Raw genomic sequence first — 57,423 nt, forward strand, 5'->3', positions numbered from 1 at the left:
ATCTAAAATCTAAAATCGATTGACTGTTGACTGTTGACTGTTGACTGATAACAATCTAAAATCTAAAATCTAAAATCGATTGACTGTTGACTGTTGACTGTTGACTGTTGACTGTTGTCTGTTGACTGATAACAATCTAAAATCTAAAATCGATTGACTGTTGACTGTTGACTGTTGACTGTTGACTGATAACAATCTAAAATCTAAAATCTAAAATCTAAAATCGATTGACTGTTGACTGTTGTTAGTTGGAATAAAATATTTTGAGGCGGCTAAAAAGCTTTAATTTTATTCATTGGGTGTTGGTGCTTTGCAGATCCAGACACAATCTCGCGGTACTGAAGATGTATTTTTCAGGATGATTTCATAGTTTAAATGATGGAGAAATCTTTCCATAATTGTATCAGTCATAACTGAAAATGCTGTGCCGTCTCTGTGTCCTAGCAAGTTTTTGTCCCACTCGCTGGCGAATTTTTGCCACCCTAATTCGGTGAAAATATTTGTGTGGTGAAACACGCAAATTCGATCGCCCCGCAGCAGTTTGGGAATTCGAGTCAGGTAGTTGAATATATCTACCGGCTCTACGTGTACCATTGTATCGTAACAAAAGCAGACATCGGCTGAACTTGGAGCGATGCCGTCTAATGTTAAACCGTCGAGTTTTACGTAAGAAACGCGATCGTCTCCCAAGCGCGATCGCGCCGCTTGCAGCATTTGACTGGAAATGTCTGCACAAATTAGTCGATCGCAATATTTCAGCAGCAGCGAACCAGTTTTTCCCCCGCCGATACCAATTTCTAAAACCGTATGTTCTTTTTTGATGTACGGTGCAATAAATTGCTGTTCTATCAGCGCTTCGTATTCGGCTAAGGAGTTGGCGGCACCGGCAGCTTTACCTATCCATTCGTCGCCAATATGGGCAAGTTCGGCATTAGTTTTTTGCCACTGTTGGGCGTAACTGTCCCAGGCCCTTTCATAATCTACTCTTGGGCGATCGGTCATTTTATCATCGTTCATTTTTGATTATTTTATAGTATTGATGGCTCAATTTTCAATATGTTCCGTAATTTTTGGCAAATTATATTAAATCCTGCCAAAAGTTTAGGAGGTGAGTTACTGCCCTTCACTGGCGGGGACGCTGGCACTGTAAAATGACTAATGACGGCTGAAATATGCTTCGCAGAAAATCTCTGCATAAGCTTGAGTCATTTCCTCAAAAGTATTAAGTGAAGCCAAGACATATTTAGCGTTTTCAGCTAACTGCTGCCGCAAAGATTTATCCTCCAGTAAACTAATCAAAGCTGCAACTAATTCGTCCGGGCGATCGGGCGTATAAAACAAACCATTAATTCCAGGCCGCACTTGTTCTTTAATTCCAAAAACCGGCGATGTAACAATTGGCAAATCGCATACCATCGCCTCCAAAATCACTCTGGGAAAGCTTTCGACGCGAGAAGTGCAAACAAAAATATCAGCAGCTTTGTAATATTTTCCCGTCTCCCCAGTTTCCGGGACTACTGTCACCCTTTGCCGCAACTCTTCTGGTAATTCCCCCGCCAACTCGGCTAACTTATTGCTGTAAATACTAGGGCGATCGCCCACAATAAAACACCTAATCTTATTGTGCCATTTATCAGGTAAAAGTGAAAGTGCCTTAACTAAATCCTGCTGGCCTTTGCGTTCGCATACCGTTCCCAGCAGCAAAATTACCACATCTTCCGCCGCAACACCTAAAGTTTTTCTCGCCAATTCAGAATTCTCAGAATTTTCCAGTTTGCTCAAATCTAAGCCATTGTGAATCACCGTAAAATTGTGGTGACTGTTGAGAGGCAAATACCTGTCCCGCGTGGCATCTGCCACAAAAATCACTTTGTAAGGAAAGCGAAAACACTCTAAAGCTCTCGCCGCAATCTCCGAACCAAACCTGTTAAAATAAGTTTGCCAAGGTTCGCTTTCGTGCACGTTCCACACTGTAGGAGTTCCGAGTTGCCGCGCGGCATCAACTACAAAAAAGTTTTCTAAAGTATTGGCATAAATTGCATCTACTTTTAAACTGGCAATTTCTGTGCTAAAACTGCGGATAGCTTCATCATAAGCATCGCGCTGATAGATGTGTTCGAGAGGATTGTCGCGCACGATGACTTCAATTCCCTGCTGTTCGTAAGCTTGACGCAGGGGCCCGTCTGTTACGCAAAGTACGATCGGCTTAATCACACCCTCTGCCGCCAATTTCACCGCGATTTCGTACTGATGCAGCGGTGCCCCCGTAAAATCCAGCGAATTGCTGCACATCAAAACTCTGATAGGATGAATCAAATTCTCTGCTTTTGCTACCAACAAACCAGAATTATTAAATTTTACTTCTTCATTATCCGTTACATCCGTTACATCCGTTACAAAATCCGTTGCCGAACCTTCTTCCTTCATAAAAACCCGTCGAGGTTGAATATGAAAATACTCATCTTCTAAAGACAAGTGAGGACTGTAAAAACTGTCATTTTTCCCCGCATACTTGCGCCTAAAAGCCGCCACTTCTTGAGGATTGTCGGTAAAACCCCTAGAAGTTCCCTCTTTGTGCAACAACTCCGCATCGGGACAATATACGCACCGATAACCGCGTTCTAACAATCGGTATCCGTAATCTGCATCATTGTAAGCAACAGCAAAATTATCCTCATCAAAACCGCCCAATTCTAAGAACAATTGACGCGGAGTAATCGTGCAAGCGGCTGTTACCGCAGAGTAATTTCGCGTTACCATCGCTTGAGAAAGATAGCCTCGATTATTCTTGTCCATCAGCTTAAAAGCATGACCAGCCAAACCGTGATGCAGCCCGTGAATTACGCCCGCGTGCTGAATTCTGCCGTCGGGATATAACAACCGCGCGCCGACTGCACCCACGCCTGCGATTTGAGCGTATCCCACCATTTGACTCAGCCAGCGCGGGTTAATTACTTCAGTATCGTTGTTCAAAAACAACACATATTCGCTGTCAACTTGTTCCGCAGCGCGGTTGTTAATTGCTGCAAAACTAAACTTGCCGCCAGGATTTTTTATCCGCAAAACTTGGCAACTTAATTCCTTTAAGTATTCCAGAGTTTTCGGGTCGTCGCTTTCGTTGTCAATGACGGCAACTTGATAATTTTTGTATGTTGTAGTTTGTAGAGAATCCAGACAGGCTTTCAGCAATTTGAGCTGATTTTTAGTAGGAATAATTACCGTTACTGATGGGCCGTTATCCGGGAAATCCTGGGCAAATATCCCCAAATTTTCTTTAATCGCCCATGCGTGTTGAGCGACATTTCCGTTAATTTGGCGGCGGTTTAGTGCGTCTTGAATGGCTTTTTGACCTGCGGAAAAACTGGCGGGTTTCGCGGCCCCAGATATGGCGGTAGAACCGGGTGCGGTTCGCCAGTGATACAGCACTAGCGGCAGGTGGGCGACGTGGCGAGAAATTTCGGTGGCTCTCAAGGCAAAATCGTAATCTTGCGAGCCTTCAAAACCTATCCGTAAACCGCCTATTTCTTCAAAAATGTGTTTTCTGACAGCGCACAAATGACCGAGATACATATAGGAAAGCAGCAGTTCCGGCGACCATTCCGGTTTGAATTGCGGGGCGAATCGGCGACCTTTAGTGTCGATTTTGTCGTCGTCGGAATAGAGAAAATCGGTAGCTGGATGTGAGGCAAAATATAGGGCGACTTCGCCTAATGCGTCGGGAGTGAGTTCGTCGTCGTTGTCTAAAAACAGGATGATGTCGCCTGTTGCGAGGGCGGCGGCGCTGTTGGTTGCTGCGCTGATGTTGCCGTTTTCGGTACGAAATGTGATGCGGATACGATCGTCCTTTTGAACCCAGCCTTTCAAATTTTCAGCAACAGTTAAATCGGTGCTGCTATCATCGGCAATGCAGAGTTCCCAGTTTGGATAAACTTGATTGATTACACTGTCGATCGCACTTTCGAGAAAATCTATCTGCGGATTGTAAACTGGCATTACTACCGAAATTTTTGGCAGCGGTTCCCGGCAGGATTTTAACCGAGAAATCAAATAATCGCGCGCGCGATCGTTCCATTGATTCACCTCCAGCCATGCGTCATATCTATCAATGGGTTGAGGCACCACAAAACCCGCCGGTGGCAGTAAATCTCCCGGCGCACTAAACTGTTTTTGCTGCCGATAAATCTTCCCCAACTGGCGGAGCACTTTCACAATTTCCCAGGGCAAGGGCACAATTCTACCAAGACGCTGTTTTCTTTCCCTGGCCCGCTGCTGAATTGCGGCTGTAAACCTTGATAACTCCTCAAATTTATCTGCACTTCGCTGCCAGATATGGTAGCGCCGCACTGTCAATTTTTTGGGCGCTTGAAAAAACAAAATTTCCCCGGTTTCTAACTCAGCTTGCAGAGAAACGTGCCATTCCCCTGGCGGCAAATCGACAAGGGCCTCAAAACCGCTTTCCGAACTGTTAACCCAGTCGGGAAACACTTCCCCGACATCTTTTCGTCGTAAACCGTAGGCGCATTCTACAGAAGTATCGCCGCACAACAAGCTTAATTTAGCAATTTTGCGATCGTGGTGGCAGCACCAACCTGCAAACAAAATTTGGCCCTGACGCTGTTCCCACACCACCGGTACATCTAACGATGCTTGAATCGTTGAAACTAACAACGGATAAGCTGCCAAAAGATGCCATTTACCTCGATCGTCTTGGGCTTCCAGTAGCACTTCGTGTCGTCCAGCAGGCGCTTCCAATTGAATTGTAAAACCAGATTTCTTCGCAGCGGGAATATTAGAGTGTGCTAGCGCTATATCACTTCTCTCTATGCCGTAAACGCCTAGGAAACTCTGGTCTTTAATTCTGACGCGGACTGCTGTAGTCTCTCTTTTTTGGTTAAAAACCCAGCCGACAATTAGCAGGTTGGAATCACAAACTTGCCAAGTAGTGGGTTGATCTAACGAAAAAATAAATTTAGGGAATAAGTCGCGGATTTTGCGCTGAACTTCCCACAACTTTTTTCTCACTTGCCACCCTATTGAAGACTGAATTATAGCCAGTTCTACCCGAATTTTTTCATTTTCCTGGCGGGAGTGTTCTAATTTTTCCAGAGTATCCTTTAATCTTTCCTGATTTTGACTTTGTGCTGTTTCTAGCTGAATTAACTCAGCTAACTTTTGCTGCAATATAAATTCAGTCTCTTCAAATTGCACCTGAGTTTGCCCTAATTCGGCTTCTAATTCTAATACTTTCGCTAAAGCTGTTTGAAATTGCGATTCTTTGCCGGCAAGCTGTACCTGAGTTTGTCCTAATTCTGTTTCTAATCCCAGGAGTTTCGCTAACGCTTCTTGAAATTGCGATTCTTTGCCTGAAAGCTGTACCTGAGTTTGCCCTAATTCTGCTTCTAATTTTAAGACTTTTGTTAAAGCTTCTTGAAATTGCGCTTCTTTGCCTGCAAGCTGTACCTGAGTTTGTCCTAATTCTGTTTCTAATCCGAGGAGTTTTGCTAAAGCTTCTTGAAAATTTGATTCTTTGCCTGCAAGCTGTACTTGAGTTGCTCCTAATTCTGTCTCTAATCCCAACACTTTCGCCTGAGCCTGGTGAAATTGTTCTTGCCACTGTTTGAGTTCGGAAGAGCTGGTTTTTTGCTGTTTTTCCAGCAATCGGATTTTTAGCCAATCTTCAAATGGCCAGACTGGAGAGGCTGGGAAATGAATAACTTGATCGATCGCATCTTGCGATTCGCTGCTAAGATTGCTAGCTTGGGTTTCCAAAAGTTGATATAGTTCTAATGCTTCGGGAAAATATTTTTCTATTAAACTCGGTCTGTGACTTTTGACAATATCGTTGACTAATAAAGATTCTTCAAAATTGTCGCCCGGTATCGCACCTAAGTTAACGTTAAATTTTTCGTTGACTCGATCGAGGAAAAGTTCAGGAGTGTTGCCGATGGGGTAAACGTTGGCTAGGAGACAGCGATGGGGGAAACGTTCGTAAAGTTCTAAAACTTTTTGATTGTAGTGAATCCACATTTTTACTGCCATTTCGGGATTTTGCAGCAAGCTGACATCGGTTCCCCGGCGGTAAAGGGAATCGACTACCTCCCAGGGCGATCGATAAACACAGATAAAATTAGCTTCGGGGAGTAAAGTCAGCCAAAAATCCCAAAAAAGGGCTGTTCGCGGGTCTTTCCAACCCCAATGTTTGTGAGGAAGTTGATTTTGGTCGATCGCCCTTTTGGCGATTTCCACGTATTCTGGTGCTACCGGAATCGTTTTTTCAAACGTACATCCGAGTTCATCAATACCGTGCGATCGCAAAACACTTTTGTGAAACTCCACAAAATCAACATTCTCGAAATGACCTTTCACATTTCCGTCGGCCGGGCCCACTAACTTTTTGCCAATATCAACCCCAACTTTCTGAAACAAAGAAGCTGTTAAAGACGTACCGGAACGGTGCATTCCGGTAACAATAAAAACCGACGGTTTGCTGTCATTTGTACTCACAATTTATCTCCCTCGCCCTAATACCCACACCAACCAAATTTACTCACTAATCTCCCGCTAAGCCCAGGGAGCGCCTGACTTGAAACCACGCGCTTCTAATCTTCCAGAACTTGCTGCTTTCCATTGCCAAAACCCGACACTTCGCTTGCTCTAGTTCTTGCTTGAGATTAATTAGCTGATTTTCTGTTTTCTCTAACTGCGTTTGCACAGATACTAACTGATTTTGAGTTTGCTCCAATTGCATTTGAGCTGAAATTAATTGAGTTTGAGTTTCTTGCAAATTTGTTTGAGATTCTTCCAACTTTGTGTGAGTAATCATTAACTTACTTTGATTTTGCTCCCATTCTATCCTAGCCGACTCTAACTGAGTCTCAAGTAATTGAAGTTTTGTCTGAGTAGAACCCAATAAAGACTGCGATTGTCTTTGGTTGATCAGCGATTTAACAGTGCAAGTTTCCAGAATCCATTCCCAACCATAGTTATTGATTGCTTTGACTATCAACACATCCTGCAATCCTATAGTGTTTTTGGGTAAATAACAGCTCCAACCCGACTGCAAAGCCCCATCAGTTTCAAAATATCCAGCCACATCAGGGCGATCGTAAAAAGGCTCGCACCTCTGTACAACCTCGCCGTTTACCAGCACTTGCAGCTCCTCAATTCGACCATCGAGATTCACATCAGCCACCCATCCTTCCAGATACAAATTCTCCTTATTCGTAAAAGCAGCAACATCAATATATCCTTCTGGGTGGTGATTGAAATTCAACTCCGAAAAATCTCTAACTAGCTCATTTGTGACAACATACAAATCCTGAAATCTGCAGATGCCTTTTTTGATGCGGTGAACAAAAGCTTTGCCTCCGCTAACTCTCTCGACACATTCTCTCACAAACTTTTCAGTTACATAAGTTGTGCCATATTCCTCCTTATCTAAAGACTGGCTTTCGCTTTGAGCACTAAACAAAATACCATTAGCCGGCATTTCTATATTGGCTAGGCGCAAACACTCATCGTGCACGCTGAACATCAAAATGCCGTTAGGAGTCAACAAATCGTACAAATTTTGCAACCAACTTGTAAAAGTTCTTTCCGGCATATGGCTGAAAAAAGAATTAGCCAGAATGCAGTCAAATTTGCGGTCAATTAAATAATTTTCTGGTTTCCCAGTTGAGACAATACCGTTGACTCCCAAGTAGTCAGTTTGAAACTTAACCGCGTTAGCATAAATATCAGAAACCCAAATTTGTTCCGGCGGTATTTCCTGAATCAAAAATCTGGTAAATCGACCGTAACCACAGGCAAAATCTAGAAAAGAGGGTACCTTTTCAAAACTGCCAAAATGCCATTCCACAACTTGTTTAACCGTATCCAAGATGCGGCGCCCGATCGAATAATAGCGCACCAAAGCCCGATCGCGATCGTCTTTGACGTTGTTCAAGCTGAACAAATACATTTCATCGTCTTCGCAGATATTCAGTTTAAATTTTTCGGGAAACTTAGCTTGATCTTGAATAAATGCTTTGATTACGGAATTTTCTACTAAATCTAAATTGATATCGCTCATTGTTTTTACAGAATTTTAGATAACCTCTGTTGACTGCTCTTTTACTAGAGCATCAGCATTAACAACAGTTAAACACGGTTCGATCAGCAAGTCAACGATGCCGTTACCGCAGGACTCAGTACAAGACTGAACTCTAAACATCGCCACATCAACGCAGCGATCCAGATAAGTTAAATCTCCATCTACCGTTCCCACAACCCCAGCATTCAGAAAATAAACACCCGGATTCAGCAAACATTTAAAATGAAACTTCACTACAATTGTCGTTCCCGCTTCCACATACCTAACTGACTGAGTAGAAGCCTTCAAAGAAGCACCCGCCAACTCAAAACCACTAATTGTTTTAATCAACATTCCAAACCTAACTTTGGAAGTTGACCGGGAGAAAGTGACAGAGTAAGTATAAATATAATCTTGACGACCGAGCAAGTGATTTACCACATTTCCCTTCAGCGTCTCGATGTGGGGGTTGATAATTTCCGCTCCGCGAGACGGATACCTTACCGTATTCGACGGTATCATCCCCGGATCGTAAAATTCATCATAATATTCCTTGGGTTTAGAGAGATGGTGCTCCGGTTTAACTTCCCTCTTGGTGCTGTCTAAATTAGCCTCCTGAAGCTGGTCTTGACTTTCCTGTTTTGTCAGTTGGTTCAGAGCTCGAATATCTGACTTCAACCCTAGAACCTGATCCGGATCGGCATAAATCAGCTTTTGATACTTAGAAATTACCACCTTCGGCGTGTGAGCGAGCAGCAATTCACCGCTATCCATTAAAATCGCCGAGGTACAAAGTTGCACCACAGAAGTAGCAGCATGAGAAACAAATAAAATTGTTCCGCCACCTTCCTGAATGCTTTGCAAGCGGGCAAAACACTTGCGTTGAAAAGCTTCGTCGCCCACCGAAAGCGCCTCGTCAACCACCAAAATATCTGGCTCGACGCTAGTCGCAACAGCAAAAGCTAGCCTGACAAACATACCGCTAGAATAAGTCTTGACTGGCTGTTCAATGAAATCGCCGATATCAGCAAAAGCAGCTATATCGTCAAACTTTTCTTCAGTTTCTTTTTGATTAAATCCCAGTAACTGAGCGTTAAAAAACACATTTTGTCGCCCAGTAAATTCCGGGTTAAACCCGCTTCCGAGTTCTAACAAAGCGGATACTCGGCCTTTAACATCGACGCTTCCTGTTGTAGGAGTCAGCGTCCCTACAATTATTTGCAGGAGAGTGCTTTTTCCCGAACCATTGCGACCGACGATTCCCAGAGTTTGTCCTTGAGGAATTTCCAGATTGATGTCGTGTAGGGCCCAAAATTCGTCAGCCAGTTTTTTGCTGGGGTAAATAATTTCCTTTAAGCGGTCTCCTGGACGATCGTACCGCTTAAAGCATTTGGAAACATTTTTTAGTGAAATTACATTTTCTGTCATTGGCGGCAGTCAATCGATTTTAGATTTTAGGTTTTAGATTTTAGATTGACTTGAAATCTCAAACATATTTACAGCACAATCGATTTTAGATTTTAGATTTTAGATTTTAGATTGACTTGAAATCTCAAACAAATTTACAGCACGTCAGCAAAAGCGGGACGCAAACGCCGGTAAACCGCCAAACCTCCACAAAATATAGCCGCAGAAATTAGCGTGGCGACACCCCATTCTCCCCAATGCTTAACTTCTCCAAGCAGTATGAGGTCTCGATAAACCTCCGAGATGGCGGCCATTGGATTCAGCCAAAATATCCACACTCGCCACTCTTGGGGGATGATTGATGCTGGGTAGACGATCGGCGTCAAATAAAACCAAAAATTTAGAATAACACCTAATGTCTGAGGAATGTCTCGCAAAAATACAGTCAAGCCCGCTGTCAAATATCCCAAACCAGCAGTTATCAGCAACTGAGGCACCCACACCAGCGGCAGTAAGCATAAAGTAGCGTTGAGCTTTTGCGACGATACTGCTACTATCACAATCAAAGCTGCTAAACCCAAAGAACTTTCAAGAAAAGCTGTAAAAATCGGCACCAAGGGCAGCAAACCGAGAGGAAATACCACTTTTTTCACTAAATTCGGCTGCCCCACCACCGATACTCCCGACTTGATCAAACCGCTGGTGAAGGCAGTCCAAGGCAGCAAACCTGCAAACAACCAGACTCCAAATGTAATGTCGCTGTTTTCTGGGAAGCCTGCAAGGCTGAGCTTTACCTTGAGGACGATCGAGAATACATAAGTGTAAATCACCAATTGCGATAGCTGATTCAGCAGCGGCCAAAAATTGCCCAGAATCGAGCCTTTGTATTGAGCTTCCAAGTCCCGGCGCACCAATGTTGCCAGCAGATTCAGCTTCACCCACCGCCGGGGCGTATTTGCCGGCCGCCGGCCGCCCAGCCTTCGGACCTTTTGGGCAACTCCTTTCACAGTTCTCTGCAATTTTTTCGCCCTCGTTCACTAGCTTCACACCTAAATCAACTCAAGCTACAATTATGCAGCTTTTGCTAAACCGCAATTATTCCACAGCCCCGTCGTTTTGATCAAGCATCTGCCACCCCGGCTTGGGCTTCTTCCTTCTTTCTTCTTTCCCCTTCCTTCGGAGGTTATTTTAGCCGATCGCCGATCGAACTGCCGAACCGATCGCCCGTTTTTGCTCGTCGTCGTAGCCCCACCGCTGGAAAAATTTTTCATACTTGCCATTGGCACTGTGCAAACTTTCTAGCATTTGCGACGCTATAGTTTGACACGCTGGCATTTGCAGCATTTGAATTAAGTTGCGCGATCGCTCCTGCACTCTAGCAGAATCGGCTGCCATTTCCTCCTTTTGCTGGCGCGAATGATGTACAACCATTGCCGCCGACATCGCCAAATTTTTCACCAGCAGTTCTGCTACGATCTCAGGAGCCGATCGCAGCGCCTCGACTACTCCGGGTGACGGGTGATCTGCCTCCTGTCGATCGTCCGTTAGATAGGTGACAAAAAACCCCCTAGCACCGTTCTGTGTTTTCACCAGAGATGTAACAGCTTGCTGGATGTCGGCTTGTAAAAGTCGATCGGCCTCCATGAACGAGAGTAAAGATTGAGTCAGCTCGATCGCCCCCTCAAAAGTTATGCTTTCGGATGCTAATAAAGAAGATGGAATACTCATAACGAACTCAATAATTTTAAAGATTCTGCTAACAAGTGTAAACAATTCCCGCTGCCCGAACGCAGATAAATATGGCTATTATATCCTCCAAACAACAGCCCCCCGACCCAAATCTACCTGAAGACATAGCCCCGGCCCGTCGCAAAAAAGCCGCCAAACCCCAGGCGGAATCTTTGCTAGAATCGCAAGAACTACCCGACGAAATCAACAGCAAACAAGACGACAAAATCCGACCCCAGCGCTTAGCTGAATACATCGGGCAAAAAGACTTGAGAGAAGTTTTGGCGATCGCAATTGCAGCAGCTAAATCTCGCGGCGAACCTATGGATCACCTGTTACTCTACGGGCCTCCAGGGTTGGGAAAAACCACAATGTCGCTAATTCTAGCAGCAGAAATGGAAGTTGAATGCAAAATCACCACCGCCCCAGCCTTAGAAAAACCGCGAGATATTGTCGGATTGCTGATTAACCTCAAAGCAGGCGACGTGCTGTTTATCGACGAAATTCACCGCTTATCTAAAGTTACAGAAGAAATCCTCTATCCGGCGATGGAAGACTGTCGGTTAGATATTACGATCGGTCAAGGCAAAAGCGCCAAAATTCGCAGCATTCCCCTGAAACCATTTACCTTAGTAGGAGCAACCACAAAAGTCGGCTCGCTGACATCTCCATTGCGCGATCGTTTCGGCTTGATCCAAAGATTGCGGTACTACGAAATAGACGAACTTAGTCTAATTGTCCAAAGAACCGCCCAAGTTCTCGACACTCAAATCACCCCAGAAGGAGCCACAGAAATTGCCCGCCGAGCCCGCGGAACCCCCCGCATTGCTAACCGCTTGCTGCGACGAGTTAGAGACTACAGCGAAGTCAAAAATTTAAAGCCAATTGATGCCGAAGTTGCCTCACTAGCCCTGGAATTATTCAACGTCGATCCGCTAGGTTTAGATTGGACAGATCGGCGGATTTTGACAGCAATGATTGAGAACTTTAACGGCGGCCCAGTGGGCTTAGAAACCCTCGCAGCTTCTACAGGAGAAGATACTCAAACAATTGAGGATGTATACGAACCGTACTTAATGCAAATCGGATTTTTGCAGCGGACAAATCGCGGGAGAATGGTAACGGTTGCTGCTAGAAAACACTTAGGTTTACTCGATGAAAAGGAGTAAAAAATGGTACAGATCCAACAAGCAAAAATACTAACTTTGTCAGAGTTTCTAAAACTGCCAGAAACAGAACCGGCTAGCGAATATATCAACGGTCAAATCATCCAAAAGCCTATACCACAAGGAAAACATAGCCGGATTCAATGTGAATTAGTCCCCGCCATCAATGTCGCAGTTAAAAATCAGAAAATTGCTTTAGCTTTTCCTGAATTGCGGTGTACTTTTGGCGGCAGATCAATCGTGCCAGATGTCACAGTATTTACTTGGGAAAGAATACCACTTGATGAAAATGGGGATGTTGCGAATGTATTTGAAACTTACCCTGATTGGACAATTGAAATTCTCTCTCCAGGCCAGAGTCAAACTAAAGTAACAGGGAATATTTTACACTGTCTGAAAAACGGCACTAAAATGGGTTGGCTGATCGATCCGATGGTGCGATCTATATTAATTTATCCCCCTGGAAAGCAACCGGAACTTTTAGCCAAACCCGAAGAATTGTTGCCAGTTCCAGATTGGGCAGCAGAATTGCGGCTGACGGTAGGAGATTTGTTTGGGTGGTTGAAACTATAGCAGAAGTCAGTTGACAGTTGACAGTTGACAGTTGACAGTTGTTATTGGAGACCAATAATTTTCCGGGCTGTGCCTCCAATTAAAAAGTAAAAATTAAAAAGTAAAAATTCCAATTACCAATTACCAATTAACAATTCCCTATTCCCCATTCCCCATGTTAATATCCCTCAGAATAGAAAACTTTGCCTTAATTGACTGTCTGGATCTAGAATTTGGCCCGAGTTTGAACGTATTTACAGGGGAAACCGGCGCTGGTAAATCGATTATCCTAGATGCGATCGATGCAGTTTTGGGCGGGAAAGTCGATCGCCGATCGATTCGCACCGGAGCAACGCGGGCAATACTGGAAGCTACCTTTGAATTGGACAAAGCCGCAGCTTTGTGGCTGGGCGAGCAAGAAATTGAACCCATAGACGGAAATTTAGCCGTTTGCAGCCGGGAAATTAACGCATCAAGCGGTGCTCTACGCACCAGATCCCGGTTGAACGGAATTCTCGTCAACCGCCAGTTAATGGACCAACTGCGCGATCGGCTTGTCGAAATTACTGCCCAAGGCCAAACCGTCCACCTCGGACAAGAAACCCTCCAGCGAGAATGGCTCGATTTATACGGCGGCAAAAAGCTCACTGAAGCCCGATCGATCATCGCCTCCGCGTGGCTGGGAGCCAACAGCGCAAAAACCGCCCTCAAACGCAGGCGTCAGTCGGAACAGCAGCGACTGCAAAGACTTGATTTGTTAGAATACCAAGTCCGAGAACTCGGTGAAGCCCAGATCGAAGACGCCGACGAACTCGAACAGCTAGAACACGAATCAATCCGGCTGGGCCACGTAGTCGAATTGCAGCAGCAGAGTTACCAAGTCCACCAAGCCCTGTACCAAAACGAGGGCGACAGCGCATCAGCCGCCGACTTGTTGAGCAAAGCCGAAGGAATTTTAAGCGACATGGCGGTTTACGATGTGCAGTTGCAACCAATCCTAGAAATGGTCAGCGATGCTTTAGCTCAAGCCACAGAAGCCAGCAGGCAAATTAGCAGCTACGGCGAACAATTAGAAGCAGATCCCGAAAGACTCGAAGAAGTAGAAGATCGGATTCGCGAACTCAAACAAATTTGTCGCAAATACGGGCCGCTCAAAGAAGCGATCGCCTACTACCAAAGCATTCAAAACGAACTAAATGAACTTTTAGAAGGAGGCGAGTCAATGGAAGCCTTAGAACTCGCATATCAGAACGCTTTAGAGCAATTAAAAGATGCTTGCAGCCACCTCACCACCCTGCGACGCGAAGCAGCCCTCAAACTAGAAACGCACCTCGTAGGAGAACTTAAGCCGTTAGCAATGGAAAAAGTGCAATTTCAAGTCGAGATATCGCCTTGTACCCCAACCGCTACTGGTGCCGACCAAATCGCCTTTTGTTTCAGCCCGAATCCGGGGGAACCTTTGCAACCCCTGGGGGCGATCGCCTCCGGGGGAGAAATGAGCCGCTTTCTACTCGCTATCAAAGCCTGTTTTTCCCAAATAGAAAGTGCCGGTACGCTGATTTTTGACGAAATCGACGCCGGAGTCTCCGGGAGAGTCGCCGGGGCGATCGCCAAAAAACTCTACCAACTCTCGGACAAACACCAAGTTCTCTGTGTCACCCACCAGCCGCTGATCGCCGCGATGGCTGATTTTCATTTTCGCGTCAACAAACAAACGATCGAAGCAGAAGCAAGTATCGGCGAACCCGCAGTCAACTCCGAACCAATGGAACGCACAGTAGTCAGAGTTGCCGCCCTCAACAGTGAGCAGCGGCGGGAAGAACTCGCCCAACTCGCCAGTGGCCGCTCAGCAACAGAAGCCATCGCCTTCGCCGAATCCCTGCTTGTCGAAGCCGCCGGATTGCGCCAAACTCAGTCCGCCAAACCCTGATGACACACTTGAGCCGATCGGGGGGTGAAAAGGCGGAGTTTTTTCAGAGTCGGAGGTTACACTAAAAATATCAACCGCAAATTTTACAAAAAAAAGCTGAAAACCCCGTGAATTTAGTGGGATGAAAGCTAACAGCAGCAAAATAGAGAGAAATTCTAGTTAAAAACCACAATTGTGTAGAGAAGGGCACACATCACTAGCAACTGGTAGTGTCACAATTGCGGCTAGTCCCACAAGGCCACCCCTCTTTCAGCAGTCTTCCCGCCAGTACGCATTCTTCTGCGGGCGATCGGCTCAAAGCTCGGTAGAACATACTTAAACCAGGCACGCACAATGTCAAAATCAGTTAATAAACCTTTTAAACAAGATTGGCGCTCTGTAAAAAGATTGCAGCACTCCCACCGCCTCGTTACTCTCCCACCCTCCGTTCAGCAACAAGGTCAACTGAATTTCCCTTGTCTTGTGGCCGGAGTTCTGTAAACTGGGAAATACTTTCACACATACTTGAGTCTTGTGCGACAAGTGACTCACTAATCAACTTCCCCGCTCTCTTGGCTTAGAGACTAACCCTTACACTTAAGCTTCTGTAAAGGTCTATGAAATCTGCATCTTCCACCAATTACTCTTCTCTGGACAACGTGATTGATGTCGCTGTTGTCGGCGGTGAAAATCATCATCAGGAACATTATTCTCCCCCGGAAATTAGGAGCAGTGCAATTATCCCGCGCCAAGGAAACCTCTCTGGCATTCTTGACCTTCTAAATAAGCAAAGTTTCACAGTAGTAGTTAAGGAAGTAGAAGACAAACTTAAGGTTGTCAATCAAACGCTGGGAATGCTCGACAATATCCTGGAGAGCGAGGGATTTGATGCCATACTCAACGAGATGTTGCAGTCGATTACCCTCAAAACAGGGGAATTGCTGAATGCCGATCGCACCACGATATTTTTATTAGACGACGAAAAAAATGAACTCTGGGCGATCGTTGCTAAAGACGAAAATGGCAAAAACCTAGAAATCAGAGTTCCCGCCCATGTAGGCATTGCCGGAGAAGTAGCCACGTTCCAAAAAGTGGTTAATATCCCTTACGATTTTTACAACGACGAACGATCGGCTAATGCCAAAAAATTTGACGAAAAAACGGGCTACCGCACTTATACAATGCTGGCAATGCCCCTGATTAATGAAGACACAAAAGAGTTAGTAGCAGTTGTTCAACTGATTAATAAATTAAGACCAAATCACGAAAAATACCCAACTTTAGACGAACAAATAGACAGGCACGGATTTACTAAAGAAGACGAACAAGTTTTTAAAGAATTTGCTCCCTCGATTCGCTTAATTCTAGAATCGTCCAAATCTTTCTACGCAGCAACTCAGAGACAACGAGCAGCAACGGCGCTGATGAATGCCGTAAACGCTCTTTCTCAGAGCAGTTTAGACTTAGAAGATACCCTAAAAAGGGTGATGGATCAGGCCCAAGAACTCATGAACGCCGATCGCAGCACCCTGTGGCTGATCGACGAAGAGAAAGACGAACTGTGGACGAAAATCCCGATGGCGGGCAACTTGAAAGAAATTCGCATACCCAGAACCGCCGGTTTTGCAGGCATCGTCGCCCAATCTAGCGAACCGCTGCTGATTCCCTTTGACGTGTACGACGACCCCCGCGCAGCCACTTCCAAAGAAGTAGATCAAAAGTCGGGCTACCGCACTTGCAGTATGCTTTGTATGCCAGTCTTTAACTCGGACAAAAAATTGATTGGCGTCACCCAATTAGTTAATAAAAAACGACAAGGAGAATTCCCCCCCTACAACCCCCAAGATTGGCCTCACGCCCCCGAACAGTGGAAAGCGAGTTTCAATCGCAATGACATGGAATTTATGAAGGCGTTTAACATCCAAGCAGGAGTCGCGCTGCAAAACGCCAAACTGTTTGCCGAAGTCAAACAGCAAGAACAAAGACAAAAAGATATGCTCCACGCCTTGACTAACGGTGTGATTTCTACAGATAAAAAAGGCAATATAGTAGCGACAAATCCCAGTGCCAAAAAATTACTGGGTGTCAGCGATGCTGAATTAGCCGAAGGTCAATCTTTGCGCGAGTTAATTAAGTTAGAAAAAGGTGATTTTGCCAAGTGGTTTGATGCGTCTTTGTCTCCAGAAGACGATAACGACCGCCAGCAGTATTACCCAGATCAAGTTTTGCTTTCCTTTGAAGGAGAATCGCAGAGTATCAATCTCTCGATTAATTCAATGACTGACGCTACCGACCCCAACAAGGTCAACGGTGCGTTAGTTGTCATGGAAGATATTAGCAGTGCCAAGCAAGTCAAAAACTTGATGTACCGTTACATGACTCCAGAAGTAGCCGAAGCTTTGTTAGCTTCAGGGGATACTGGATTGGGCGGTAAGCGCAAAAACGTTTCGGTGCTGTTCTCAGATATTCGCAGCTATACCACACTTACGGAAAAATTGCAAGCCGAAGAAGTGGTAGTGATGCTGAATAAATATTTTGAAGTGATGGTAGATGTCGTATTCGAGTACGGAGGGACTCTCGACAAATACATCGGCGACGCTCTGATGGCAGTTTTTGGCTCTCCAGCGCCCCTAGAGGATCATGCTTGGTGCGCCATGCAAACGGCGGTGAAAATGCGGGAAAAACTGGCTGAGTTTAATCGAGAGCGTATGGCACATGGCGAACTGCCGATCGGCATCGGTATGGGCGTACATTCCGATGAAGTTGTTAGCGGCAACATCGGTAGTAGCAAACGCATGGAATTGACTTCGATCGGAGACGGCGTAAACCTCGCCTCTCGCTTAGAAGGCGCCAGCAAGCAGTACGGCACCGACTTGATCATCAGCGACAATACTTACAGAGAATACAAAGATAGACTCTACGTGCGGGAACTCGATTTTATTACTGTCAAAGGCAAAAGCGAACCCGTAATCGTTTACGAACTCGTCGGCATCCGCGAGGGATACTCCCCAGTGGGCAAGTCACTAACCGAAACACAGCAACAAGTTATAGAACATTACACCAAGGGGCGCGAACATTACAAAACTCCAGTCCACCAAAGACTCTCTGAGAGTGAGGTGAAAAATATCTTAGATAATGTCGCCGAAATGCCGGAGGCAGAGATTAAGAACCTCTCCAATTACAAGTTAGAGCAACAGTTGGAACACGAACTCAAGAACCTGTTACATCAACTGAAAAAGCTGTCAGAGTACGACCCGAAAAACCTGTCCGAAGCAGACAAACTCATCGTACTGTTGCAGCCAGAAATCCAACTGCTGAAATTGGAAGGCATCAAAAACCTCTCCGAAGACGAAGCCAAAATGCTGCTGCAAGCAAAAATCAAGCCCTTATCAGCAGATGATATTAAATACTTGCAAGAAGGCGATGTCAAAAAGCTGTTGGAAGCAGACATCTTAGAACCATCAAATCCTCAAATCAAACGGCTGAAACCAGCAGAGATCAGGCAGCTATTGCAGGCGAAAATTAAAAGTCGGGCCTGCGAGACAGTTGCAGAAATGTTAGATGAGGAATTTGAAAACCTGGGACTCGATCGGGTGAAAAAACTGCTGAGCGAGTTTAAGAAAGCTTTAGAACCAAAAGCCAAGCAAGCCTTTAAAGACGCTGCAGGCGAATTTGAGGTCGTTCTGAAAGTTGACCCGAAAAACAAGGCAGCTAAATTGCACGTCGATCGCTGTATGTTATTTCAGCATAGTTTTTCAGACGTACTCAACTGGGATGGTGTGTGGAATCTCACAGAAAAATAGCAGTAGCCCACAGCAAATCCTCGCGGTGGCGTCAGGGTTCGGGGCGGGGGCGATCGCGATCGGGGGTGCGCCTCCCATCCCACCAGCAATTAACCTGAATATCCTATTGAGGTAATTGTAAATAAGCTCCAACAGGTATTATGGTTATATAACCGGATTTGAATTTGCAAGCGAGATGCCGGGGTTTCGCCCTACGTGTTTCGTTCGCACTACCTACCGCAACAAACTTAGCACTTCTATTATTTGAAGCGCTTAAAAATAGTTAGGACTGGCGGCAGCGTTACCCGGTTTCTGAGAAAAATCTTGGAGAAAGCCGACGAAACATCCGCTCAAAAACCGGGTTTCTCACCCCGCCCGCGTAAGTCTTAATAGCGTTACCGGCTCCTAAAAAGAGCTTCGTTCGCAGATAGTCAATGTTCTAGTCTTAGATATAGAAAACCACTAGCGTCAGTTATGAATAATTGGAATTCGCAATCGGGAGATGTTGAGTGGGTAGATCAGGTTTACCAACTATTGCTGGAGATTGCTCGCAGCTCCCTGTCAGATATCCCCAGAATCCCGGAAAACATCACTGTTAAGGCTATCCCTCTGATCCAGAAGGTACAAAGCATTCAGCAAAGACCTGACGGGCAAGTGTTCAAATCTGGTTCCTTTTCAGTAAACGATCACGAATGGGTCGATCGAGTCTGCCAACTATTGGTAGAACTAACCAGCGCGTCTTTGTCCGAACAGCCCAAAATGCCGGAAAACCTTGCAGGCAGATCTTTAGCCCTGGCAGATCGAGCACAAAAAATTAAAGAAGATATCGAAGAAAATGCAGCCCAAACCCCAGCAGATGAAGATGACAATTCCGTACAGTCTCCAGACGCGCTGCTTTCCCTTTTGCACCACAGTTTGAAAACTCAGCGCGCCAAAAGCTACAACCCCGATGCCCCCGAATGGCAGCAAGTCTTGAGCCTGCTCGACGTAGTGCAGTCAATTTACAAGCAAATCCAAAATTAAATTCAAGCTTCACTCAGGGGCATCTTTATTGTGCGAGATCGATCGCTCTTAAAGACAGGTGCTCTTTGACATAAAATTTTTTTTGCCGTAGCCCGAACATTTCCGATTATTGCACTTTTGTCAACTACACTAGGTTTAATCGGTTCTAGGGCAAGAGAACATGAGCGGACAAAACATCGGCGATTTGTCAAAAGAAATATTAGCCGATCGCTATCAGTGCGATCGGCGGCTCGGCAAGCAAGCAGGAAGGCAAACTTTACTCGCCCGCGACTTAAAAACCCAACAGCAAGTAGTAGTCAAACTCCTCTCATTCAGCAGCGACTTTAACTGGGAAGACTTAAAACTGTTCCAGCGAGAAGTCGAAACCTTAAAATCCCTATCCCATCCGGCAATTCCCCGATATCTCGACTCCTTTGAAATCGACACGCCCAAGCGCAAAGGATTCGCCCTAGTTCAGACTTACATCGAAGCCAAATCCCTACAAGAATATCTCTCAGACGGCCGCACCTTCAGCGAAAGAGAAGTCAAACAATTAGCAACAGCATTATTAGACATCCTCGCCTACCTGCACCAGCGACAGCCCCCCGTCATTCACCGCGACATTAAACCCAGCAATATTTTACTCAAAAATCGATCGGGAAACAGCGTCGGCGAAGTCTACCTAGTCGATTTCGGTGCAGTTCAAACCCTAGCAACTCAACAAGGGAAAACAGTCACCGTTGTCGGAACCTACGGCTATATGCCGCCCGAACAATTTGGAGGCAGAGCAGTTCCCGCTTCCGACTTGTACAGCTTGGGAGCAACATTAATCGCCTTAATTACCAAGCAGCATCCTGCCGACTTGCCACAGCAAGATTTACAGATCGAGTTCGAGCAATTGACCAAACTCAGTCCCGGTTTTACCAATTGGCTGAAGTGGATGACGCATCCGACTTTAGAATGCCGTCCCGCCTCAGTCCAAATAGCAAAAGAAGTTCTAGAAAAACCACAGGAAATAAATAAATATTCCCAGACATTGAGACTGGGAAAAACGCTAGATACCTCTAGGTTGTTCAAGAATGCGATCGGGCGCAGCACTTGGATGGGAACTCTAGGCGTAGGATCTTGTGCAGCAATTTACGGAACCTTTATTTTTCCGGTAGTGGCGACAATTTTAGGAGGATTTATCGGTCTTTTTCTCGGCTTGCTGCTGGGGTTGGGGAACGGAATAATCGTAGGAATTGTGACGCGCTTGTGGTTTTTTCCCCTAACTAATCCCAAACTTCACCGACAGGTTTTAACTGCAATTAGTATTGTACTCTGTACCTCGATAAGCATCGTCTACTTTCGGATAATGGGTTGGAATAAGCTAAACGATTTGAGTTTTGAGATTATTTTCGTGCTAGCACCGTCGCTAATTGCAGGACTGTCAATGGGGGCAAGTAGCAAGTCTATTGCCCGGTGGTATCAAAAAGAAAGTGGACTGTAATCTAAAATTTACAGTTCTGGACTCACTCCGAGCAAATAAACCGGGTTTTTACGAAAAGACGCATTACAACCGTTAGACTCGCTAAACAACCCGGTTTCTGAACCCCGACGCTCCCCTCAAACTCAAATTCATGTAAAAAAATATGACTAGCAAAATATTAGCAGAACGCTACGAAGTGCAGCGGCAACTAGGAAAACAAACTGGTCGCCAAACGCTGCTAGCTCGTGACTTACAAACTCAAGAATTAGTTGTCATCAAACAACTATTCCTCGGCCGCGATTTTGAATGGCAAGACCTCAAGCTATTTGAACGGGAAGCGGAAACTTTAAAAGCACTTTCTCACCCAGCAATTCCGCGCTACCTCGATTACCTGGAAATTGACGAACTAAACAGTAAAAGCTTTGCGCTGGTACAGACTTATGTAGAAGGAAAAACTTTGCAAGAGCATTTGCGATCGGGGCGTACTTTTAGCGAAAGCGAGGTAAAACAATTAGCTAAATCGCTGTTAGCAATTTTGAATTATTTGCACAAGCAAAATCCGCCTGTTATTCACCGTGACATTAAACCCAGTAATATTTTACTGCACAGCAGATCAGGTAACTCGGTCGGACAAGTTTATTTAGTTGATTTCGGTTCTGTGCAGAACCAAACTGCAAAATTTGGCGGCACAATTACAGTAGTGGGAACTTACGGGTATATGGCACCCGAACAATTTGGCGGACGCTCGGTTCCGGCTTCTGACCTCTACGGTTTAGGTGCAACTTTAATTTATTTGGTAACGGGTTTGCATCCCACCGAACTGTCGCAGCAGGATTTGAAAATTCAATTTGCCGATCGGGTACCGCAGGTCAATCCTAATTTAATAGATTGGCTGGAGTGGATGACAGAACCAAGTTTGTCCAAACGGTTATCTTCGGCTAGGGAAGCATGGCGAGGGCTTAAAAATCCCCACCTTATCAACAAAAGTCCTATGGTGGTGCAGCAGCCACAAGGCAGCGATATTAAACTTACAAAAAATTCGGAGTTTATAGAAATTGTAATTCCGGCAAAAGGCATCGGTTTTGGTTTAATTGCCACGCTTTCGGCTGTGGTATCTGCGAGTCCTGTCTCATTTATAGCAAGGGATATGTTGAGCGATGCGTTAAAGATAAATCCCCAATTTTTTATAATAATATCAGGAAGTTTGTTATGTATGGCAGGACTAAAGTTGATATTTGCACTATTTCGAGAAAGGCGCCTCAGAATCGATCGCCAGCAAATCTCCTGTAGCAGCCATCTACTGGGGTTGAGATGGAATCATGCCAAGCCATCTCCCAGAAACGAGATTTGCCACTTGGAAATTCAACAACGTGAATATAGAAACAGCGGTATTGGTGTAAAAGTTATAAAAGTTATGATTTTTGCTTTTTCAATCCCTAGAGAGTTATATCAAGCGGCATCATTACTTATGCAGAAGGGCCACTCGGAAGTGAGATTAGGGAAAGTCTATCAGATGATAGTTCAAGCAGGCAACCACAAATATCAGTTAGGAGAGAAGGAGGGACTAAGTGAATCAGAAATCAAGTGGTTAGCAACAGAACTGAGCCAGTGGTTGGGTTTGAAAATTAAAATAATTTTGACAGACGGTAAACAGAATAAATGGTTCTGAAAATATCTCCCTCGCCCAAACAAACCATTCCCCTCTCAAACTGTGGGATCGGCGCCCCGCCCGTCCCCTCTCTCTTGTGTGGGATGGGCATCTCGCTTGTCCAGTGTATTATCCCAGCCGGCGACACACTCCCCCGCTTTCGGTCAATCTCATGCAGCATCGATCCCGATCGCCCGTAAAATGCTATCAAAGGGATTTGGCAAGTAGCACTCATCCCAATCATCTGTTAACTTGGAGATATTGTTGTGGACTTATCGCTAATTCCGGCACAGCCGAAACCAGGACTGCTCAACGTCCTCATCGAAATTACCGCCGGTAGCAAAAACAAGTACGAATTTGATAAAGACTTGCAAGCCTTTGCTCTCGATCGGGTGCTTTCTTCCTCAGTCCAATATCCGTGTGACTACGGCTTCATACCCAATACCTTAGCCGATGATGGCGACCCCCTCGACGGCATGGTGATGATGGATGAGCCCACATTTCCAGGGTGCATAATCGCAGCCCGTCCGATCGGAATGCTGGAAATGATCGACGGAGGCGACAGGGACGAAAAACTTTTGTGCGTTCCCGACAAAGACCCCCGCTATGCTCACTATAAGTCCCTCAAAGACGTAGCCCCCCACCGCTTGGACGAAATAGCCGAATTTTTTAGAACCTACAAAAATTTGGAGAAAAAAGTCACGGAAATTCTGGGTTGGCAAGATGTCGATCAAGTAATGCCCTTAGTGGAAAAGTGCATCGCAGCCGATCGCAAATAAGCCCCTAGCCCACACTCCTCGACTGCAACCCGACTAAAAACTCAGGGGGCAGAACTTAAGGCGATGCTGCACGTGAGGCGATGCAGTCGAGGAACAGATGGGTAGAATGTCAAATCAGTCGTGAATGCCGACTCACCGGAACAGCATTCCTGAAAACCCCGCCCCGGCCCCAATCTTGAAAAAAATACTACTCATAGAGTAAGATGAAGCGCAAATTCTACCTCTGGAGAATGAGTTATACGGCGGAGGAAGTTTTACCCGAACACTCTTATTCGGCGCTATCTTAATCTCAGAACACATAACACGGCGGGCAGCCCGCATGATGCAAAAAATAATCTCTTAAGCGTGACGTCTCCTACACGAATCGGTAAGGTTGAGAATTCTAACAGCCCAAGTATTAGGCACTCGAATAGTTTCCCGATCAAGGGCTTTATTATAGTACAGATTGCTAAAAACTAAAAAGTAAAAACTAAGATTTCAACTCCCAAGTTCCTGCCGCCAAAACTAAAAAAAATGCCAGATTCCGCACCCTCTCTACCCAATCCACAGCCTTCCGATCACAAACCCACTATGGAAAATAGTCCTTTGACCGAGTTTGTCGTTCAGTTTTGGGGCGTGCGGGGCAGCATCGCCACCCCCGGCACCAAAACACTGCGCTACGGAGGCAACACCTCCTGTGTAGAAATGCGCTTGGGCAAAAAACGCCTGATTTTTGACGGCGGTACGGGCCTGCGAGTTCTGGGCCTAAACTTGCTGCGGCAAATGCCGGTGGAAGCCCATATGTTTTTCAGCCACACTCACTGGGATCACATTCAAGGGTTTCCGTTCTTTACTCCCGCCTTTATCCCAGGGAACTGCTTTCACATTTACGGTGCGATCGCCCCCAACGGCACTACCATCAAACACCGTCTTGCTGACCAAATGGTGCACCCCAATTTTCCCGTCCCCATCCAAGTCATGCAGTCCGACCTCAAATTCAACGATTTGACCCCTGGGGATATTATCGAACTCGACGATGTGAAAATAGAAACGGCACTGCTGAACCATCCTAATACGGCGATCGGATATCGAGTCACCTGGGAGGGACACACAGCCGTCTACTGCACCGATACAGAACATTTTCCCGATCGCCTCGACGACAACGTGTTACACCTAGCTCGCAACGCCGACGTGCTGATTTACGACGCCAACTACACCAACGAAGAGTATTACGACTTCAAAACCCCAAAAGTCGGCTGGGGACACTCGACTTGGCAAGCAGGAGTAGAAATAGCGAAAGCTGCGGGAGTCAAAAAAATCGTGATGTTTCACCACGATCCGGGCCACGACGACAATTTTCTTGATCGTACAGAAGCAGAGGTGCAGGCAGCGTTCGCCAATAGCTGCTTAGCCCGCGAAGGCATGAGCATACCAGTAATTTAACCAAAAATAAATTCAGAATTATGAAACAGGAAAAACCCCGCAAACGTCGCAGAGTAGGCTTGCGGGGGCTTTACTCAACGTTGCTATTGTTGATAATTATCTGCTGTACCTGCGGCGGATGGGTTGCTGCTCAGACTGCCTACTCTCGCACTCCCGCGCGACTTGCTCAGGTTTCTTCGATCGAGGATACTGGAACTGTCGATCGCATCCCCGAACGCTACCAACTCGGACAGCAACTATACCTAGAAAACTGCGCCACCTGTCACATCGCTTTACCGCCGCAAGTATTACCTACAGAAACTTGGCGCAGATTGCTGCAAGATTCCCAACACTACGGACAAACCATCAAACTGCTAGTAGACCCGCCCCGCCTGCTAGTCTGGAACTACCTGCAAACTTTTTCCCGTCCCCAAGCCAAAGACGAAGAAATCGCCTACCGAGTCGCCAGTTCTCGTTATTTCAAAGCACTGCACCCCAAAGTCAAGCTGTCGCAACCCGCAAATATCAGCAGTTGCGTTACTTGTCATCCCGGTGCATCTCAATACAATTTCCGCAAGCTTACCGCCGAGTGGGAAAACTCTCCCTAGCGAACACAGGACTTACCCACAAACTATTAACTAGGGGAGTTATGCGGGCTGATTGGGTCGTGGGTTTATCCGTCGAAAGCGGATGAGGAGGTTTTTTGATTAGTTAGCTGACTTAGCCTTCATCTTCCATCACAGTTCCCTTGAAATTTGGGTAAGGGTTCAAGTCGAATTCCTGTCCGTGTAATTGAAAAAGCTTTTCCTTGATTTCTTTGTGTTCTTCTTTTGCTTTTCGGCGCCCATATACCTGCTTATTTTGTTCAATTTGCTCAATCAAAAACACTATTGCCTCTTTATTAAAGAATTCAAGGTAAGGAGATATGGCTTCCTGAAATCGAGAGTTTGCCTCATCAAATCCTGTGCTAGCACAGTAATAACTAGATAGTATGCGACAAAATAAATGTTGCCACTCTTCTGTATCAGGTGTCTTAAGCAAAAAATTTAATTCTCCCTCCGTAAAATTGAAGTTAATATCGTTTTCTATCAAAGATAAGATGTCTTGATAGTGTACATCTAAATTATTCTTCACAAACCATCCAAAGATTTTGCTTGTGTTAGTAGTTTTAACATTATGCTGTATTTTAAGTATCGCCTCTACATTAAGAAGATAATAAATTTTATGATTTTGTGACAAATAAATTACTAAAGAATCCAAAGTGCGCGGACTCGATGAAACATTACTATAATAGTCTTTCTCTCCTTTTATTTGGTTGAGAATACTTTCGGGGTGCCGATTTCCGATTACCTCAAGTGTTCGCAAATTGATAACTCTGTTTTTTCTGCACTTTTCGTTGTCCAGCTTAAATACCAACTTCCACAAACTTCTATAAATAGAAAGTTCAACTTCAGGTTTAAGTTTACTTAAATATCGACTTTCTAGATATTTTTTTACTTTTTGTGTAGTCTTAAGTGCTGGCGCTGCTTCCGCAATATCCTCTAAAAGTTCGTCAATTATTTTTTTCGTGTAGAAAGGCGGCTTTATAAGCAAATCCTCCAGAGTATTTCTAATCAGCGCCCTCACAGTTTCTTTGTTAGGTGTATGTAATTGTCTATCTGAGTCTAATATAGGGTGAGCGGATAGATGGCGTTGCTTTTGAAGATATAGCAGATTTTCATATTCTGAGTTATCCAACAGATTTGTCTTTGCATGGGTATCCTCAATCAGTTTAACTTCCCAAGAGGATGATTTGGGATTATCCTTTTGTAATTTTGTAAGGTCATTAAGAATTGATTTGGCATCTTTGTCTTGATATAAATCAATAAGATATTCAAGTTTATAAACTATGTCACAAACAGCGACAGACCAAAGCATTACCACTGCGGAACGATAGTTGCCATTGTGGTACGAAGATAGAACTTCTTGAAAATAATCTTTTGTCTTGCCGGAATGTATTTTTTCGGAAAGATTTTCTAAAGAGAATTCTAACATTACAAATAATTTCCTCAATTATAGCTTTCTGGTGAAACAGCTAAGAGCATTTCACATTTTCTTCTTGCGCTTCTTCTTGTTCTAATAAGCTCATTAATTTCTGAGCAGCATCACCATAATCATAAGGCGACCAAACACGATAACCCGCGCCATTATCCAATGGCTTTCGCGAATTCAGCCATTAAGAACTGCATTGTTTGAAACTTCTCAGCAGGGGATAACTGCCGAAGTCGGTCTAATAATTCAATATTTTAAATAAAACGCCATTGAATTCATTTCTCCATTTTACCACGACTTTGAAATTTAAACCACTCCCAAAAATCTTGGTTTTAACTCTTTATCTGCGTCCATCTGCGTTTGTCTGATCCCATCTGCGGTTAAAGCTCAAAAAAAACTAAAACTAAACAGGCAAAAACAGTTCTGAAAAACTAATTTCAATCTCAGGAAAAGCTAGCATTCTAATCACAGCATTATCTGCAACAACTATCTCAGATTGATAGCCTCCCGGTGCAGGATTCCGGTAAATATATGCCTCGCGCGCAGCTACATCTAAAATCCAATATTCAGGGATATTTGCTCTAGCATAAATCGGTGCCTTTTCCCGGCGGTCAATTTGTAAGGTCGAGTAGGAAACTTCAATTAACAGCAAGATTTCGCTAGGATTTGGGTGATGGTCGCGATAATCTCCCGGATCGATACAAACAACTGCTATATCTGGTTCCGGTTCCGAAGTTGCTAAAGTAATTGGCAACTGCACGCGAATTGCTGCTAAATCTCTTAGCAGGTGTTGTAGATATCGATCGCTGCGTTGGGTTGTAGCAGCATGGGGTGGAGTTTGTGCGCTCATTTCAACAATTCTCCCCTCTAGCAATTCAATCTTATCACCTTCAGTGAGAATGCCAGCTTCAATCATGCGGTGATATTCTTCGACTGTCCAAGTTCTTTCTTTTGTTGCTGTCATAATCTTTGCCTGCAAAAGCTTACTTCATATTATAGTAATTGCCGATTCAATCAAAAAACACTGATTTGTCCGGTGCTGGTCGAGATCCCTTTTGAAAGCGTTCCCAAGACTGTTTTAATTGAGCAGGATCTGGATATTCGCGATCGTAAACCACCAGGACATTCGTCAAATTCCGTCCCGGCGGCCATAAAATCTGCCCTTGATGAGCCAAACCTACGGAAGCACCACCGTCCAAATTCATCGCTTCAAAACAGCCGTAGCACGGGCGAGGGCGGGACGCATCGCTTGCATAACCTTAGCTTCTGCTTCCAAAGACAAACTATCAAAAAAAGTTACCAGAAATAACTTCTCTCTCGAAGCCGGAAAGCCGATCGCCGTTCTCGAACCCACGCCCACAACATGAGAATCTTTAAAACCTTCCGATAAAGGAGACAGCCAAACTTTCCCCTCTTTAACCAATCTCGGCCCGCAAGTCAAAGAAAACCAATATTGACTCCAATCCAGCTTACGCTTACTGGGCCTCGCACCTTACAAATAACCTCTCGCTTTACCCTCATCAATAACTCTGACGGCTAACGGTGAAGTTTTGCGACTGCCGATAACGTCTGTTGCCAAACCGACCAAACTCGCTAGTCAGTTCCAACTGAGATGTTGCACCATTGTCAATAAGCCTTTGATGAACGGGCTCTGGGACCCGTTCCACAAGAGGAAAATCTACTCTTTGTGGAACAGGCATCTTGCCTTTTCTTGAGAATGGTGCAAGATGTGAGTTCCAACCGAGTGGTTAGCGGCAGCTTGATCGGCATAGAAGTAAAAAATCTGTGCTTTTAACTACTTTTTGACCAATTGTTATGATATCTTAACTTTACCGGAGGCTAGTTCAGACAATTTAAGAAGCCTGGTTATCAAGTAACCTGATTTATGATTGACCCTAAAAAAATTCAACTGAAATGGGAAAGTTATTGGTTTAAAACCTTTGGAAGATGGCGATCGTGTCCATTGAGCTGCCCCATAGACAGACCTCATCCTCGGCATATTTTTTGGAGTTGGATTGGTAGTTTTTTGGCAATTACTGCAACGTCCTATCTTGCTATAAAAACTAATTCTCCTTTACTAATGGCTCCGTTTGGCGCTACAAGCGTTCTGATATTTGGTGTCCCTGACAGCCCCTTGGCTCAACCCCGGAATGTCATTGGGGGGAATTTCTTAGCTGCTCTCACCAGTTTAATCATTCTGCATTTTGTCGGTTCTTCTCCCTGGGCGATGGGAATGGCTGTTTCTAGTGCGATCGGAATTATGCAGATTACCAGAACTCTACATCCCCCTTCGGGAGCAGTTGCCTTAGTCGTCATGATGACCCAACCAGACTGGAAATTTTTGCTAACACCTGCTTTTGAGGGATCAATAATCTTGGTCTTGTGCGCCGTCATCTTTAATAATTTAGCGGCAGAAAGGACGTATCCCAACCACTGGTTATAGCATTGTCTCTAATTTTCTCATCCTCCCGAGGGTGCACTACCCAAAATCGGGATGCTCCCTCGATTCCTTCTTCCTTTTTCGTTCTTTCTGCCATCCGTTAGATCCCGATTCACTGCGCGTTGCCGAACTTCCTGCTGCTAGATCAATCAAAAAACACTGATTTGTCCGGCGTTGGTCGAGAGCCCTTTTGAAAGCGTTCCCAAGACTGTTTTAACTGAGCCGGCGCCGGATATTCTTTATCGTAAACCACCAGTACATTCGTCAAATTCCGTCCCGGCGGCAATAAAATCTGCCCCTGATGAGCCAAACCCACCGAAGCGCCCCCGTCCAAATTCATCGCTTCAAAACAGCCGATCGCCTGCATAACTTTAGCTTCTGCTTCCAAAGACAAACTATCAAGAAAAGTCACCAAAAATAACTTATCTCTCGAAGCCGGAAAGCCGATCGCCGTTCTCGAACCCACGCCCAAAACACCAGCATCTTTAAAACCTTCCGATAAAGGAGACAGCCAAACCTTCCCCCCTTTAACCAATCTCGGCCCGCAAGTCAATCGATTTTAGATTTTAGATTTTAGATTTTAGATTGACTTGCGCGAGATAAATGCTCTTTCTTGAGGATTTTCGATTTTCGATTAAAGAATTGATTCCACGGATAAATCACGTGGCGGGTACCACCTTTGAAATTCTTGGTCAGAGAAAACCAATATTGACTCCAATCCGGCTTACCTTCAGTTCTAGCCGTCACCATTTCCAATTGATTTCCCGCTTTAATTCCCAAAGTCGTGCCGTAATTTTCCCATCTGCTGTATTTCATAAACTTACCCGCTGCCACCATATTTCCCAGCACAGATTTCTGCTCATCTTTACCAAAAAAAGTCCCGTTAGCAACAACAGCAGCCCGGTAACGCGACACCATATTTTCAAAAGGCTCGTCGCCCCGCGTTACTTTAGAAGTATTTGCAAAAGCTGCATAATTAGCTAACCCAATTGTGAGATAAATTTCCGGGTCTGCGAGGTCAATAGTTGTGAGATAAAAACTTGCGCCAGCTACATTTTGGCTGCTGACTTGTACGGGTTTTGCTTGCTTAGCAGAACGTTTGATAATTTGAGGTTGAGACGGTTGCGTGACCGGAGAATTTTCGGGCGATTTTACAATAGGATTACTCGGCAGAGGTTGATTGGTTTTTGCCGATTTTACAATGGGATTGGTAGGGAGAGGTTGAGGAGTTTGATTTGATTGTATACTTGATAAAAAAGCGAGTGACTTTTGCCACAGTTGAGCCGCCAGAGTCAAGAAAGTATCTCGGTTTTTGGCGATCGCAAAATAGTCAGCCGCAGCCCGCGCCAAAGCGATGCCCGTTAAAAATAAAAAAGTTCGCCGGAGCATCGGGCGACAAGCTTTAGACTGTTTGCGTTTAAACATACAAAAATCTCAGCTAGGATAGGGAACAGTTTCCTATGGCTGTGACTACAATGGGCGCGCGAATTCGGAAACTACCAGTAGCAAGGTGCTCCATCGCGCACCTCACCACTAATTCACAACTCAAAACTATTTGCCTAGCCCGTATTCCGCATCCCCGCAGCAATTCCATTAATCGTCAGCAGAGCTCCCCGCAACAATTCACCCTTGCTGTAACGCGAGTGAATCACCCCCGGAACCCCGCCACTACCATGCTGCCGCAAGCGTTTCAGCAGCGAAACCTGCAACAAACCCAAAGGCACAATCGTCGCATTTCGCAACTGCACCGATCGCTGCAGCGATGGATCTTCGTCCAACAAACGTTGGTGTCCGGTAATCGTTAAAACCAAATCGCGAATCAAGTGAAATTCGGCAGCAATTTGATCAAATAAAGCCTTAAAACGCTCCTTGTCAGCAGGCAAAGCTAACTCCTGCACGTAGTGTTCTGCAATCTGCAAATCCACCTTAGATAAAGTCATTTCAACTTTAGAAATTACCATTCTAAAAAATGGCCATTTCAAGTAGAAATACTGCAAAAGCTTCATGTGTTCTTCCGGTTCCTCCAGCAAAAACTCTTGCAAAGCTGTGCCGACACCGTACCAAGAAGGCAGCAAAAAGCGGCTTTGAGTCCAGCTAAACACCCACGGAATTGCTCGCAAACCGCTGATGTCTTTTTTGCCCCCGCGCCGGGCCGGACGAGAACTAATTTGCAACTGGCTGATTTCTTGAATCGGGGTAACTTGGTGAAAGAAATCAACTAAATCCGGCTGTTCGTAGATTAAATGGCGGTAGTGCGATCGCGATCTCGCCGACAACTCCTCCATAATCTCATTCCAAGGGTCGATGCCATCAAAACCAGTGTGCAGCAAACTAGCTTGAATTACCGCCGCCGCCACTGTTTCCAAATTGTAAAGCGCCAACTCCGGCAAAGAATATTTAGAAGCCAAAACCTCGCCTTGTTCAGTAATCTTAATTCGCCCACTAATACTCTTTCCAGGCTGAGCCAAAATTGCCTTGTAAGCAGGCCCGCCGCCGCGCCCTACTGAACCGCCTCGGCCGTGAAAAATCCGCAACTCTACACCGTGTTTTTCTGCCACCATTTGCAAAGCCTTTTGAGCTTTGTGTATTTCCCAATTGCTGCTGAGGAAACCAGAATCTTTATTGCTGTCAGAATATCCCAGCATCACCTCTTGCAATTTGAGGATTTCGATTGGGCATTTGAGATCTTCTGCGTTTTTTACCGCTAGTTCCTGCGCGTATCCTCCTGCTAGCAAGGCGCGATAAAGGGGTAAATCAAATATTTGCTGCATAACTTCCGGCGCTTTTTTCAAATCTTCCACTGTTTCAAACAGAGGAACTACTTGAATACTGCTAATTCCTGTCGCTGGATCGTAAAGTCCTGCTTCTTTTGCTAACAGCAAAACTGCTAGTAAATCGCTGACATCGTGGCTCATGCTAATGACATAAGTTTCGCAAATTTCCGGGCCAAACTCCTGCTGCATTTGCCGCAATATTCGGAAGGTATTAATAGTCTCGCAAGTTTTGGGAGAAAAAGGCAATTCTGCTGGAATTAAAGGGCGACGAGTTTGCAGTTCCGTTGCGAGCCAAATAATTCGATCGCATTCCGACATTTGATTGTACGGCTTGGGCAAAATTTGCAAGTATTCAGCAATTTCGCTCAAAGCGTCGGAGTGTACTGTTGACTCTTGGCGGATATCAAGGTAAGCCAAATTAAATCCGTAAATTTCTACTTGGCACAGCAGATTTTCCAAGTCCCGACAGCTCAAACCTGTTTCCACTAAATTGCGCTCGATGAGCTGCAACTCGGTCAAAAACTCAGTACCCGATCGATAAAGGCCGGTCATTCCGGGATTTTCCGACAAAGCTTCGCGTTCCCGCTGCAACTCGTCACCTTTGTAGAGGCGCCAATTACGATCGCGCGTATTTTCCAGTCGCTGCTGCACGTAGGCCAGCTTCAACCGATAAGGTTCTTGGCGGTAGCGGATTGCCCATTGCTCGTAAACATCCGGAAATTCCGATTTGTCGCGATCGAGAGATTCGAGCAATTCCGGCAGCACGTCACTCCAGTGCAGCGACAAACTCAAAAGTTCGTTCAGCCGCTTCACGGCGTTGATGTACTTACACAGCACCAAATGGCGCTGATAGCAAGCGGTTTGCCAAGTAACTTTCGGAGTCACAGAAGGATTGCCGTCCCTGTCCGAACCCACCCAAGAACCGAACTTGCAAAAATTGTAACTAGGCGGTTTCAGATAAGGGTAAGAAGCGTGCAGAGCTTGCTTTAAGCGGTGGTAGAGTTCGGGAATCGCATCAAACAGCACTTCATCGAAGTAGTGGAGAGTGTACTCCACCTCGTCAAGCACAGTCGGCTTGAACTGGTGCAGTTCGTCAGTGCGCCACCATAGGCGAATTTCTTCCATCAGTTGCTCTTGGAGAGCGGCTGCTTCCCAGCAAGACACCGGGTAGGGGCTTTGAGAGTCGGCCCCAAGTACCTGAAATTTCTCGTCAACTTGGTCTAGCTGTTGGAGAATCTTCGCCATTCGTCGCTGTTTGGTGCGGATCGTGTGGCGAACAATTTCCGTCGGGTGAGCGGTGAATACCAAGCGGATGTCTAACTGATCGATCAAGCGTTGGATTTGCTGGCTGGGCACGTTCAAGCGCAGCAGCATCGGGAACAGTTGGTGAAAAGTGCCGGCATCACGAGTGATCATCTCGTTGCTGTCTGCCTTGCTCAAAGCCATTTGGGCTGGGACTGGGCCTTCCCGGTGGCGTGGGCGATCGGGGGCATCAGTTGCTTGTCCTGGCAGCTTAGAAAACATCCGCCCACCAGCATCGTTGCTGCTAGCGTAAGCTAGCTGTTGGTCTCGCTGTTCGTAGTGCTGTTCGACAATGTTGATCAACTGAAAATACAGTGCAAAAGCCCTAGCGGCGCGGATGGCGGCGTTGAGGTCGAGCTTTTCGATTAGCTGTACGACATTCGACTCGCGAAAGTGAGTGGCCTGTCCCTCGGCGGAATTGACCGATCGCATTTGTTGGAGCAAATCCACCAATTCCTGCCCGCACTCCTGTCGCAGCACCGATTCCCACAAGTCCTCTACAACTTTGAGGCGATTTCGCAGAAACAGGTCTGATTTTGAGTAAGCGGGAGAATGGGAAATAGATGTTGTATCAATAGCCTGTTCTGAAGACTGGAGGACTGAACTCATCGGGCTGTTCCTCAATAGCTGCGGGTGTCAAGAAAATTGTATGGTTTAGTTTCGCCTAAAACACTTTTGTTTGCAGTCAAATTTGAGACAACTTATTGCAACGTAGAAAGTAGAAGGCACTTATGTACAAAGTATAAGGAAAGACCAATTCTCACAGCACGGATTGTACTTCTTGTCAAGCTTTCAGGTCAGTTAACTTGCAGTTTGAGATTTTAGACGATCGGCGTGAGACGAACGTCTTAGCGCGAGCGTCGAGTCGCGCTCAGTCGAACGATTTTAGATTTACTCCCAAGATGAATCTGGGAAGTTAAACTAGGGTCGAAAATTTTTATCTCTCCAAGACAGGAGTCGCGGGCTGGTATGCGTTGTTGGGCGGGGTCACAAAATTTAACTTCTAGCAGCATCCTTCCTTGGGCTTTCTAATCCTGTGATTGAGGAAAGTTGAGTACGGGAAGGCGCGAACCCCGAAAGACTTCTTCGCTTTCAACGCCGATCGACGCAACAAACTCAGCAGCAGCTTTAGCCGCCACCAACCCGCCCAGCATGGGTAAAGCGACCAAGCTCAACAAAATATCTGAGGGAACTGGCAACTTTGGACTCTCAGGTGTTTGAGTTTTGAGCAAGTCTTGGTTTTCCGACGGCATAAATTCCTCCTGTGTCAATCCATAATCCTCAGTTTACAAGCCAAATAATGATCTTGACCGCTGCTTTCTGACTAATAACTTCTGAGATCAAATCCGGTGACGAATAACTTGTGGCTTGGCTTAATTTGGACTTATCTGTGCCAAAATGTCGAGGTATTATCAAAAAAATATTCCCCAACGGCTCGAAGCCGAGGGGATACAAGGCAAGACTCTAAGTCCAGCATGGCTTAAACCAGACAAAACGGTTAGGCTCGGCAAATCCAATAATTGTCCGTAAAATCTGTAACTGTGCTATTTCTAGAAAACAAAACCAGCTTTGGCAAAATTTAGAGTTTCATGTTAAATGCGAACGGGAGCATATTGGCAGACAATCCATCAAGCGCCTCGCAGTGGGCGCAAGAAGCTTTAGGGCTTCCCGAAGTTCAAGTACAAGCGCGTTTGCGGGGAAATCATCTGCACATTTTGTGCGAAGCAGCGCAGTGTCCGTCTCAAGAATTGGTGACGGCGAGATTTACCAACGCCCTCGAACACACTGATTTAACGCGATTGCTGCCCGATCGACCTAAAATTTACCAGTTGTTTCTGTGCGGCCGCAAAATCGGTTCCCGACAAAATGACTGGACAGTCCGGCTCGATTGCAGCAGTCCCAAGCGACAGCAACAGCAACAGCCACAGCAACCGGAACCAAAAGTTGCCGAAGTGCCGCCGCCAGCGAGTTCCCCCGACGAACCGCCAGCAAGCCCTAAAAGAGGCGGATTTTTCGGCAAATTTAAGAATGACAACCAGAAACTCAAACAGACACCAAAACCGATAGAAACAGCAGCCCACCCGCCGCAAGTAAGGGAAGAACTGGATTTTGACGCCGAAAGTCTGCCCATCGCCTCCCGCATTCAATACCCAGAAGCTTTTGAAACTTCCCCCGTGACGATCGACACTTCGGCTGCTGCGATGCGGGAAGTTGTCGGTTCCGCCGTTCCCCCTCAGCAGAAAGCGAACCGTGGCGCGGTGGCTTTGATTCAATCCCCCGAAGCTGGCTCAGGCGAGGGCGATCCTGATGGAACATTGACGGTTTCGCCGGAAACTTTGGCGCGCCGGGGCTATCCAGATGCGATCGCCAGCTATCTCAGCGAAATCCTCGGCCCGATGGGAGTTTCGGTGAAAGTCAGCATTCGCGAAAAAGAACTCAAAAGCAGCGGAGAAACCCTGCCGGTCAATGGGCCGGAAAATATCAAGCCCAAGGAACGCCGACTGCTGGTGCTGTGCGAGTCAGCTTACAGCCCCGACCCCTCATTGCTGGCAGAACCCATCGCCGGCAGGCTACGGAAACTGCAACTAGAGGATTTCCGGGAAGCAGTGATAGCCAGCCAAGTCAGCGGCGAAGCGAAACCGGACTGGCTGCTGCGGGTGGATTTGACTTCGCCGGACAAAATTCTCAAGGAATGGGCCAGGTGGGGAGACGTACAGTCGATCGCCAAACTGCTAAATCAACACTTGGCAGCATCGAGAGTCGAAGTGCGGGCAACCCTCAAAGAAGCAACCCTCCACCTGTTTTGCAGCAAAACTGCCAAAAAAGGACAAAAGCCTAAACGGCAAGAATACCCAGACAAGCAGCAAACCACCGAGGCGATCGCCCCTTTGTTAGCATCATTTGCGCCCCAAGGCATCCGCGCAGCTACGATCTACGGCGTAGAACCAGCCAAGGACTCTCAGGCGGCGCCGGAGTCCCCGGTGTGGATAGACTGGGTGGACTTGCCTGCCGCCCACCACCCCGACTTGGCGGCAAACGCTAGAACGCTGGCGATCGATGGCGACCAATTGGCTTTGACTTTTTTATTGAACAGGTTGCTCAACCCCAATCTCAGGCGCAAGCTGGAAACAGGAGGGATTCGGGCTGTCGTGCTGCAAAAAGGCAACGTGCTGCACGTCATGACAGAAGCTCTGACTTGCCCTTCTCAGTCGAAGGTAGGCCCGCCGGTGGCGAAATTTTTGCGGCACTTACAAATTCCGGGAGTGGCAGGGGTGCGAGTCTACGGACGCCGCGCCGGCCAGAAACTGCCCCTGTGGCGCTACGCAATCGACCTCAGAACGGTTGTTGACGAGGAATCAGCGGCACCTGCACCGGTTCCCTCGCAAGTGGCTGTGTTGGAAAAGGAACCGGTGCCGGAGTTTGCGCCGGCAGAGGATGGGAGTTTTTCGGGTTTGGGCGACAATTTGGTGTTCGATGCTCCGGCGCCCAACTCCTGGCGGCCCCGCTTCAAAATCAGGCTCCCCGGATACAATCTGGGCGAGCAATTAGTTCAAGCTGCGGTGCAACCGCTTGTCGCTTCGGGTTTGTTTGTTCCCAATGATGGTTTATCAACGAATGCTGCTGCGCCGGGGGGCGTGAGAGCCGATCGCGCGGCGCGAATGGCTTTGATTTGGGCGATCGCCGGCTGTCTGCTGGCTTTCAATACCGATTGGCTCCTCGGTCAATTTCTGCAATCTGCGACGGTCAGTCAAGCTCCTAGCGCTTCCGAAGTTTGCAGCGGCCCAAATTGTCAAAATTCATCCCCCAAGGCTGTGGACGATGTTACAGCCGCACTTCCGAAGGCAACCCCGAAACCAGTTCCCCCTGCTGAGGAGGTGAATTTGCCTCAAACTCCGTTGCAGCCGTCGCCGGAAGCCAACCGGGAAGAAGCTTTTAATGGCTCTGGGTTTACGAAACCGGGCAATACTAGCGTTCCTGTAGCTGATGTTTCTGCTCCTCCGGTGTTCCCGACTTTGAGGAGCGAGCAGCTTGACGACCAAATAGCGCGCTATCAAGAGTATATCCACCTGCACAAAAAACCGCCGGACATTTTAATTGTCGGTAGTTCGAGGGCTCTGCGCGGTATCGACCCGGCGGTTTTGGAAACCGCTTTGGCAGCTTCGGGCTATCCGGGGCTGAGGGCTTACAATTTTGGGGTTAATGGAGCTACTCTCCAAGTTGTAGATTCGCTCATCCGCCGGATTTTGCCGCCACAACAACTGCCGAAATTGCTGGTGTTGGCTGACGGGGCGAGGGCTCTCAACAGCGGGCGGCCGGATTTGACTTTTAGTGCGATCGCTTCTTCGGAAGGTTACAGGCAATTGAGCCGGGGTAGTTTTCTGATCCGCACCAATCAATTAGAATCCGAAACATCGAAGGAAAGCGCCAACAATCCGGTGGCGACTGCGACTGAATTGGTGAACAATTTGGGAGAAGCTCAAGCTAATGTTCAGCAATTGGTGAGTCAAAAGTTGGTTGAGGGTTCTGCAACTTACAAAAAACGCGATCGACTTAAAGGGTTTTTGCGATCGATCGTTAATCCCTCATTAGCCCCTGTTGCCACCGACAGCCCCCAAACCGCAGCCCTGGGTGAACAAACAACTGAAAACGTTCAGCCCACTGCTGCGAGTAAACCAGTTAGCGAGTATCAACCAAATGGCTTTTTGCCGATCGATATACGCTTCAATCCCGAAACTTACTTTCAGAAGCACCCCAAAGTATCTGGTTATTACGACTCCGACTATCAAAATTTTAAATTGGTAGGCGAACAAGCTCTAGCACTCAAAAATCTGATCGAATTTACCAAGGTTCGCAACATCAATCTCGTGTTTGTAAATATGCCTCTGACTGAAGATTATTTAGACCCGGTGCGGACAGGTTACGAACAAGAATTCCGGCAATATATGCAAGAATTATCAGCTCAAAGCGGACTAATTTTCCTAGATAAGAGTTTATTGTGGCCCCAGGCGCGAGAATCTTTTTCCGACCCCAGCCACCTCAACCGTTACGGTGCTGTTGCAGTTTCTAAGCGTTTGGCTCAAGATCCCATGATTCCCTGGCCAGCGAAACAATAGTTTTGAATTTTGAGTTGTGAGTTATTTTAGAAGTTAAATGATGCGAACGTTGCGAGTGTGGCGTGACTATCTCAAAACTATTCTTTCCTGCGGCTGGATACTGAAAATGAAAAGATTGATATTTCCTGAAAATAGCAAAAATCAACAGATAAAAATTCCGAGAAAAAATCTGCCTTTGATATTTTTTATATTATCTTTAGCATTTTTCTGTTTCAGTTTGTATAAAGGTTTCTTCTTACCTGTAGCTTTATCATCTGGGCCGCCCAGCAACGAACAAAGTAGCGAACAGCAAAGTCTGGCACCATTTGAAGAGGTTGTCAAAGACGCGAAAAAGTTAGAGGGACTATTTACTCTTTACCGCAATCAAGCAACTGATAAAGTATATCTGGAAATTAAACCGCAACAACTCGACAAAAAGTTCCTGTGCTTTGTGACATTGGCATCGGGTTTGGGGGAAGCAGGCATTTTGAGCGGAATGCCGATCGGCGATTTCTTGTTTCAACTGCGGCGCGTCCAAAATAACGTGCAGTTTGTGATCCCAAATGTAAATTTTCGCACAAGTCCGGGCGACCCGCAAGCAGGTTCGGTAGCACGGGGATTTAGCGACTCGATTCTCTATTCTTTGCCTCTCAAAAGCATTGATCCGCAAAGACAAACTCTGCTGATCGATTTAGGGGATTTGCTGATGAGCGAAAAACGCGATTTACCAGGGGTAAAAGCGATTTTGCCGATGCTTTTGGGTTCTTCTTACTCGATCGATGCAGACAAGTCTTCTTTTAAAGATGTTAAAGCGTTTCCGCTGAATGTGGAGATTGCTTCTGTCTATGGTTTTTCTAGCGATAATGACAGTGAGCTTAACTATTTACCTTCGATTCCTGACAGTCGGGCTTTTAACCTCCGCATTCACTACAGTTTCTCGGAAGTGCCGCTAAATAACGGCTACCGGCCCAGACTTGCGGACGAGCGAGTGGGCTATTTTCTCACAGCATATAAGGACTTTTCTGACAAGAGCAGCCGGGAGCCTTTTGTGCGCTATATCAATCGCTGGCATTTGCAAAAGCAAATCCCGACAGCGCCGATGTCGCCGCCGGTACAGCCGATCGTCTTTTGGATTGAAAATAATGTGCCTACCGAATACCGAAACGCAATTCGTGAGGGCGTTTTGGCGTGGAACAAAGCTTTTGAAAAGGCAGGTTTTACTGAGACAATTCAGGTCAAACAAATGCCGGACAATGCTAAATGGGATCCGGCTGACGTTCGCTACAATACTATCCGCTGGTCGAGTTCTTTTGAGCCTCAGTTTGCCGGCATCGGGCCGTCTCGTACTAACCCGCTGACGGGGGAAATTTTGGATGCTGACATTCTGTTGGATGCTAATGTTGTCCGGGAAATAAAACAGGGTTATCGGTCTTTGGTGGAACAAAATAGATCGCTATCTAAGAGCTTTCAAGGGCGAAACGGTTCTAATACCAATCCCTGTCAGTTCGGGATGTATTCTCGCTATTTGAATGTGCTAGAAAATGGGGATTTAGGAAAAAGCAGCGGGGAAAATGATCGAGGTGGAATGGCTGATGATTTGCCGACTTTGGTAGAAAGATACCAAGAGCAAAAGCGATCCTCTTTATCGCGGTTGATGTCGAGTTCGGATATGTGTTTTGGGTTGGAATCGAGTCGCCAGTTTGCGATGGGGGCAATGTCGATGGATCTGTTGGAAAATGCAGCGCCTAGCAGTGGGACGATTGACAATTATGTGAATGAATATATCCGATTTTTGACGGCCCACGAAGTCGGTCACACTCTCGGTTTGAGGCACAATTTTCACGGGAGTACGATGCTGCAACCGGAGGATTTGAACAATACTCAGGTAACTCGCACGCAAGGTTTGGTAGCGTCGGTGATGGATTATGTGCCGATTAATTTGGCACCCCAGGGAACTGTGCAGGGCGACTATTTTCCAACGATTGTAGGGCCCTATGACGATTGGGCGATCGAGTATGGTTACAAAGTGATTGGTGGCCGGGACCCGAACAGCGACTTACCAACGCTGCAACAAATTGCCAGTCGCGGTGCCGAATCCCAATTAGCTTACGCGCCGGATGAGGATTCTGTGGATATTCTCGATCCGGCTGCAAATACCTTCGATCTCAGCGCCAATATGCTGAAGTATTCGCAATGGCAATTGGATAATGGGAGGGCGATGTGGAAGCGTTTAGAAAAGCGAATTCCGGTTGGGGAAGACGGTTATAACGAACTGCGGGTGATGTTTGATTCGGTGTTCGGATATTATGTCAACCAAGTCATGAATGCTACTTTGTATGTGGGGGGACAGTCGTTTAGTCGGATTCGCCCTGGAGATACTAATGCGAAGTTGCCGTTTGTGCCGATCGAACTTTCTCAGCAGCGAGAAGCTTTAGCAACATTGGAGAAGTACGTTTTTGCCCCGGATGCGTTTAGTTTTGCGCCGGAATTGCTGAATAAATTGGCGCCTTCGCGCTGGGAGCACTGGGGAAGTCCGGCTTTGGTGTTTCCTCTAGATTACCCGATCGGCGATCGAATTACTTTTTTGCAGCGGTTTGTATTGCGGGTTTTGCTATCTCCGATGCGCTTGGCGAGGCTGCGGGATGCCGAGTTAAAATCGGCGCCGGAAACTGCTTTGAGGTTGCCGGAAGTGTTGAATACTGTGCAAAAGGATATCTGGCAAGAGGTTTTGCAGCCGGAAAAGAAGATGCAAATTTCAACTTTTAGGCGTTCTTTGCAGCGGGAACATTTGGCGATTTTGATCGGAATGGTGCTGCGAAAAACGAATGTTCCAGAGGATGCGCGGAGTTTGGCTTGGTACGAGTTGCGGCAGTTGCGGGAAGGTTTGAGCAAGAGTATTAGGAATTTGGATAGGAATGCTGATGCTTATACGCGGGCTCATTTGGAGGAAACGCGCGATCGTATTTCTAAGGTTTTGAATTCGCAAATTCAGTCGAATTAATTTGGGGGTTCAGAAACCGGGTTTTTGCGGAAGATATTTCGTTGCTGCCCGCAGATTTGGTCAAAAACCCGGTTTCTGAGTATCTCAGTCAAGTTAAAATAATAGCGATCGCCCATCAATTGACAAAACCTCCGCTTCTCCGTTTTACTGCCCGCGTCCTGGTTTGCAATCTACGAAACCTAACGATTCTGTGTCGAGAAAACTGGCGATCGCCATTTCGATCACCGCTGCGATCGGATATTCAATTACGAATCATTGTGAGGTGGATGTAGAGCGATAGAATGCAGGACTCCTCGAAGATTGACTACTCCTTCTCGGTTGAGTTGCAGCCGATCGATGGTAGCGCGTCCAGTCGGTGTTAAACCCAACATTTGAGTCGAATCGCTGCTCCAAGTAAAGTGTTCGCTCCAGTTATCCTGTCGAGGATGATAAAGTGGGACAGAGCTACCTGTAATAGGGTCGATCGCCTCACTATGACTGTATTTGAAATTGTTGCATCCTTGACAAGCGATCGCCAGATTATCCAAATCACTGGTGCCACCTTTGGAGCGAGGGATAATGTGTTCAATCGAGAAGGGATCTGGAGAGAATTTAGCTTGACTGAGACAATACTCGCAGCAACCATTGGCGCGTTGTTTAATGAATTGTCGTTGCTGCTGTGTGAGGCGGGATTCAGACATAATCAACGATATCGGGTTGAGGATGGATGCCAAGGGTTTGCATCAGATCTGTCAGAGGTTGGTTGCGGAAGGTTGCGAGTTGAATTAAGGCTTGAATGCGGGTAACGTTGAGTTTTTCAAGGCGATCGCTCATTTGGATCAGTTGCTTGTGTTCTTCGGGAGTCAGGGTTTCGGCATGACGCTTGGCGATGAGGGCATGGTATTCTTCCCAGGTTTGTGCACTAAAGCCAATGTTAATTTGTTGCAGCAAGTCGGCTTCAGTAGGTTGGGTAATTGGAAGTCTAGGCTGGAGGCGTTCTTGCAGGGCGTTGAGGATGTAGCGATCGGGTTCCACGCCCTGTCGAGATGCTTCAGTGCGGATCTGGTGTTCGAGTTCGGGAGAGAGGTTGAGGGTGATGGTGGTCATGGTTATCTTGGCAGCAACATCTATTCATCATTTTAGCGATCGGGCTTTCACCTTATCTCGAACTTCATCGCCTGGGACTTCTCGATTTTACTGCCCGCGTCCTGGTTTGCAATCTACGAAACCTAATGCTTCTGTGTCGAGAAAACTGGCGATCGAAATGCTTCTGTGTCGAGAAAACTGGCGATCGAAATGGCGATCGTTGCTGCGATCGGATATTCAATTTTCGCAGCACGCGCAATTAGAGCAGCTTTAATTCGTTCTGGCAAACGTCCCAAAATAACTTCGGCATCAGGAGAAAGTTGTTCTTGAAGTTTAGCTTGCATGACATTCACCTTTGGGTTGGAATTTGATAGATACATTCAAGCCACTACCCAACTCAGATTTAGCGGTCTAACGTTGCCAATCACCCGCCGCAAATTACCTCAGACTGCCACCGACAGGATTTCGACGGTGGGGTGCATTGGCGTTGTTCGAGTGCGCGCATCTCTTGCCGTATTTTGATGCTACCGCAAAAAAGCGCGTAACTTTTCAAGTTCATCACCCTGTAAACACTTAGCAAAAGAACGGTGAGTCCGAGCATTTGGATGGGGGAGAAAAGCAAAAAATCTTTCACGATTCCCTATCTCAACGAACTCGGATATTGAATTTTCTGTAGAGATATTGAATTGGCTTTGAATCACTTGCTTTGCGCGTGCCCCCAGTACCACTATCACTTTTGCTCTTGCTAGTTCTAAAACTCTCAACAAGTAGGCTTCCACACATTGCTCCTGTGATTCTTCTACACCAGTTTCGGCACGAGACTTACAATGCACTATCTCGGTAAGCGCATAATCAATGCCTGGACTAACGTTCCGTTGAAGTAGCTCAATCGCACGTTGTCTAACCGCTGCCCAAAATCGAGTAGAGCGACTATATTTCCCGTCTTTTAGCAAGGATTTTGTACCATCAATGATCCAGTGCTTACGTCCTCCTCCAAAACGGTAATTGAAATAATCGTGTACTTCGCTACATGACCAATCCCAAGTTGGGTAATCTTCATCAGAGCCAATTGATGGATTTGAACTCAGGAAGAGAATGGGTGCTTGCTCTATCTGTCCACTCCAAGGTTCAGGCACTTGAAATTTTTCTAACCCAATTGCATTTTGAGAGTCAACAATTTTACGACATGGATTTTCAACAGAAAGATCTTCTTGACACTCTCGTGCATGGGGACAATGAACAATTTCACTTAGCAGAGTTTTTTCAGACATTCCCGAAATATATCAACTGATTACGAGTTTACGAAAATCTAGCAGTCGAACTTATAATTGTATCGCAGTTGCGGTACAATACCCAATAGAAGAGAAAAATACCGCAGATCGCTGATGTATTTCACCAAAGGTAGCCAGTAATCCACACATCAATTGCTGGCGAGCGATGAGAATTCAACCAAATAGTCATGTGGCTAAAACCGGACGATCGAGTTTGCGGAGTGCATAGAGAAGCGCAGCTTTAATATCATCAAGTTCCAAGTCTGGCAATTCTTCGATAATTTGTTCAAAACTCAAACCAGCAGCTAGCAACTCTAGGATATCGATGACTCGAATCCGCATTCCCCGGATGCAGGGACGATCGCCACATTGTCTTGGGTTCACTGTGATTCTGTTAAACAGATAAGCAACGGATGCTGGCATTGGTTAAAATTGTTTGAAACCTTTGTCTATAGCTTACTTCATTTATCGCCCCAAACTCACACCGCGAAATAATTCCTCGATCGCCACTTCCAACTCAATACTCTATAAAGTATTATTTGTAGGCTAGGCGTAGGCAGGAAGTGGCTCATAAACGAGTTGCATGAGTTTTTCTGAGGGAACGGTTTCCATTGCATAGGTATTGCCTTGAGCATCGGCAAAATCTACTAGATAAGCGCGATCGTCAAAGCTCATGAGAATAGTGCCAACTTGTCCGGCCCGGAGCAAAATCGGCCCAGAGGTTTCTTTATGGATGGCCTGAATTTCTGCGGTCAAGGCAACAACATCATATTCGTGTAACGTCATTATAGTATCCTCACTTATTGACAGGATAGGTATTAGTTAATCTGGGAAAGTCTTCATCGGTGCGAATCATCCAACATGACAGCACCCAAGAGCTTCCTATTTCGGTAGTCATGAAAAATTTGATATCATACTGGGTTCCATAATTGTCTGTTTTGTAAATTTCCGCCTCCTGATTGACCGCACATTCTAGTAGAGCGACTTCTAAAATAGCTTTGTTTTCTAGTGTGATTCCCAATCGATTTCTAAACAGGATGGCTTTGTCTTTTCCCTTGGGATGTTGCATATTTAGTGAGTATCGCTCAAGCTTGTCGCCAAGCAGTGCCTTATCTCCGTTGGGTAGTTTCATCTGTCGAAATGGTTAAGTCACTGGGTGGAAAATTTTCATTTGCCAGAAACCGCATTAACTTGCCTCAGCAAACAGTAAAGGCGTGTAAAATACGTCTACTTTGAGGCACTCCGCCGCGAAAGCAAATACAGCTTGTAGAGATTCAGCATTAAGCGTTGGGTAATTTTATAGAATTTGTTGCTGCGTCCAACCTTCTGAAAATAGCCCTAGAACGAACTCCACTGATATTCGTGTCCCCTTAATTACAGGCTTGCCAAGCAGCATTTTAGGATTTGAGTGAATGTGTGCTTTCCAGTTCATAACCAGTGCGCCTCTATAGGGTTTTCATCTACTATGAGTATAGTTAAAATTCTAAAATTTATCACCGCAGTAATATCTATTGACATTGGTACGCTCATTGCACGCCCTCCCGGACTGCATGGTGGATGTCCCCACATCCTCGGTAAAGGCGTTACCGTTCGCCGGATTGTAACCTGGTACAAGCGAGGATTGAATGCTGAAGAGATTTGCGATCGCATTTCTCATCTCACCCTCGCCCAAGTCTACGCCGCACTCACCTACTATCATGCCAACACCCAAGAAATTGAAACTTATTTGCTCAATCAAGCAGCCGAAGCCAAGCGTCTTGAAGCTTTGCACAGCAACTTTGGTAAATATGAAATGCTAAGATAATAAATCATACGTCGCCCACAGAAAAATCTACTAGATAAGCACTATCCTCAAACTGGGAAAGAAAAACTGATTTTTACCGGATAAATTTAGGGGGTGTAGGAGGAATAGCGGCAATGAAGTAAAGTTTTATAACAAGACTCAACACTTGTGATCCTTGACTAAACTGTAAAGTTCGAGCTCTTCAAACTGCCCTCGGTGAAAAACACGCTGTTTTTGGCTACCTTCCTGCGTCATTCCCAGCTTTTGTAGCACCTTAGCCGAGGCTATATTCCGTCTGAGACAAGTTGCATAAATGCGATCGAGCTTTAATGTTTCAAATACTCAAGACTGATTTAGTGTAATTGATGCGTTTTTTTCTCAAAAATTATGTCTGCTAACACTGCAAAAAATCATTACTTCCGATTGGCATTGTTCTGGGCGTTTCTGGGTAGTTTGGGAAGCTTGGCGGTGTTCCCTTATGCGCTGTCTCTCAATCCGGCAGTAAGTCAATTGCCTGCACCGCTACCTGTTTTGGCGATCGCCTCCGCCCTGCAAACCGGAATTTTTCTAATTCTCCTTTGTTGGATTGGGCTTCACCTCGGTAACTCGATCGGACTTGATACGCCCATAGCTCGTGCTTTGGTATATCGACAGCCTTTCGCGCCAATATCTAAATCTGCCCTTAACACGGCGCTAATTGTAGGCTGCATCGGTGGAATCGTCCTGATTGGATTGAGTTTAGCTTTCCAACCTTGGATGCCGCCAATGGCAACTCCAACAACGCTAGAAATTGCTCTCTGGAAACGCATATTAGCTTCCTTCTACGGAGGCATCACCGAAGAACTCTTGCTGCGACTGTTCGGTATGACATTGATGGCGTGGCTACTTTGGAAGATTTTTGAGCGAGACAAACCGCAACCCTCTACATGGATTTTTTGGCTGGCAATTGTGGCGGCGGCGATTCTGTTTGGTGTGGGTCATTTGCCTGCGGCTGCCAATGTCTGGGCATTAACCCCGATCGTCATTCTCCGCACCATTACACTGAATGCCCTGTTAGGGATTCCCTTTGGTTTTCTTTACTGGCGTTGGGGATTAGAATACGCTATGTTATCTCATTTTTTGGCGGATTTGGTACTGCACGGAATTGGAGGAAGTTAGCAGGAGATGGAAACAATGCAATGGTATAACGAACCTTTACAATGGCATGAGGATAACGATGTTATCCACATTACCGCAGGCGCAAAGACTGACTTTTGGCGGCAAACTCATTACGGATTCATTCGCGATAACGGCAACTTTTACTACCGTCAAGTCTCAGGCGACTTTACAGCCGAAGTCAAAATTACTGGTTGCTATCGATCGCTCTACGATCAAGCAGGATTGATGATTAGAGAGAGCGAAAATATCTGGCTTAAGTGCGGTATTGAGTTTGTTGAGGGAGTGCAAAACGTGAGTGCGGTTGTGACACGAGACTATTCGGATTGGTCTGTTATGCCACTTGAAGTGCCGCCTGTTTCCCTGTGGCTGCGGGTAAAGCGCCGAGCTGAAACGGTGGAAGTGCAATACTCGTTGAATGGGTCAGACTATTCAATGATGCGACTGGCATATCTAACTGAGTCACCAATCGTTCAAGTTGGGTTAATGTGTGCGGCTCCCCAAGGTGAGGGCTTTGCAGCCGAATTTGAAGGGTTTAAGCATAGTAAGCTGATCTAATGTGGATGGTAAAACAACCGATTTCTGTGCCACTCCCTATATAAAATTAAAATTAGGGGTGAGTGCTTTTCACTTACCCCTGCCATTTTTTCTCCGCCTTTTAACAAACCAATTGCAGCAAAAAATCACCCCAAAAGCGAGGCAATTTCTCCTAAGAATACTTGTCGATGTTGAGGGTCAAAATCAGGAATGTTCCCAGCAAATGACCGGCGCTCATGCAAGCCAGAAATGCTGGTACGCTAACATTGTTGAACAAAGACGGGAAGGGCAAAGGCATTTTCGGCCCGACGTGGGGATACCAAATTCGGCGGCTGAGAACTAGCAATGCTAAGATATTGCAAACAAACATCACCAGAGGCTTTTGCCAATTTCCTGATGCTGTGTCAGTCACTGTTGAGGCTACTACTGCCAGTAAATTTGAGTTAATCATTGTTGATGCTCCTATTTTTCATAAACTATTCAGAAATGCTCGATGATATTTCTTGCCAAAAATACAGCAGGGGCGATCGCCTTTACGCAATAAATATCTGTTGGTATCAATATTCACCGCGCCAGCGACAGCGCCCCCACCCGTAATTATGGAATCACAGCAAGAAGTCTTTTAATGCCATTCAAAAGTAACGAAAGATACAAAGGGACACAACCATAGTCGCTGCCATTTGTAACTTTTAGCCTGTCTGGCAGTGGCGGCATTTAGTCACGCTGCCAGACAGGAAAGACTGCTCGTCATTAGTGAGCAATGTAGGTAGGCAGAAAGTGAAGTATGTCACGTAGAACACTATATCCAGCGGCATCCCAAAGCAAATAAGCTAAGAAACCGATCATCGCTAAGCGACCGTTCCAAAGTTCTGCTTGCGGGTTGAAGCCAAACAAGAAGGCATTCCGATCTTTGCCGTTGTAAGCATTAGCCGTAGGAGGCAGGTTAGTAGGACGAGTTTCCATGTTTTTACATTCCTTAACAATGTTCGCTTCTCATGGTAGCGACCTAATTTCTGCTTTGCTATCTGTCTCTAGGCTCAAGATACACACAAGTCTAAAGGAGGATTTTGAAACAAAAAATAAAGTGTTAACTTTTGTTGCGCGAGTTTTTTCAGCGATCGCCTGTATCTGTAAATACTAAATACAACTGCAAGTTGAGAGGGCCGCTGTGAAAGGCTCCATCGCCCCGTAGCGACAAACGACGGCGCTGGTGACTCGACAATACTGAATCCGCGCTCTGATAGAGGCAAGAAAATTTAGTAAATTGGAACTTAAAACCAGAACACGATCGCCCTTGAGTTAACTAAAATAGGAGATAAACAGATCGATCGGGAGAAACAGTTATCGAAACCATCTACGGCCATCTTCAAGGTTTAAAGTCCAGCCAGCTCAAGCAACTCGAAAAGCTTTACCACCAGCGACTACCGGGCGATCGCATCACCACTGCAGAATTCGCCCAGCGCGTCGCCGCCATCAGCACGGAAATAGACAAACCAATCTGCACCTACATCAACCGCCGCGGACAAGTAATTCGCGTCGGCGTGGGTACACCGCGGCAAACGCAGATTGCGCCCTTAGAACTGCCCCGCTACGGGGGAGGTCGCCTCAGCGGCATTCGCTGCATCGCCACCCACCTGAAGCCAGAAACCCCAAGCGAAGCAGCCCTCACAGCAATGGCAATTCAGCGCCTCGACGCCCTGGTTTGGCTGACACTGACCGGCGGAGGATTTCAGCGCCGCGGGGGCGGTGCGACTGGTTACATCCAAGAAACTTATCTCGCTCACCTGATACCCCAGGGAAACCAGCCAAATTTTGAGTTCTCTGTTTTGAGCGCTCAGTTAGAACCAGATGCAACTGATGAAATAGAAGAGCCTTCAATTCCCAAGTCACTAATTCAAACTCCACACTTTCCCTGGAAAATATCAGAACCGCTGAATTTGGACGAGCTCGCCGACCAAGACTTTCTGGATTTGGTGGAAGGACTCGAAGCAGACTTTCAAGCAGAGTTTGTCGCTAAGCAGGTCGATGCAGACCAAGACAAAGTGCTGTTGGTAGGTGTAATGACTCAGCACATGACTCAGTTGGAGTTTGAGGACGGCCTGGCAGAAATCACGCGGCTGGTTGAAAGCGCCGGGGGTCAGGTTCTGCAAACCGTGCGCCAAAAACGATCGCGCCCCAATCCGCAGACAGTCGTCGGCGAAGGCAAAGTTCAGGAAATCTCCCTCACAGCTCAGACGGTTAGCGCTAACCTCGTTGTATTCGATCGCGACCTGTCGCCGGCACAAATACGGAACTTGGAAACTCAGATAGGTATCCGCGTCGTCGATCGAACAGAGGTAATTCTCGACATTTTTGCCCAAAGAGCTCGATCGAGCGAGGGTAAATTGCAAGTCGAACTCGCTCAGCTAGAGTACGCCCTGCCCCGGCTCAGAGGTCGCGGTCAGGCAATGTCGAGACAGGGTGGCGGCATCGGTACCAGAGGCCCAGGGGAAACCAAGCTAGAAACCGAACGGCGGACGATCGCCAAACGCATTTCTCGGTTGCAGCAAGAAGTAAATCAACTGCTGGCGCACCGCTTCCGGCTGCGGCAGAACCGCCATCATCACGATGTACCCTCAGTGGCGATCGTGGGCTACACCAACGCGGGTAAATCGACTCTGCTCAACCTGCTCACAAATTCCGAAGTCTATGCCGCAGACCAGTTATTTGCCACCCTCGACCCTACAACTCGGCGGTTGACCATTCCCGGCACTGTCACCAGGGAACCCCTGTCGATCGTCCTCACAGATACAGTGGGCTTTATTCGCGAACTGCCCCCCGCCTTGATAGACGCTTTCCGGGCTACCCTGGAAGAAGTCACTGACGCCGATGCTTTGCTGCACCTCGTCGATCTCTCCCATCCCGCGTGGCAGAGCCAAATTCGATCGGTCATGAATATTTTGACAGATATGCCCGTAACTCCCGGCCCAGCCCTTGTAGTCTTTAACAAAATCGATGCCGTAGATGGAGAGACTCTCGCCCTCGCCCGAGAAGAATTTCCTCAAGCAGTATTTATTTCGGCCGCCAAAGGTCTTGGGATGGAAACTCTCCGCGACAGACTTGTTCAGCTCATTCAATACGTCCTCTACCCTCGGTAAATACTTAAATATTCCTTTTGAATAGTTGACATCGGGGAATATACGTACATATACTGAGGACAGATCTAGTCGAACTATGAGATTATAAAAGAGTAGTCAGATTGTGCATTGCAAAGTACAATACAGCATCTCTATTTTGCGCTCGGTTAAATAAATAATTGCCCGAGACCGCGGTCAAGGTAAAAAGACTCTTTGTTAATGGCTGTAAAGGCTGTTGCTTCAGAGGTTGCAAAAAGATGTTGCTTCACTCTGGTCCAACCACGGTACGGAATGTCAAGGTGAAAGAGAATAATATTATTAAAGTGTTTGGGCACTCATCTCAAGCGCTATACTATCTTTTACAGGCGTCCGCGAGAGAATACATCCATTTATTGTAAGAACTCTAAAATCCTTGCCCGTCGTACAGCGCTAATCTCTAGGACTATTTCTATTTTTCGATTTTACCACTGTTTAACTAAATAGTTATGTGTACGCCACTGGCAAAACTAGCAATTGGACTCTCTGCCACAATGGCAACAGCGTTTTACTATCTAGCTGCCGCCCCTCCGGCAGCAGCAGTAGATGTCTGCGGTCCGGGAAATTATTCTACTGCCTGTGCCTCCAGCCAGACATCAACAGCAACGACATCCGACCCGCAATTAGCGACCGAGGGGAGTTTGTCCCAAATATACATCACACCTTCGAGAAGCTCAACTTCTATTCCTGAACCGGGTACTGCGATCGCAGTCCTACTAACAGGTGCAGGAATGATCTGTTCGTGCAGAAAGCGAAACAAGCAGGTTGGTCCGCAGCGCTAGGCAGGCTGATGACCAACCTGTTTGCCTTTACAATGTCTCCGTTTTTTTAAGCATGGGTATTTGTTTACTTAAATTTATATAAAAAATAAAAAATTGTATAAAAAATAACTTGACACCTCGCTTCGGTTGTGCGCTGCAAATAGAGCCGGATGTTGAAGGAAGAAAGCGATAGCGACTTCAGTCAGGGTAAAAAAAAAGAAGAAGGCAAATGCACTTCCCGGCAAGGGTTTCAGCAGTGAATAACCTCCGGTGTAAAAGATAAGGTTGCTACATGTTGCTATATATAATAAAAATTAAAATATAAAAATTAAAATAAGATTGGTTAAGATCAATCCTTCGGACAGTTTTTTATAGGCAACCGTAGAATAAGGGTTTCAAGGCTCCAAGGCAAGTTGGCTACCAACGAAAAATCCAGGGTTTCAGCCTAGGAACTAAAAACAGTCCGCACTATGGTTAAGATTACAATTAAAAAATATTGTTATTGTTTGAGCGTCCCATGACCCCTAAAGTAGAAATTTACACTTGGAGAACCTGCCCGTTTTGCATTCGTGCTAAAGCACTGCTGAAACGAAAAGGGATTGATTTTACAGAGTACGCGATCGACGGAGATGAAGCAGCACGGGCTCAAATGAGCGATCGAGCCAACGGAGGCCGCACCCTGCCCCAGATATTCATTAACGACCAACACATAGGTGGCTGCGACGAAATCCACAAACTCGATACTCAAGGCCTGCTAGATCCGCTGCTAGCAGCAAAATGAGGCATTCCCTGTCGAATTTTCCGTTAGCCCAAATTTTCCTGTGACCAATTCTTAATTTTAATTGACAATGAAATTTGCATTCATCATCGATCCCCTCGCGCGACTAATTCCAGGACACGATACCAGCGTAGCGCTGATGGAAGCCGCTCAAGAGTTGGGTCACGAAGTCTGGGCAACTCAAGCCAAAGAACTAAGCGTCATCGGCGGCAAAACTTGGGCAATGCTCAGTCGGGTAGCCCTCACCCCAGTAAAAGTGGTAGATGGACGCTGGGAGGCGGCTGAGGCTTGGTACCAGGTAGAACAGCCTACTTTGCAGCCTCTGGAAGCAATGGACGCAGTATTTATGCGGACAGATCCCCCAGTCAACATTCCTTACCTCTACGCTACTTACCTTCTAGACGGCATCGATCCGGCTAAAACTTTGGTAGTTAACAGTCCCAAAGGATTGCGGGCGGCGAATGAAAAGATGTATGCTTTGCAATTTGAGGGAGCGATTCCTGAGACAATTGTTTCTCAAAACAAGCAGGTAATTCGGCAATTTGTTGAGAAAAAAGGAGCAGCAGTTCTTAAACCCTTGGGTGGCAAAGCTGGCGAGGGGATTTTGTTCTTGGAAGCGGGCGATCGCAATCTCAACTCCCTGGTCGAAATTAGCACTCAACAAGGGCAAATTCCAGTGATGGTTCAGACTTATCTGCCGGAAGCAAAAGAGGGAGATAAACGGATTATATTGTTGAACGGCAAGCCCATCGGTGCTATCAACCGCATTCCCACCGGCAATGAATTTCGCGGCAACATGGCCGTCGGCGGCCGAGTCGCAAAAACCGAAATTACCGACCGCGAACTGCAAATTTGCGCTCAGTTAGAACCCGTGCTGCAACGGGACGGACTGTACTTTGTCGGCATTGATATCATTGGCGGTTATCTGACAGAAGTTAATGTCACCAGCCCTACAGGGATCAGAGAAATTGACTTGTTTGACGGGGTTAGTTTGGGCAAACAAGTAATTGAATGGGTAGTGAGTCAGTAGTCAGTAGTCATTAGTCAGTAGTCAGTAGTCAGTAGTCATTAGTCATTAGTTATGAGTTATGAGTTATGAGTTATGAGTTATTGGTCATTAGTTATTGGTCGCAGCTAAAAAATAACAAATAACAACTAACAACTACCAACTACCAACTACCAAAAGCCAACTATCAACAGCCAACAGCCAACAGTCAACAGTCAACAGCCAACAGTCAACAGTCAACAGTCAACAGTTAACAATTAACAATTATTAAATTATGTCAAAAATTGGCGTTGCAGTAGTCGGTACCGGTTTCGGTCAAAAAGTACACCTTCCCGGATTCCAGGCCCATCACCGGACAGAGGTTGTGGCTGTTTACCACCGGAATTTAGACAAAGCAAAGGCGATCGCCTCTACCCACAATATCCCCTACGCTTGCGACTCGATCGCCGATATAGTAGCTATCCCAGAAGTGGCGGGCGTCAGCATTTCCACGCCGCCATTTTTGCATTATGAAATGGCAAAAACCGTCTTGGAAGCAGGCAAGCATTTATTATTAGAAAAACCCACAGCCCTGACAGCAAATGAAGCCAGGGAACTTTACCGATTGGCAAACAACGAATCTCCAACCGATTTTAAAAATGGTGGTTCCAGAGCAATTGCCACAATGGACTTTGAGTTTCGCTTCATCCCCGCATGGCAAATGCTAGCAGAATTATTGGCAGCAGAATATGTGGGAGAAAAGCGTTTAATTAAGATTGATTGGCTGGTTTCGAGCCGCGCTGATGCGAGTCGCCCTTGGAATTGGTACGCGCAAAAAGATCGAGGGGGCGGAGTTTTGGGCGCGACTGGTTCTCACGTTTTTGATTATATTAGCTGGCTGTTCGGCCCGCCCCAAAGGCTCTCTGGGCAATTGATTACAGGAATTTCGCGGCGGCCCGATCCGAATGATTCGGGAAAATTAAAATTAGTTGATGCAGATGATTCGTGCACGTTGATGTTGGAATTAGCCGGGGGAACGCCTTGTCAAGTTTGTTTGAGTTCTGTTACTTATCAAGGGCGGGGACACTGGGTGGAAATATACGGGAGTAAGGGTACGTTGGTGTTAGGAAGCGACAACCAGCAAGATTACGTCCACGGCTTTCGCTTGTGGGGTTCCCAAGGTGGAGAACCTTTAGCTGAAATCAAAATTCCTCAAAGATTGGAGTTTCCTCAAGTATATCCAGACGGGAGGATTGCAGCGTTTATTCGAGTAGTAGATAGGTGGGTAGAGGCAATAGATGCGGGCGAATCGTTGATACCGTCGCTGAGGGAAGGGGTTTACTCGCAGTTGTTGATGGATTTGACCCAGGAGTCGAATGCTACGGGAACTTGGGTAGATTTACCTAATATAGATAATTTTTTGGGCACTAAGTAAAAGTAAAAACTGCCAAAGCAATCTCACGCACTCGATCGCACCCCAAACCCGATAAACTACAAATAGAGAAACTCAATTCAACCCTATATCCAGAGTCGGTAGTTGTGAATGGCGCGCCCTGAAAGTCCTTGCCTCAGTATAGCGATCGCTCGCCTGAGAACCGCTGGGGCAAACCATTTTGCCACTTGGGTTCTACAAGCTCCTTATCCCAGCGGGTACGTTCACCACGACTGTATGTGGCCCGATACCCTCTCCCAATCTTGGAAAGCTTGGCAGGAAATGTTTTCGCCCTCCGGGACAATTCACGAATTGCCCCTAAATCCTGATGGCAGTTTCGTCTCGCCAGAAAACAACCAGAATATACTGGCAGAAACTGAACAACGAAGCCCTCAGTCGCTAGACCTCGCTCCAGCGACGCCCTCTGTGCCGCTCCACCTCGGTCAACGGGGGTGGGGCAACAAGGGGGATCTGCATCCGCCTCGGCCACCGGCAAGCTACAGCAGTCGCCTGATGCAGCATTTGGGGATTAATCTTTGGCAGTGGCTGTTTGAAGGGCCGATTCAGGGTAGTCTCCAGGAAAGTAAAGGTATCGCGATCGGGCAAAATCTACCCCTCCGAGTGCGCGTAGACTTGCGCGAACCGTATTTAATTGCTTTACCTTGGGAAATTATGCAGCCTCAAGCCGGTCAACCGGCAATTTCTCTGTCGCAGCAACTGCTGTTCAGCCGAACTACCAGCAATGTTGAACCTTTGCCACCCCTGCAGCCTGCGGAGTCGCTCAACATTTTGCTAGTTTTGGGACAAGCAGAAACCGGCGGCGGTGCTAATTCTCAATTTTCCAAGAGTAATAACGGTCATTTGCAGTTGGGAGAAGAAGCACTCGCCTTAGCTGGCGTTCTGGAAAGTGCTTTTCAAACCGACGACAGTGACAAATATTTTGACATCAGCGTTCCGACTCGCGTCGATACTCTGATCGAACCTACCCCGGCGGAACTCATTTCTCGGCTGGAAACGCAAGCTTACAACATTCTGTTTTACGCCGGCCACGGGATACCGGGCCCCGACGGCGGTTTGCTGTTTTTGGGGCCGGAAACGGCGATTAATGGGACTGAACTGGCTCAGGTTTTAGTTCGGTGCCGCGTGACTCTGGCGGTGTTTAATGCCTGCTGGGGAGCTCAGCCGGCGGTGGAGAGGCTGCACTCAACTAACGGTCAGCAACAGGCAATCGCCCGCAGCAGTTTGGCTGAGGTACTGATTCATCACGGGGTGCCTGCAGTGTTGGGGATGCGGGACTCGATCGCCGATCGCGAGGCCCGGAGTTTTATCCAAACTTTTGCCCAAGCTTTGGCCGGACGGATGTCGATCGATCGGGCAGTCGCCGTCGCCAGACAGCAGTTACTAACGCTCTACAAGTTCAATCAACCGGCTTGGACGCTGCCTGTGCTGTATATGCACCCTGAGTTTGACGGCCAGCTAACTGAGCCGGTAGATGATCTCAAAACAGAATTGCCTTTAAATTCTTCTACTTGGTTGGGACGGTTGCCGTCTTGTGCTTATTTGCGGGGGCGCGATCGACCGAATGCCAAATCCACCGACTCCACCAATCAGGTTTGGCCGATTCGCGCAGGTATGGTTCGAGTCGGACGGTGGGAAGAAAACGACGTAGTGATTCGAGAACAGTGGGTTTCTCAAAAACACGCCGAGATTTTCTGCCGCAACACTATCGGAGATAGCCGGGAAGAACCTAGCTACTTCCTCCGCGATTTTTCTCGCTACGGGACTCTAGTTTTGGGATCTGAGGGATGGCAGAGAGTTCACCACCAAGAATTGCTGCTACGCAGCGGGACTCAGCTAAAATTTGGCAGTTCTCAAGGTCAGATTTTTGAGTTCACTATTGAGGTTCCTAAAACTTCGGGGTACAGTGAGACTGATTGCGGAACGAATTAAGGTGCGGGTGTAGCTAATGAAGGCAAGCAGCGAGTAGCACAGCAAAGTTCTGGGCGTTGAGTCTCCAGTCTGAATTTGAAAGAGTTATTTACCACTGATAGCTCGCAACTAGCTCTTGGCACAGTCCCCCCTCTGTCTTTTCCTTTTCCCACTTAGGTATTACATCATGGCTACCCAATCTACAGATTCTGAATATTTCCGCGACTCTCAAACTCAAGCCCAGATGGAACTTCTCGCCACAATTGTTCAGACTGATGTTGCTTACCCCTGGAATCCTGCACAGCTTGAATCCGAATCTTATTTGGCTGCCCTAGAGCAGGAATTTGCGCTATCTGATTCCTTCAGCGACAGCGATATTGCCCTGAAGTCGCAAGTTTTATTCTCGCAATTAGAACAAGTTTGGCTGACGACTGCTCTGCAAAAGTCTTTGCGCGAGAAATTTGCTCGCGTTCCTCAAGATTTTCTGGCCAGCATCGCTCAAAGCGTGCAAAACGCAACTGTTAAGTATCAATCTTTAGCTGACCAGATGGTAGAGTGCGTCTTAGATATTTTGCCTCAGTGGGCTGAGGAAGATTTGCAGGTGTTGGCACGTCCTTTGGCTTATGCCATGCGAGATGTGGATTCGGAAGGGGGGGAATTGGTCATGGCTACTAAAAGGCCTTGGGCCCAATTGTCGGAAATAGAACAAGCCAGAGTTAGTTTGGCTGTCGCCCGCTATGCAATCTCGCAATTAGAAATTGCTGATTAGTTTTTTGATGGCTAAATTTTTGTGCTGCGAACGCGGTAATTTTTTTAAATTAATATAAAATCAATCTACCTTTAGTTAGATGTCAAATTCATCTAATTGCTAAATTTTCTGGATTGCTATAGTTTGATATAGCAATCCTATTTGATTTGTAGACAAGATATAGCCTTGCTCAGTAAGGATCGCGAATTAAATAACTTACAATTTTAATTGTTATTGTGGGATGGGCGTCCCGCCCGTCCTTTTTGGACGGGC

Annotated in this window: 48 protein-coding genes and 1 pseudogene; 24 read left to right on the plus strand and 25 right to left on the minus strand. The window is 46.4% G+C overall.

Features of this window, described 5'->3' with window-relative positions; genetic code table 11:
• Window positions 1-288: 288 nt before the first annotated feature.
• The 6 genes from QUA03_RS11975 to QUA03_RS12000 all read right to left on the minus strand — a co-directional run bounded on the left by QUA03_RS11975 (window position 289) and on the right by QUA03_RS12000 (window position 11,206).
• On the minus strand, window positions 289-1,017 hold the full coding sequence (locus QUA03_RS11975) for a class I SAM-dependent methyltransferase (RefSeq protein ID WP_333212306.1): 729 nt from the start codon (window positions 1,015-1,017) through the stop codon (window positions 289-291).
• Window positions 1,018-1,155: 138 nt separating this feature from the next.
• Entirely contained in the window at window positions 1,156-6,504 is a 5,349-nt protein-coding gene (locus QUA03_RS11980; RefSeq protein ID WP_333212308.1) for a glycosyltransferase, read from the minus strand.
• 46 nt (window positions 6,505-6,550) lie between these two features.
• Entirely contained in the window at window positions 6,551-8,071 is a 1,521-nt protein-coding gene (locus tag QUA03_RS11985; RefSeq protein WP_333212309.1) for a methyltransferase, read from the minus strand.
• 15 nt (window positions 8,072-8,086) lie between these two features.
• The gene (locus QUA03_RS11990) at window positions 8,087-9,499 is read right to left on the minus strand and encodes an ABC transporter ATP-binding protein (RefSeq protein ID WP_333212311.1); all 1,413 of its coding nucleotides are present in this window, start codon (window positions 9,497-9,499) and stop codon (window positions 8,087-8,089) included.
• 134 nt (window positions 9,500-9,633) lie between these two features.
• Window positions 9,634-10,485: an ABC transporter permease gene (locus QUA03_RS11995; RefSeq protein WP_333212313.1), complete on the minus strand. Its 852-nt coding sequence runs from the start codon at window positions 10,483-10,485 to the stop codon at window positions 9,634-9,636.
• Window positions 10,486-10,666: 181 nt separating this feature from the next.
• Window positions 10,667-11,206: a hypothetical protein gene (locus QUA03_RS12000; protein WP_333212314.1), complete on the minus strand. Its 540-nt coding sequence runs from the start codon at window positions 11,204-11,206 to the stop codon at window positions 10,667-10,669.
• 71 nt (window positions 11,207-11,277) lie between these two features.
• On the opposite strand from QUA03_RS12000, the gene ruvB reads away from it, so the two are divergent.
• The 10 genes from ruvB (at window position 11,278) to QUA03_RS12050 (ending at window position 25,521) form a co-directional block, all read left to right on the plus strand.
• The gene (ruvB, locus tag QUA03_RS12005; protein WP_333212316.1) at window positions 11,278-12,375 is read left to right on the plus strand and encodes a Holliday junction branch migration DNA helicase RuvB; all 1,098 of its coding nucleotides are present in this window, start codon (window positions 11,278-11,280) and stop codon (window positions 12,373-12,375) included.
• A 3-nt stretch (window positions 12,376-12,378) separates the two neighbouring features.
• On the plus strand, window positions 12,379-12,945 hold the full coding sequence (locus tag QUA03_RS12010; protein ID WP_333212317.1) for a Uma2 family endonuclease: 567 nt from the start codon (window positions 12,379-12,381) through the stop codon (window positions 12,943-12,945).
• Window positions 12,946-13,099: 154 nt separating this feature from the next.
• The gene (recN, locus tag QUA03_RS12015) at window positions 13,100-14,854 is read left to right on the plus strand and encodes a DNA repair protein RecN (protein WP_333212319.1); all 1,755 of its coding nucleotides are present in this window, start codon (window positions 13,100-13,102) and stop codon (window positions 14,852-14,854) included.
• A gap of 596 nt (window positions 14,855-15,450) precedes the next feature.
• Window positions 15,451-18,636: a GAF domain-containing protein gene (locus QUA03_RS12020; protein WP_333212320.1), complete on the plus strand. Its 3,186-nt coding sequence runs from the start codon at window positions 15,451-15,453 to the stop codon at window positions 18,634-18,636.
• A 453-nt stretch (window positions 18,637-19,089) separates the two neighbouring features.
• Complete coding sequence (locus QUA03_RS12025) at window positions 19,090-19,638, plus strand: inorganic pyrophosphatase (RefSeq protein ID WP_333212323.1); 549 nt, start codon at window positions 19,090-19,092, stop codon at window positions 19,636-19,638.
• A gap of 160 nt (window positions 19,639-19,798) precedes the next feature.
• The gene (locus QUA03_RS12030) at window positions 19,799-21,106 is read left to right on the plus strand and encodes a serine/threonine-protein kinase (protein WP_333212325.1); all 1,308 of its coding nucleotides are present in this window, start codon (window positions 19,799-19,801) and stop codon (window positions 21,104-21,106) included.
• A gap of 142 nt (window positions 21,107-21,248) precedes the next feature.
• Window positions 21,249-22,754 carry a serine/threonine-protein kinase gene (locus QUA03_RS12035; protein WP_333212326.1) on the plus strand — a complete coding sequence of 502 codons (1,506 nt, stop codon included), beginning with the start codon at window positions 21,249-21,251 and terminating at the stop codon, window positions 22,752-22,754.
• A gap of 245 nt (window positions 22,755-22,999) precedes the next feature.
• Entirely contained in the window at window positions 23,000-23,512 is a 513-nt protein-coding gene (locus QUA03_RS12040) for an inorganic diphosphatase (RefSeq protein ID WP_006634582.1), read from the plus strand.
• 513 nt (window positions 23,513-24,025) lie between these two features.
• Entirely contained in the window at window positions 24,026-24,934 is a 909-nt protein-coding gene (locus QUA03_RS12045; RefSeq protein WP_333212328.1) for an MBL fold metallo-hydrolase, read from the plus strand.
• Window positions 24,935-24,954: 20 nt separating this feature from the next.
• Entirely contained in the window at window positions 24,955-25,521 is a 567-nt protein-coding gene (locus QUA03_RS12050) for a diheme cytochrome C (protein ID WP_333212330.1), read from the plus strand.
• 112 nt (window positions 25,522-25,633) lie between these two features.
• Here the strand turns inward: QUA03_RS12050 and QUA03_RS12055 are convergent, their stop codons facing one another.
• From QUA03_RS12055 to QUA03_RS12070, 4 genes are all read right to left on the minus strand, one after another.
• Entirely contained in the window at window positions 25,634-26,947 is a 1,314-nt protein-coding gene (locus tag QUA03_RS12055; protein ID WP_333212332.1) for a hypothetical protein, read from the minus strand.
• A 400-nt stretch (window positions 26,948-27,347) separates the two neighbouring features.
• Entirely contained in the window at window positions 27,348-27,908 is a 561-nt protein-coding gene (locus QUA03_RS12060) for a Uma2 family endonuclease (protein ID WP_333212334.1), read from the minus strand.
• A gap of 46 nt (window positions 27,909-27,954) precedes the next feature.
• Window positions 27,955-28,149, minus strand: coding sequence for a hypothetical protein (locus tag QUA03_RS12065; protein ID WP_333212336.1), 195 nt, complete (start codon window positions 28,147-28,149; stop codon window positions 27,955-27,957).
• Complete coding sequence (locus QUA03_RS12070) at window positions 28,146-28,367, minus strand: hypothetical protein (RefSeq protein WP_333212338.1); 222 nt, start codon at window positions 28,365-28,367, stop codon at window positions 28,146-28,148. The genes QUA03_RS12065 and QUA03_RS12070 overlap by 4 nt, the downstream gene beginning before the upstream one ends.
• Window positions 28,368-28,829: 462 nt before the next feature.
• Here QUA03_RS12070 and QUA03_RS12075 point away from each other — a divergent pair, with 462 nt between their 5' ends.
• Window positions 28,830-29,387 carry an HPP family protein gene (locus tag QUA03_RS12075; protein ID WP_333308827.1) on the plus strand — a complete coding sequence of 186 codons (558 nt, stop codon included), beginning with the start codon at window positions 28,830-28,832 and terminating at the stop codon, window positions 29,385-29,387.
• A gap of 142 nt (window positions 29,388-29,529) precedes the next feature.
• Here QUA03_RS12075 and QUA03_RS12080 read toward each other — a convergent pair whose 3' ends face one another.
• The 4 genes from QUA03_RS12080 to QUA03_RS12095 all read right to left on the minus strand — a co-directional run bounded on the left by QUA03_RS12080 (window position 29,530) and on the right by QUA03_RS12095 (window position 34,731).
• The gene (locus QUA03_RS12080; protein ID WP_333212342.1) at window positions 29,530-29,937 is read right to left on the minus strand and encodes a phosphodiester glycosidase family protein; all 408 of its coding nucleotides are present in this window, start codon (window positions 29,935-29,937) and stop codon (window positions 29,530-29,532) included.
• A gap of 20 nt (window positions 29,938-29,957) precedes the next feature.
• Window positions 29,958-30,809: a hypothetical protein gene (locus tag QUA03_RS12085; RefSeq protein ID WP_333212344.1), complete on the minus strand. Its 852-nt coding sequence runs from the start codon at window positions 30,807-30,809 to the stop codon at window positions 29,958-29,960.
• Between the two features lie 134 nt (window positions 30,810-30,943).
• On the minus strand, window positions 30,944-34,069 hold the full coding sequence (gene ppc, locus QUA03_RS12090) for a phosphoenolpyruvate carboxylase (RefSeq protein ID WP_333212347.1): 3,126 nt from the start codon (window positions 34,067-34,069) through the stop codon (window positions 30,944-30,946).
• 419 nt (window positions 34,070-34,488) lie between these two features.
• Window positions 34,489-34,731, minus strand: a complete 243-nt coding sequence (locus QUA03_RS12095; RefSeq protein WP_333212348.1) for a hypothetical protein — start codon at window positions 34,729-34,731, stop codon at window positions 34,489-34,491.
• Window positions 34,732-35,049: 318 nt separating this feature from the next.
• Between QUA03_RS12095 and QUA03_RS12100 the strand changes: the two genes are divergently transcribed.
• Together QUA03_RS12100 and QUA03_RS12105 are read left to right on the plus strand one after the other, a co-directional pair.
• The gene (locus QUA03_RS12100; RefSeq protein ID WP_333212350.1) at window positions 35,050-38,574 is read left to right on the plus strand and encodes a hypothetical protein; all 3,525 of its coding nucleotides are present in this window, start codon (window positions 35,050-35,052) and stop codon (window positions 38,572-38,574) included.
• A gap of 106 nt (window positions 38,575-38,680) precedes the next feature.
• Window positions 38,681-41,554 carry a zinc-dependent metalloprotease gene (locus QUA03_RS12105; protein ID WP_445304849.1) on the plus strand — a complete coding sequence of 958 codons (2,874 nt, stop codon included), beginning with the start codon at window positions 38,681-38,683 and terminating at the stop codon, window positions 41,552-41,554.
• A 245-nt stretch (window positions 41,555-41,799) separates the two neighbouring features.
• Here QUA03_RS12105 and QUA03_RS12110 read toward each other — a convergent pair whose 3' ends face one another.
• The 3 genes from QUA03_RS12110 to QUA03_RS12120 form a co-directional block, all read right to left on the minus strand.
• Window positions 41,800-42,234: an HNH endonuclease gene (locus QUA03_RS12110; protein WP_333212353.1), complete on the minus strand. Its 435-nt coding sequence runs from the start codon at window positions 42,232-42,234 to the stop codon at window positions 41,800-41,802.
• Window positions 42,227-42,640: a hypothetical protein gene (locus QUA03_RS12115; RefSeq protein ID WP_333212356.1), complete on the minus strand. Its 414-nt coding sequence runs from the start codon at window positions 42,638-42,640 to the stop codon at window positions 42,227-42,229. The genes QUA03_RS12110 and QUA03_RS12115 overlap by 8 nt, the downstream gene beginning before the upstream one ends.
• 122 nt (window positions 42,641-42,762) lie before the next feature.
• Window positions 42,763-42,963, minus strand: a complete 201-nt coding sequence (locus QUA03_RS12120) for a hypothetical protein (protein WP_333212358.1) — start codon at window positions 42,961-42,963, stop codon at window positions 42,763-42,765.
• Between QUA03_RS12120 and QUA03_RS12125 the strand changes: the two genes are divergently transcribed.
• Window positions 42,962-43,141 (plus strand): hypothetical protein, encoded by a 180-nt coding sequence (locus QUA03_RS12125; protein WP_333212360.1) that lies wholly within the window; start codon window positions 42,962-42,964, stop codon window positions 43,139-43,141. The genes QUA03_RS12120 and QUA03_RS12125 overlap by 2 nt on opposite strands.
• Before the next feature lie 2 nt (window positions 43,142-43,143).
• On the opposite strand, the gene QUA03_RS12130 is transcribed toward QUA03_RS12125, so the two are convergent.
• The 5 genes from QUA03_RS12130 to QUA03_RS12150 all read right to left on the minus strand — a co-directional run bounded on the left by QUA03_RS12130 (window position 43,144) and on the right by QUA03_RS12150 (window position 45,322).
• On the minus strand, window positions 43,144-43,890 hold the full coding sequence (locus QUA03_RS12130) for a uracil-DNA glycosylase family protein (RefSeq protein WP_333212362.1): 747 nt from the start codon (window positions 43,888-43,890) through the stop codon (window positions 43,144-43,146).
• Window positions 43,891-44,076: 186 nt separating this feature from the next.
• Window positions 44,077-44,313 carry a DUF433 domain-containing protein gene (locus tag QUA03_RS12135; protein ID WP_333212364.1) on the minus strand — a complete coding sequence of 79 codons (237 nt, stop codon included), beginning with the start codon at window positions 44,311-44,313 and terminating at the stop codon, window positions 44,077-44,079.
• Between the two features lie 123 nt (window positions 44,314-44,436).
• Entirely contained in the window at window positions 44,437-44,676 is a 240-nt protein-coding gene (locus QUA03_RS12140; RefSeq protein WP_333212366.1) for a DUF4926 domain-containing protein, read from the minus strand.
• A 10-nt stretch (window positions 44,677-44,686) separates the two neighbouring features.
• Window positions 44,687-45,022 carry a DUF6883 domain-containing protein gene (locus tag QUA03_RS12145; protein WP_333212368.1) on the minus strand — a complete coding sequence of 112 codons (336 nt, stop codon included), beginning with the start codon at window positions 45,020-45,022 and terminating at the stop codon, window positions 44,687-44,689.
• 165 nt (window positions 45,023-45,187) lie between these two features.
• Window positions 45,188-45,322, minus strand: a complete 135-nt coding sequence (locus QUA03_RS12150; RefSeq protein WP_333212370.1) for a DUF433 domain-containing protein — start codon at window positions 45,320-45,322, stop codon at window positions 45,188-45,190.
• A gap of 33 nt (window positions 45,323-45,355) precedes the next feature.
• On the opposite strand from QUA03_RS12150, the gene QUA03_RS12155 reads away from it, so the two are divergent.
• Window positions 45,356-45,694, plus strand: coding sequence for a DUF433 domain-containing protein (locus tag QUA03_RS12155; RefSeq protein ID WP_333212371.1), 339 nt, complete (start codon window positions 45,356-45,358; stop codon window positions 45,692-45,694).
• Between the two features lie 138 nt (window positions 45,695-45,832).
• Here QUA03_RS12155 and QUA03_RS29005 read toward each other — a convergent pair.
• Window positions 45,833-46,000: pseudogene (locus QUA03_RS29005) on the minus strand (GNAT family N-acetyltransferase); the annotation flags it as partial.
• Between the two features lie 60 nt (window positions 46,001-46,060).
• On the opposite strand from QUA03_RS29005, the gene QUA03_RS12160 reads away from it, so the two are divergent.
• Entirely contained in the window at window positions 46,061-46,831 is a 771-nt protein-coding gene (locus QUA03_RS12160; protein ID WP_333212373.1) for a CPBP family intramembrane glutamic endopeptidase, read from the plus strand.
• 15 nt (window positions 46,832-46,846) lie between these two features.
• Complete coding sequence (locus QUA03_RS12165; protein ID WP_333212374.1) at window positions 46,847-47,386, plus strand: DUF1349 domain-containing protein; 540 nt, start codon at window positions 46,847-46,849, stop codon at window positions 47,384-47,386.
• Between the two features lie 151 nt (window positions 47,387-47,537).
• Here QUA03_RS12165 and QUA03_RS12170 read toward each other — a convergent pair whose 3' ends face one another.
• Window positions 47,538-47,816, minus strand: a complete 279-nt coding sequence (locus QUA03_RS12170; RefSeq protein WP_333212376.1) for a Photosystem I reaction center subunit PsaK — start codon at window positions 47,814-47,816, stop codon at window positions 47,538-47,540.
• A 299-nt stretch (window positions 47,817-48,115) separates the two neighbouring features.
• Entirely contained in the window at window positions 48,116-48,328 is a 213-nt protein-coding gene (locus tag QUA03_RS12175) for a chlorophyll a/b-binding protein (protein WP_006634547.1), read from the minus strand.
• A 578-nt stretch (window positions 48,329-48,906) separates the two neighbouring features.
• Between QUA03_RS12175 and hflX the strand changes: the two genes are divergently transcribed.
• From hflX to QUA03_RS12210, 7 genes are all read left to right on the plus strand, one after another.
• Window positions 48,907-50,502 carry a GTPase HflX gene (hflX, locus tag QUA03_RS12180; RefSeq protein ID WP_333212377.1) on the plus strand — a complete coding sequence of 532 codons (1,596 nt, stop codon included), beginning with the start codon at window positions 48,907-48,909 and terminating at the stop codon, window positions 50,500-50,502.
• A 464-nt stretch (window positions 50,503-50,966) separates the two neighbouring features.
• Window positions 50,967-51,299, plus strand: a complete 333-nt coding sequence (locus QUA03_RS12185) for a PEP-CTERM sorting domain-containing protein (RefSeq protein WP_333212379.1) — start codon at window positions 50,967-50,969, stop codon at window positions 51,297-51,299.
• 496 nt (window positions 51,300-51,795) lie between these two features.
• Window positions 51,796-52,059 (plus strand): glutaredoxin 3, encoded by a 264-nt coding sequence (gene grxC, locus QUA03_RS12190; RefSeq protein WP_333212381.1) that lies wholly within the window; start codon window positions 51,796-51,798, stop codon window positions 52,057-52,059.
• Window positions 52,060-52,126: 67 nt separating this feature from the next.
• Window positions 52,127-53,086 carry a glutathione synthase gene (gene gshB, locus QUA03_RS12195; protein ID WP_333212382.1) on the plus strand — a complete coding sequence of 320 codons (960 nt, stop codon included), beginning with the start codon at window positions 52,127-52,129 and terminating at the stop codon, window positions 53,084-53,086.
• 250 nt (window positions 53,087-53,336) lie between these two features.
• Window positions 53,337-54,476: a Gfo/Idh/MocA family oxidoreductase gene (locus QUA03_RS12200; protein WP_333212384.1), complete on the plus strand. Its 1,140-nt coding sequence runs from the start codon at window positions 53,337-53,339 to the stop codon at window positions 54,474-54,476.
• Between the two features lie 108 nt (window positions 54,477-54,584).
• On the plus strand, window positions 54,585-56,423 hold the full coding sequence (locus QUA03_RS12205; RefSeq protein WP_333212386.1) for a CHAT domain-containing protein: 1,839 nt from the start codon (window positions 54,585-54,587) through the stop codon (window positions 56,421-56,423).
• 166 nt (window positions 56,424-56,589) lie between these two features.
• A complete protein-coding gene (locus QUA03_RS12210; protein ID WP_333212388.1) occupies window positions 56,590-57,171 on the plus strand; it encodes a hypothetical protein in 582 nt (193 codons plus the stop codon).
• The last annotated feature ends 252 nt before the right edge of the window (window positions 57,172-57,423 follow it).

The organism is Microcoleus sp. S36b_A4, assembly GCF_036700645.1.
In the GTDB taxonomy this organism is placed as follows: Bacteria; Cyanobacteriota; Cyanobacteriia; order Cyanobacteriales; family Microcoleaceae; genus Microcoleus.

What these genes read in the sequence shown, in the direction of transcription:
- QUA03_RS12065 (WP_333212336.1), bottom strand. Translation starts at nt 28,149, where the DNA reads ATGAATTTGGACGGTGGTGCTTCCGTAGGTTTGGCTCATCAAGGGCAG.
- gshB (WP_333212382.1), top strand. Translation starts at nt 52,127, where the DNA reads ATGAAATTTGCATTCATCATCGATCCCCTCGCGCGACTAATTCCAGGA.
- QUA03_RS12020 (WP_333212320.1), top strand. Translation starts at nt 15,451, where the DNA reads ATGAAATCTGCATCTTCCACCAATTACTCTTCTCTGGACAACGTGATT.
- QUA03_RS12210 (WP_333212388.1), top strand. Translation starts at nt 56,590, where the DNA reads ATGGCTACCCAATCTACAGATTCTGAATATTTCCGCGACTCTCAAACT.
- QUA03_RS12000 (WP_333212314.1), bottom strand. Translation starts at nt 11,206, where the DNA reads ATGAGTATTCCATCTTCTTTATTAGCATCCGAAAGCATAACTTTTGAG.
- QUA03_RS12075 (WP_333308827.1), top strand. Translation starts at nt 28,830, where the DNA reads ATGATTGACCCTAAAAAAATTCAACTGAAATGGGAAAGTTATTGGTTT.
- QUA03_RS12175 (WP_006634547.1), bottom strand. Translation starts at nt 48,328, where the DNA reads ATGGAAACTCGTCCTACTAACCTGCCTCCTACGGCTAATGCTTACAAC.
- QUA03_RS12200 (WP_333212384.1), top strand. Translation starts at nt 53,337, where the DNA reads ATGTCAAAAATTGGCGTTGCAGTAGTCGGTACCGGTTTCGGTCAAAAA.
- QUA03_RS12100 (WP_333212350.1), top strand. Translation starts at nt 35,050, where the DNA reads ATGTTAAATGCGAACGGGAGCATATTGGCAGACAATCCATCAAGCGCC.
- QUA03_RS12125 (WP_333212360.1), top strand. Translation starts at nt 42,962, where the DNA reads ATGACATTCACCTTTGGGTTGGAATTTGATAGATACATTCAAGCCACT.
- QUA03_RS11975 (WP_333212306.1), bottom strand. Translation starts at nt 1,017, where the DNA reads ATGAACGATGATAAAATGACCGATCGCCCAAGAGTAGATTATGAAAGG.
- QUA03_RS12115 (WP_333212356.1), bottom strand. Translation starts at nt 42,640, where the DNA reads ATGACCACCATCACCCTCAACCTCTCTCCCGAACTCGAACACCAGATC.
- QUA03_RS12135 (WP_333212364.1), bottom strand. Translation starts at nt 44,313, where the DNA reads ATGCCAGCATCCGTTGCTTATCTGTTTAACAGAATCACAGTGAACCCA.
- QUA03_RS12140 (WP_333212366.1), bottom strand. Translation starts at nt 44,676, where the DNA reads ATGACGTTACACGAATATGATGTTGTTGCCTTGACCGCAGAAATTCAG.
- QUA03_RS12060 (WP_333212334.1), bottom strand. Translation starts at nt 27,908, where the DNA reads ATGACAGCAACAAAAGAAAGAACTTGGACAGTCGAAGAATATCACCGC.
- QUA03_RS12155 (WP_333212371.1), top strand. Translation starts at nt 45,356, where the DNA reads ATGAGTATAGTTAAAATTCTAAAATTTATCACCGCAGTAATATCTATT.
- QUA03_RS12055 (WP_333212332.1), bottom strand. Translation starts at nt 26,947, where the DNA reads ATGTTAGAATTCTCTTTAGAAAATCTTTCCGAAAAAATACATTCCGGC.
- grxC (WP_333212381.1), top strand. Translation starts at nt 51,796, where the DNA reads ATGACCCCTAAAGTAGAAATTTACACTTGGAGAACCTGCCCGTTTTGC.
- QUA03_RS12165 (WP_333212374.1), top strand. Translation starts at nt 46,847, where the DNA reads ATGCAATGGTATAACGAACCTTTACAATGGCATGAGGATAACGATGTT.
- QUA03_RS12010 (WP_333212317.1), top strand. Translation starts at nt 12,379, where the DNA reads ATGGTACAGATCCAACAAGCAAAAATACTAACTTTGTCAGAGTTTCTA.
- recN (WP_333212319.1), top strand. Translation starts at nt 13,100, where the DNA reads ATGTTAATATCCCTCAGAATAGAAAACTTTGCCTTAATTGACTGTCTG.
- QUA03_RS12160 (WP_333212373.1), top strand. Translation starts at nt 46,061, where the DNA reads ATGTCTGCTAACACTGCAAAAAATCATTACTTCCGATTGGCATTGTTC.
- QUA03_RS12045 (WP_333212328.1), top strand. Translation starts at nt 24,026, where the DNA reads ATGCCAGATTCCGCACCCTCTCTACCCAATCCACAGCCTTCCGATCAC.
- QUA03_RS12170 (WP_333212376.1), bottom strand. Translation starts at nt 47,816, where the DNA reads ATGATTAACTCAAATTTACTGGCAGTAGTAGCCTCAACAGTGACTGAC.
- QUA03_RS12105 (WP_445304849.1), top strand. Translation starts at nt 38,681, where the DNA reads ATGAAAAGATTGATATTTCCTGAAAATAGCAAAAATCAACAGATAAAA.
- QUA03_RS12030 (WP_333212325.1), top strand. Translation starts at nt 19,799, where the DNA reads ATGAGCGGACAAAACATCGGCGATTTGTCAAAAGAAATATTAGCCGAT.
- QUA03_RS12185 (WP_333212379.1), top strand. Translation starts at nt 50,967, where the DNA reads ATGTGTACGCCACTGGCAAAACTAGCAATTGGACTCTCTGCCACAATG.
- QUA03_RS12120 (WP_333212358.1), bottom strand. Translation starts at nt 42,963, where the DNA reads ATGCAAGCTAAACTTCAAGAACAACTTTCTCCTGATGCCGAAGTTATT.
- QUA03_RS11985 (WP_333212309.1), bottom strand. Translation starts at nt 8,071, where the DNA reads ATGAGCGATATCAATTTAGATTTAGTAGAAAATTCCGTAATCAAAGCA.
- QUA03_RS11990 (WP_333212311.1), bottom strand. Translation starts at nt 9,499, where the DNA reads ATGACAGAAAATGTAATTTCACTAAAAAATGTTTCCAAATGCTTTAAG.
- QUA03_RS12130 (WP_333212362.1), bottom strand. Translation starts at nt 43,890, where the DNA reads ATGTCTGAAAAAACTCTGCTAAGTGAAATTGTTCATTGTCCCCATGCA.
- QUA03_RS12205 (WP_333212386.1), top strand. Translation starts at nt 54,585, where the DNA reads ATGGCGCGCCCTGAAAGTCCTTGCCTCAGTATAGCGATCGCTCGCCTG.
- QUA03_RS12150 (WP_333212370.1), bottom strand. Translation starts at nt 45,322, where the DNA reads ATGAACTGGAAAGCACACATTCACTCAAATCCTAAAATGCTGCTTGGC.
- QUA03_RS12110 (WP_333212353.1), bottom strand. Translation starts at nt 42,234, where the DNA reads ATGTCTGAATCCCGCCTCACACAGCAGCAACGACAATTCATTAAACAA.
- QUA03_RS12025 (WP_333212323.1), top strand. Translation starts at nt 19,090, where the DNA reads ATGAATAATTGGAATTCGCAATCGGGAGATGTTGAGTGGGTAGATCAG.
- ppc (WP_333212347.1), bottom strand. Translation starts at nt 34,069, where the DNA reads ATGAGTTCAGTCCTCCAGTCTTCAGAACAGGCTATTGATACAACATCT.
- QUA03_RS12035 (WP_333212326.1), top strand. Translation starts at nt 21,249, where the DNA reads ATGACTAGCAAAATATTAGCAGAACGCTACGAAGTGCAGCGGCAACTA.
- QUA03_RS12145 (WP_333212368.1), bottom strand. Translation starts at nt 45,022, where the DNA reads ATGAAACTACCCAACGGAGATAAGGCACTGCTTGGCGACAAGCTTGAG.
- QUA03_RS12085 (WP_333212344.1), bottom strand. Translation starts at nt 30,809, where the DNA reads ATGTTTAAACGCAAACAGTCTAAAGCTTGTCGCCCGATGCTCCGGCGA.
- QUA03_RS12050 (WP_333212330.1), top strand. Translation starts at nt 24,955, where the DNA reads ATGAAACAGGAAAAACCCCGCAAACGTCGCAGAGTAGGCTTGCGGGGG.
- ruvB (WP_333212316.1), top strand. Translation starts at nt 11,278, where the DNA reads ATGGCTATTATATCCTCCAAACAACAGCCCCCCGACCCAAATCTACCT.